At 48.8% G+C, this 56,234-nt stretch carries 57 protein-coding genes and 3 pseudogenes (2 of these 60 only partly in view); 46 read left to right on the forward strand and 14 right to left on the reverse strand.

Annotated elements, in window-relative coordinates:
- From AC3ARB_RS04545 to AC3ARB_RS04580, 8 genes are all read right to left on the reverse strand, one after another.
- Positions 1 to 628, reverse strand: partial view of a gamma-glutamyl-gamma-aminobutyrate hydrolase family protein gene (locus AC3ARB_RS04545; protein WP_488321370.1) — the 5' portion only. 68 nt of this gene lie to the left of the window's left edge; only the first 628 of its 696 coding nucleotides appear in the window; the start codon lies at positions 626 to 628; its stop codon lies off the left edge, out of view.
- 99 nt (positions 629 to 727) lie between these two features.
- Entirely contained in the window at positions 728 to 1,363 is a 636-nt protein-coding gene (locus AC3ARB_RS04550) for a redox-sensing transcriptional repressor Rex (protein WP_488321371.1), read from the reverse strand.
- Positions 1,364 to 1,482: 119 nt separating this feature from the next.
- Positions 1,483 to 1,704, reverse strand: a complete 222-nt coding sequence (locus AC3ARB_RS04555) for a DUF4649 family protein (RefSeq protein ID WP_488321372.1) — start codon at positions 1,702 to 1,704, stop codon at positions 1,483 to 1,485.
- A gap of 3 nt (positions 1,705 to 1,707) precedes the next feature.
- Entirely contained in the window at positions 1,708 to 2,055 is a 348-nt protein-coding gene (locus AC3ARB_RS04560; RefSeq protein ID WP_488321373.1) for a DUF1831 domain-containing protein, read from the reverse strand.
- Positions 2,056 to 2,059: 4 nt separating this feature from the next.
- A complete protein-coding gene (locus tag AC3ARB_RS04565) occupies positions 2,060 to 3,178 on the reverse strand; it encodes a cysteine desulfurase family protein (protein WP_488321374.1) in 1,119 nt (372 codons plus the stop codon).
- Positions 3,168 to 4,148: a ribose-phosphate diphosphokinase gene (locus AC3ARB_RS04570; protein ID WP_488321375.1), complete on the reverse strand. Its 981-nt coding sequence runs from the start codon at positions 4,146 to 4,148 to the stop codon at positions 3,168 to 3,170. The genes AC3ARB_RS04565 and AC3ARB_RS04570 overlap by 11 nt, the downstream gene beginning before the upstream one ends.
- Before the next feature lie 90 nt (positions 4,149 to 4,238).
- On the reverse strand, positions 4,239 to 4,802 hold the full coding sequence (locus AC3ARB_RS04575; RefSeq protein ID WP_488321376.1) for a GNAT family N-acetyltransferase: 564 nt from the start codon (positions 4,800 to 4,802) through the stop codon (positions 4,239 to 4,241).
- A gap of 1 nt (position 4,803) precedes the next feature.
- Complete coding sequence (locus AC3ARB_RS04580) at positions 4,804 to 5,400, reverse strand: CYTH domain-containing protein (protein ID WP_488321377.1); 597 nt, start codon at positions 5,398 to 5,400, stop codon at positions 4,804 to 4,806.
- A gap of 103 nt (positions 5,401 to 5,503) precedes the next feature.
- Here AC3ARB_RS04580 and AC3ARB_RS04585 point away from each other — a divergent pair.
- The 5 genes and pseudogenes from AC3ARB_RS04585 to pta form a co-directional block, all read left to right on the forward strand.
- Positions 5,504 to 5,666: pseudogene (locus AC3ARB_RS04585) on the forward strand (GTP pyrophosphokinase); the annotation flags it as partial.
- Between the two features lie 8 nt (positions 5,667 to 5,674).
- Entirely contained in the window at positions 5,675 to 6,223 is a 549-nt protein-coding gene (locus AC3ARB_RS04590) for a GTP pyrophosphokinase (protein ID WP_488321531.1), read from the forward strand.
- Positions 6,198 to 7,031 (forward strand): NAD kinase, encoded by an 834-nt coding sequence (locus tag AC3ARB_RS04595; RefSeq protein WP_488321378.1) that lies wholly within the window; start codon positions 6,198 to 6,200, stop codon positions 7,029 to 7,031. Before AC3ARB_RS04590 ends, AC3ARB_RS04595 begins: the two co-directional genes overlap by 26 nt.
- Positions 7,028 to 7,930: an RluA family pseudouridine synthase gene (locus AC3ARB_RS04600; RefSeq protein WP_488321379.1), complete on the forward strand. Its 903-nt coding sequence runs from the start codon at positions 7,028 to 7,030 to the stop codon at positions 7,928 to 7,930. Before AC3ARB_RS04595 ends, AC3ARB_RS04600 begins: the two co-directional genes overlap by 4 nt.
- A 29-nt stretch (positions 7,931 to 7,959) precedes the next feature.
- Positions 7,960 to 8,949: a phosphate acetyltransferase gene (pta, locus tag AC3ARB_RS04605; RefSeq protein ID WP_488321380.1), complete on the forward strand. Its 990-nt coding sequence runs from the start codon at positions 7,960 to 7,962 to the stop codon at positions 8,947 to 8,949.
- A 322-nt stretch (positions 8,950 to 9,271) separates the two neighbouring features.
- Here the strand turns inward: pta and AC3ARB_RS04610 are convergent, their stop codons facing one another.
- Positions 9,272 to 10,909: an ABC transporter permease gene (locus AC3ARB_RS04610; RefSeq protein ID WP_488321381.1), complete on the reverse strand. Its 1,638-nt coding sequence runs from the start codon at positions 10,907 to 10,909 to the stop codon at positions 9,272 to 9,274.
- Between the two features lies 1 nt (position 10,910).
- A complete protein-coding gene (locus tag AC3ARB_RS04615) occupies positions 10,911 to 11,648 on the reverse strand; it encodes an ABC transporter ATP-binding protein (RefSeq protein WP_488321382.1) in 738 nt (245 codons plus the stop codon).
- Between the two features lie 126 nt (positions 11,649 to 11,774).
- Between AC3ARB_RS04615 and AC3ARB_RS04620 the strand changes: the two genes are divergently transcribed.
- The 5 genes from AC3ARB_RS04620 to AC3ARB_RS04640 all read left to right on the forward strand — a co-directional run bounded on the left by AC3ARB_RS04620 (position 11,775) and on the right by AC3ARB_RS04640 (position 16,200).
- A complete protein-coding gene (locus tag AC3ARB_RS04620) occupies positions 11,775 to 12,524 on the forward strand; it encodes an SDR family NAD(P)-dependent oxidoreductase (protein ID WP_488321383.1) in 750 nt (249 codons plus the stop codon).
- Positions 12,525 to 12,630: 106 nt separating this feature from the next.
- The gene (hflX, locus tag AC3ARB_RS04625; RefSeq protein WP_488321384.1) at positions 12,631 to 13,875 is read left to right on the forward strand and encodes a GTPase HflX; all 1,245 of its coding nucleotides are present in this window, start codon (positions 12,631 to 12,633) and stop codon (positions 13,873 to 13,875) included.
- Positions 13,859 to 14,503 (forward strand): cystathionine beta-lyase, encoded by a 645-nt coding sequence (locus AC3ARB_RS04630; RefSeq protein WP_488321385.1) that lies wholly within the window; start codon positions 13,859 to 13,861, stop codon positions 14,501 to 14,503. The genes hflX and AC3ARB_RS04630 overlap by 17 nt, the downstream gene beginning before the upstream one ends.
- Before the next feature lie 3 nt (positions 14,504 to 14,506).
- The gene (gene rnz / locus AC3ARB_RS04635; protein ID WP_488321386.1) at positions 14,507 to 15,436 is read left to right on the forward strand and encodes a ribonuclease Z; all 930 of its coding nucleotides are present in this window, start codon (positions 14,507 to 14,509) and stop codon (positions 15,434 to 15,436) included.
- The gene (locus AC3ARB_RS04640; protein WP_488321387.1) at positions 15,436 to 16,200 is read left to right on the forward strand and encodes an SDR family NAD(P)-dependent oxidoreductase; all 765 of its coding nucleotides are present in this window, start codon (positions 15,436 to 15,438) and stop codon (positions 16,198 to 16,200) included. Before rnz ends, AC3ARB_RS04640 begins: the two co-directional genes overlap by 1 nt.
- 172 nt (positions 16,201 to 16,372) lie before the next feature.
- Here the strand turns inward: AC3ARB_RS04640 and AC3ARB_RS04645 are convergent, their stop codons facing one another.
- Positions 16,373 to 16,975, reverse strand: a complete 603-nt coding sequence (locus tag AC3ARB_RS04645) for a DUF3862 domain-containing protein (protein ID WP_488321388.1) — start codon at positions 16,973 to 16,975, stop codon at positions 16,373 to 16,375.
- A 379-nt stretch (positions 16,976 to 17,354) separates the two neighbouring features.
- Here AC3ARB_RS04645 and tnpA point away from each other — a divergent pair.
- The 3 genes and pseudogenes from tnpA to AC3ARB_RS04660 all read left to right on the forward strand — a co-directional run.
- Positions 17,355 to 17,677 (forward strand): annotated as a pseudogene (gene tnpA, locus AC3ARB_RS04650) (IS200/IS605 family transposase); the annotation flags it as partial.
- 112 nt (positions 17,678 to 17,789) lie between these two features.
- Positions 17,790 to 20,000 (forward strand): single-stranded-DNA-specific exonuclease RecJ, encoded by a 2,211-nt coding sequence (gene recJ / locus AC3ARB_RS04655; RefSeq protein WP_488321389.1) that lies wholly within the window; start codon positions 17,790 to 17,792, stop codon positions 19,998 to 20,000.
- Entirely contained in the window at positions 19,969 to 20,430 is a 462-nt protein-coding gene (locus AC3ARB_RS04660; RefSeq protein ID WP_488321390.1) for a hypothetical protein, read from the forward strand. The genes recJ and AC3ARB_RS04660 overlap by 32 nt, the downstream gene beginning before the upstream one ends.
- Positions 20,431 to 20,481: 51 nt before the next feature.
- Here the strand turns inward: AC3ARB_RS04660 and AC3ARB_RS04665 are convergent, their stop codons facing one another.
- On the reverse strand, positions 20,482 to 20,757 hold the full coding sequence (locus AC3ARB_RS04665; RefSeq protein ID WP_488321391.1) for a hypothetical protein: 276 nt from the start codon (positions 20,755 to 20,757) through the stop codon (positions 20,482 to 20,484).
- 240 nt (positions 20,758 to 20,997) lie between these two features.
- Between AC3ARB_RS04665 and AC3ARB_RS04670 the strand changes: the two genes are divergently transcribed.
- The 16 genes and pseudogenes from AC3ARB_RS04670 (at position 20,998) to AC3ARB_RS04745 (ending at position 35,543) form a co-directional block, all read left to right on the forward strand.
- Positions 20,998 to 21,915 (forward strand): LysR family transcriptional regulator, encoded by a 918-nt coding sequence (locus AC3ARB_RS04670; protein WP_488321392.1) that lies wholly within the window; start codon positions 20,998 to 21,000, stop codon positions 21,913 to 21,915.
- On the forward strand, positions 21,912 to 22,376 hold the full coding sequence (gene lspA, locus AC3ARB_RS04675; protein ID WP_488321393.1) for a signal peptidase II: 465 nt from the start codon (positions 21,912 to 21,914) through the stop codon (positions 22,374 to 22,376). Before AC3ARB_RS04670 ends, lspA begins: the two co-directional genes overlap by 4 nt.
- Positions 22,357 to 23,256, forward strand: a complete 900-nt coding sequence (locus tag AC3ARB_RS04680; protein ID WP_488321394.1) for an RluA family pseudouridine synthase — start codon at positions 22,357 to 22,359, stop codon at positions 23,254 to 23,256. The genes lspA and AC3ARB_RS04680 overlap by 20 nt, the downstream gene beginning before the upstream one ends.
- A 9-nt stretch (positions 23,257 to 23,265) precedes the next feature.
- Positions 23,266 to 23,790 (forward strand): bifunctional pyr operon transcriptional regulator/uracil phosphoribosyltransferase PyrR, encoded by a 525-nt coding sequence (pyrR, locus tag AC3ARB_RS04685; protein WP_488321395.1) that lies wholly within the window; start codon positions 23,266 to 23,268, stop codon positions 23,788 to 23,790.
- Between the two features lie 5 nt (positions 23,791 to 23,795).
- Positions 23,796 to 24,533 carry a GNAT family N-acetyltransferase gene (locus AC3ARB_RS04690; RefSeq protein ID WP_488321396.1) on the forward strand — a complete coding sequence of 246 codons (738 nt, stop codon included), beginning with the start codon at positions 23,796 to 23,798 and terminating at the stop codon, positions 24,531 to 24,533.
- A gap of 493 nt (positions 24,534 to 25,026) precedes the next feature.
- The gene (locus AC3ARB_RS04695) at positions 25,027 to 25,779 is read left to right on the forward strand and encodes a DeoR/GlpR family DNA-binding transcription regulator (protein WP_488321397.1); all 753 of its coding nucleotides are present in this window, start codon (positions 25,027 to 25,029) and stop codon (positions 25,777 to 25,779) included.
- On the forward strand, positions 25,776 to 26,687 hold the full coding sequence (pfkB, locus tag AC3ARB_RS04700; RefSeq protein ID WP_488321398.1) for a 1-phosphofructokinase: 912 nt from the start codon (positions 25,776 to 25,778) through the stop codon (positions 26,685 to 26,687). Before AC3ARB_RS04695 ends, pfkB begins: the two co-directional genes overlap by 4 nt.
- The gene (locus tag AC3ARB_RS04705; protein WP_488321399.1) at positions 26,684 to 28,624 is read left to right on the forward strand and encodes a PTS fructose transporter subunit IIABC; all 1,941 of its coding nucleotides are present in this window, start codon (positions 26,684 to 26,686) and stop codon (positions 28,622 to 28,624) included. Before pfkB ends, AC3ARB_RS04705 begins: the two co-directional genes overlap by 4 nt.
- A gap of 136 nt (positions 28,625 to 28,760) precedes the next feature.
- Positions 28,761 to 29,015, forward strand: coding sequence for a type II toxin-antitoxin system Phd/YefM family antitoxin (locus tag AC3ARB_RS04710; protein WP_488321400.1), 255 nt, complete (start codon positions 28,761 to 28,763; stop codon positions 29,013 to 29,015).
- Positions 29,012 to 29,385: pseudogene (locus AC3ARB_RS04715) on the forward strand (type II toxin-antitoxin system death-on-curing family toxin). Before AC3ARB_RS04710 ends, AC3ARB_RS04715 begins: the two are co-directional and overlap by 4 nt.
- A 250-nt stretch (positions 29,386 to 29,635) precedes the next feature.
- Positions 29,636 to 30,091 (forward strand): pyridoxamine 5'-phosphate oxidase family protein, encoded by a 456-nt coding sequence (locus AC3ARB_RS04720; protein ID WP_488321401.1) that lies wholly within the window; start codon positions 29,636 to 29,638, stop codon positions 30,089 to 30,091.
- A gap of 245 nt (positions 30,092 to 30,336) precedes the next feature.
- Positions 30,337 to 31,998, forward strand: a complete 1,662-nt coding sequence (locus AC3ARB_RS04725) for a ribonuclease J (protein WP_488321402.1) — start codon at positions 30,337 to 30,339, stop codon at positions 31,996 to 31,998.
- 106 nt (positions 31,999 to 32,104) lie between these two features.
- On the forward strand, positions 32,105 to 32,659 hold the full coding sequence (locus tag AC3ARB_RS04730; RefSeq protein WP_488321403.1) for a GNAT family N-acetyltransferase: 555 nt from the start codon (positions 32,105 to 32,107) through the stop codon (positions 32,657 to 32,659).
- Positions 32,652 to 33,935: a CBS-HotDog domain-containing transcription factor SpxR gene (gene spxR, locus AC3ARB_RS04735; RefSeq protein ID WP_488321404.1), complete on the forward strand. Its 1,284-nt coding sequence runs from the start codon at positions 32,652 to 32,654 to the stop codon at positions 33,933 to 33,935. Before AC3ARB_RS04730 ends, spxR begins: the two co-directional genes overlap by 8 nt.
- Positions 33,936 to 33,947: 12 nt before the next feature.
- A complete protein-coding gene (locus AC3ARB_RS04740; RefSeq protein WP_488321405.1) occupies positions 33,948 to 34,808 on the forward strand; it encodes a methionyl aminopeptidase in 861 nt (286 codons plus the stop codon).
- Between the two features lie 21 nt (positions 34,809 to 34,829).
- Positions 34,830 to 35,543: a pseudouridine synthase gene (locus tag AC3ARB_RS04745; protein WP_488321406.1), complete on the forward strand. Its 714-nt coding sequence runs from the start codon at positions 34,830 to 34,832 to the stop codon at positions 35,541 to 35,543.
- Between the two features lie 37 nt (positions 35,544 to 35,580).
- On the opposite strand, the gene AC3ARB_RS04750 is transcribed toward AC3ARB_RS04745, so the two are convergent.
- The gene (locus AC3ARB_RS04750; RefSeq protein WP_488321407.1) at positions 35,581 to 36,357 is read right to left on the reverse strand and encodes a DeoR/GlpR family DNA-binding transcription regulator; all 777 of its coding nucleotides are present in this window, start codon (positions 36,355 to 36,357) and stop codon (positions 35,581 to 35,583) included.
- Positions 36,358 to 36,555: 198 nt separating this feature from the next.
- On the opposite strand from AC3ARB_RS04750, the gene AC3ARB_RS04755 reads away from it, so the two are divergent.
- The 14 genes from AC3ARB_RS04755 to AC3ARB_RS04820 all read left to right on the forward strand — a co-directional run bounded on the left by AC3ARB_RS04755 (position 36,556) and on the right by AC3ARB_RS04820 (position 50,409).
- Positions 36,556 to 37,488 (forward strand): tagatose-6-phosphate kinase, encoded by a 933-nt coding sequence (locus AC3ARB_RS04755; protein WP_488321408.1) that lies wholly within the window; start codon positions 36,556 to 36,558, stop codon positions 37,486 to 37,488.
- The gene (gene lacD / locus AC3ARB_RS04760) at positions 37,485 to 38,471 is read left to right on the forward strand and encodes a tagatose-bisphosphate aldolase (protein WP_488321532.1); all 987 of its coding nucleotides are present in this window, start codon (positions 37,485 to 37,487) and stop codon (positions 38,469 to 38,471) included. Before AC3ARB_RS04755 ends, lacD begins: the two co-directional genes overlap by 4 nt.
- A gap of 140 nt (positions 38,472 to 38,611) precedes the next feature.
- On the forward strand, positions 38,612 to 39,169 hold the full coding sequence (lepB, locus tag AC3ARB_RS04765) for a signal peptidase I (protein WP_488321409.1): 558 nt from the start codon (positions 38,612 to 38,614) through the stop codon (positions 39,167 to 39,169).
- Positions 39,170 to 39,310: 141 nt separating this feature from the next.
- On the forward strand, positions 39,311 to 39,586 hold the full coding sequence (locus tag AC3ARB_RS04770) for an HU family DNA-binding protein (protein WP_488321410.1): 276 nt from the start codon (positions 39,311 to 39,313) through the stop codon (positions 39,584 to 39,586).
- A 99-nt stretch (positions 39,587 to 39,685) separates the two neighbouring features.
- Positions 39,686 to 40,573: an RNase adapter RapZ gene (rapZ, locus tag AC3ARB_RS04775; RefSeq protein WP_488321411.1), complete on the forward strand. Its 888-nt coding sequence runs from the start codon at positions 39,686 to 39,688 to the stop codon at positions 40,571 to 40,573.
- Positions 40,570 to 41,541, forward strand: coding sequence for a YvcK family protein (locus AC3ARB_RS04780; RefSeq protein WP_488321412.1), 972 nt, complete (start codon positions 40,570 to 40,572; stop codon positions 41,539 to 41,541). Before rapZ ends, AC3ARB_RS04780 begins: the two co-directional genes overlap by 4 nt.
- A complete protein-coding gene (gene whiA, locus AC3ARB_RS04785) occupies positions 41,538 to 42,449 on the forward strand; it encodes a DNA-binding protein WhiA (RefSeq protein ID WP_488321413.1) in 912 nt (303 codons plus the stop codon). The genes AC3ARB_RS04780 and whiA overlap by 4 nt, the downstream gene beginning before the upstream one ends.
- 198 nt (positions 42,450 to 42,647) lie before the next feature.
- Positions 42,648 to 44,723: a penicillin-binding protein PBP2B gene (pbp2b, locus tag AC3ARB_RS04790; protein WP_488321414.1), complete on the forward strand. Its 2,076-nt coding sequence runs from the start codon at positions 42,648 to 42,650 to the stop codon at positions 44,721 to 44,723.
- Between the two features lie 10 nt (positions 44,724 to 44,733).
- Positions 44,734 to 45,330, forward strand: a complete 597-nt coding sequence (gene recR / locus AC3ARB_RS04795) for a recombination mediator RecR (protein WP_488321415.1) — start codon at positions 44,734 to 44,736, stop codon at positions 45,328 to 45,330.
- Positions 45,331 to 45,449: 119 nt separating this feature from the next.
- Complete coding sequence (locus tag AC3ARB_RS04800; RefSeq protein WP_488321416.1) at positions 45,450 to 46,496, forward strand: D-alanine--D-alanine ligase; 1,047 nt, start codon at positions 45,450 to 45,452, stop codon at positions 46,494 to 46,496.
- Positions 46,497 to 46,547: 51 nt separating this feature from the next.
- Positions 46,548 to 47,612, forward strand: a complete 1,065-nt coding sequence (locus AC3ARB_RS04805; RefSeq protein WP_488321417.1) for an FtsX-like permease family protein — start codon at positions 46,548 to 46,550, stop codon at positions 47,610 to 47,612.
- Between the two features lie 10 nt (positions 47,613 to 47,622).
- A complete protein-coding gene (locus AC3ARB_RS04810; RefSeq protein WP_488321418.1) occupies positions 47,623 to 48,300 on the forward strand; it encodes an ABC transporter ATP-binding protein in 678 nt (225 codons plus the stop codon).
- A 64-nt stretch (positions 48,301 to 48,364) separates the two neighbouring features.
- Positions 48,365 to 49,726 carry a UDP-N-acetylmuramoyl-tripeptide--D-alanyl-D-alanine ligase gene (locus tag AC3ARB_RS04815; RefSeq protein WP_488321419.1) on the forward strand — a complete coding sequence of 454 codons (1,362 nt, stop codon included), beginning with the start codon at positions 48,365 to 48,367 and terminating at the stop codon, positions 49,724 to 49,726.
- Positions 49,727 to 49,728: 2 nt separating this feature from the next.
- Complete coding sequence (locus AC3ARB_RS04820; protein WP_488321420.1) at positions 49,729 to 50,409, forward strand: YwaF family protein; 681 nt, start codon at positions 49,729 to 49,731, stop codon at positions 50,407 to 50,409.
- Positions 50,410 to 50,429: 20 nt separating this feature from the next.
- Here the strand turns inward: AC3ARB_RS04820 and AC3ARB_RS04825 are convergent, their stop codons facing one another.
- On the reverse strand, positions 50,430 to 51,284 hold the full coding sequence (locus AC3ARB_RS04825; RefSeq protein WP_488321421.1) for a hypothetical protein: 855 nt from the start codon (positions 51,282 to 51,284) through the stop codon (positions 50,430 to 50,432).
- Between the two features lie 804 nt (positions 51,285 to 52,088).
- On the opposite strand from AC3ARB_RS04825, the gene AC3ARB_RS04830 reads away from it, so the two are divergent.
- From AC3ARB_RS04830 to AC3ARB_RS04840, 3 genes are all read left to right on the forward strand, one after another.
- Positions 52,089 to 53,684, forward strand: a complete 1,596-nt coding sequence (locus AC3ARB_RS04830) for an ATP-binding cassette domain-containing protein (protein WP_052828125.1) — start codon at positions 52,089 to 52,091, stop codon at positions 53,682 to 53,684.
- 81 nt (positions 53,685 to 53,765) lie between these two features.
- Complete coding sequence (locus tag AC3ARB_RS04835; protein WP_488321422.1) at positions 53,766 to 55,037, forward strand: radical SAM protein; 1,272 nt, start codon at positions 53,766 to 53,768, stop codon at positions 55,035 to 55,037.
- A gap of 59 nt (positions 55,038 to 55,096) precedes the next feature.
- Positions 55,097 to 56,234 carry the 5' portion of a radical SAM/SPASM domain-containing protein gene (locus AC3ARB_RS04840; protein ID WP_024394083.1) on the forward strand. It continues 122 nt past the right edge of the window, so only the first 1,138 of its 1,260 coding nucleotides appear in the window; the start codon lies at positions 55,097 to 55,099; the stop codon falls past the right edge of the window.

Here is a 56,234-nt window from a genome sequence, read left to right on the forward strand (position 1 = left end):
GGTGCCATTGGACACCCAGGAAACGAAAATTAGGGTCTGTTGATTCAACGGCTTCGATGGTTTGGTCCTCAGCTCTGGCGACAACGGTCAAGTTGTCTGCCAACCGGTCAATGGCCTGGCGGTGGTAGGAGTTAATCTGAGCAGCTCTGCCATAGACCTTAGCCAAAAGAGACCCCTCTTCAATGCTGATGGCGTGGGTGGCCACATGGGGCAAGTCGCTCTGCCAATGGCCAGGAATGTCTTGGTGAAGGCTGCCACCGAGGGCCACATTGACCAACTGGGTGCCTCGGCAAACCGTAAAGAGGGGTTTGCCCAGCTGACGGCTCAGGTCGATGACCTTGAGCTCGCAGAGGTCACGCTCCAGGCTGTAGTCGTCTTCGAAGGCGGCTTTTTCTTGGCCGTAAAATTGGGGGTCAACGTTTTGGCCACCAATCAGGATGACCTTGTCCACCAGATTGATGTAGGTGTTAAGAATGCCTTCGTCGCAGGTCATAGGAAAGAGGACAGGCACGCCCCCAACAGCCTCAACCCCCTTGGAAAAGCCAGACGGGACGTAGGTCCAGGGGATATTGTCCAGAGCGATGTTGAGGCGTTGGTTGGCAAAAATGCCGATGAGAGGCTTAGTCATAGGGGCTCCTTTTACAGTCATGCTAACCAGTATAACAGCTTAAGGAGGTTTTGCCTAATAGGTTTTTTCTATCACCGTGATAGGTAATGGCAAGCTGGTTTATTTTTGCTGGTTCATGAAATAGAGTAGGGTTTGGAGTTCGCTGGTCAAATCAACATATTGGACCACGACATGGTCTGGAACATCTAGATTGACCGGTGAAAAGGACAGGATGCCACGGATACCAGCGTCAACCAGAAGGTCAGCGATTTCTTGAGATTTGACACTTGGGACCGTCAAGATGGCGGTTTCGATGTCTGTTCCCATCAGGCGTTTCTTGATTTCAGAAATGCCGTAGATGGGAACATCATCGCCGATTTTACCACCGACGATAGGGTTTTCGTCAGTATCAAAGGCCATGGTGATTTGCATCTTGTTGCGATCATGGAAGCGGTAGTGCAGGAGAGCTCGACCGATATTTCCGACACCGACAATTAAGACATTGGTTACGGCCTTATCGTTGAGAATGTCAGCGAAAAAGTCCATGAGTTTCTTGACATCGTAACCAAAACCACGGCGGCCCAATTCGCCAAAGTAAGAAAAGTCTCGACGAACAGTGGCGGAGTCAATACCGATAGCCTCGGCGATTTGTTTGGAGTTGGCCCGCTCAATCTTTTCAGCATTGAAGCGTTTGAAGATGCGGTAGTAGAGGGACAGGCGTTTAGCCGTTGCGTTTGGGATGGTTTTGTCAGTCATGACAGGCTCCTTGTTACAATTTTCTCATTCTATTATATAAAAAGTTTGTGAAAGTAGCAAGAATTTTCACAAATAAACCTAAAAAAAATCCCTCCATTTTGGGTTTGGAGGGAAGCGTGTTAGAGGTAGCTGCTCAAATCTTTGTTCAGCAAGTGGAAGTAGAGGTCGCCAAATTGACCAGTATAAGGGATATCATGGCCATTTAAGGTGACCTTGACCACCTTGTAGTGGTCGGCTAAAGGGGCTGTACAGGACAACTGAGCCCGCTCAAAAGCAGCATAGTCATCGTACTTGAGTTGGAACTCCTGCTGGGAGGCGTTGAGGTAGGTGATGATTAACATGGCTTATCTTTCTGTCTTTTCAAAAATTTGACGGTCAACCAGACTATCCATGAGGAAGTAAAATTTGTCCCGATGAATGCTGTGCTCTGGGTGTTTGAAAATATTGACCAAGCGAAGGCCGGATTTATCCGTGATGGCTAATTTAGCTCCTGTTAAGTTGGCATTGATGGTCAGCTTGAGGGGAAAACCGTCGCCAGAGTTGGGGACCTCTTCTAAGAGACGGGTCAGTTCGTAGTTCCCGAGCTTGTTTTGGATAAAGGTGGTGTCACGCAGGGTATATTTTTTGATGTTTGGGCTGATAGTGTAGCTGTACTTGCAGTCTTTGAGGGTAATGGTTTGTTCAAATGCCATAATCTTATCCAATAATCCTTTTCAGTGTTTGGGTAAAGCTGGTGATGTCAGCCAGACTGGTCTGGCTAGACGTGCTGATGCGAATGGATTCCCTCAGCTGGGGAGCGTCAGGTCCAAAGAGGGCAGCCAGGACATGGCTGGGTTCGATGTTACCAGCAGTACAGGCTGAACCGGTAGAGACAGCAATTCCTTCCAAGTCCAATCGGGTTAGAAGCAGGGCGTTATTGGCCCCTGTGATGCCTAGATTGATAACCTGAGGGAGACCGTTAGCAGGGCTATTGTAGTAAACAGGCCAGCCCTCCAGTTGGTCCATCAGGGCCTGTTTCAGGTCATCAGCTCTTTGCTGAGGTTGTTTAGCGAGAGCCGCCTTGAGGGCTGCGGTCATGCCTGCAATGCCAATCAAGTTCTCAGTCGAGGCCCTGCGGTGGTTTTCTTGATTGCCCCCGTGGAGGAGCTTGTCCAGCCGGTGCTCCTTGGTATAGAGGAACCCCACCCCTTTGGGGCCGTGGAATTTGTGGGCGGAGGCGGACAGGAAATCCACTCCAGCAGCTTCAGGCAGGACAGGGAGTTTCCCAATCGCCTGAACAGCGTCCACATGAAAGACCGCCTGGTGGTCAGCTAAGACCGAAGCGATGGCCGCAATAGGGTTGATGTGACCCGTTTCATTGTTGGCCCACATGAGGCTGACCAGGATGGTATCAGGTCGTAGGGCCTGGGCCACCTGCTGGGCGGTGATGGTACCGTCCTCAGACGGCGGCAACAAGGTGACCTCAAAGCCGAAACGACTTTCCAAATAGGCCAGGACATCCAAAACCGCATGGTGTTCCATCTGGCTGGAAATCAGGTGCTTGCCCTTGGCTTGGTTGGCCAAAGCGTAGCCCTTGATGGCCAGGTTATTGCTCTCAGTCCCACCAGAAGTGAAAATCAAGCGTTGGGGACTGGTTTCCAGCAAACGTGCCAGGTCAGCACGGCAATCTCTAAGGAGCTTGCTGGCCTCACGGCCAAAGGTGTGGAGGCTGGACGGGTTTCCCGCCAGTTCCATGGCTTCTAGCATGGCTTCCTTGGCCTCTTGGCAGAGGGGGCTGGTGGCGGCGTGGTCCAGATAGATAGCCTTAGTAGTCATTGTCGTCCTCGTCATGGTAGACAAAGAGTGGGCTGAGTGGTTGGCGTTCATGGATACGGATAATAGCGTCCGCCATCAACTCGCTGGCTGAGAGGTAAGTGATATTGGCTGGTTTTGCTTCCTTGGTCTTGACAGAGTCAGTCACTAGGATTTCCTTGATTGGAGCGGCATTGAGGACCTCGGCTGCACCACCAGCAAAGAGACCGTGGCTGGCAACAGCGTAGATGTCGGTTGCCCCACCCCGTTCGACAATCTTGGCCGCCTCAGCAAAGGTTTTACCCGTGTTCAAAATATCATCAATCAAAATCGCATTTTTACCCGCAACATCGCCGATAATGTAGCCTTCCTCTCGCTGGGAGTCGTCCTGGGCGTAGTCGATGATGGCAATCGGAGCGTCCAGGATCTCAGCCAGAGCCCGAGCCCTGCGGATGCCAGAGTTTTTAGGGCTGACCACGACCACATCGTTACCCTTGAGGCCCATGTCGATGTAGTGTTTGGCAAATAGCGGAGCGGTCAGGAGGTTGTCCAAAGCAATGTCAAAGAAACCTTGGATTTGAACCGCGTGCAAATCCAGGGTCAGGATATGGTCAGCGCCAGCCTTGACCAGCATGTTGGCCACCAGCTTGGCGGTAATCGGTTCACGGTCCTTTGCAATCCGATCTTGGCGAGAGTAGCCAAAGTAAGGCATGACCACATTGATGCTGTTGGCACTGGCCCGCTTACAAGCATCAATCATAATCAAGAGTTCCCAGAGGTGATCATTGACCGGGTTGTTAGTGGATTGGATGATGTAGATGTCATCCCCACGCACACTTTCCTCGATGTTAATCATGATTTCCCCATCAGAGAACTGGCGAGAAGAGAGCTTCCCTAGGGGAATTCCTGCCGCGTCAGCAATCTTTTGGGCGATGTCCTGGTTAGAGGTCAGGGAGAAGAGTTTCAGTTGTTTGTCAGCGTAACGCTCAGTCATGATTGGCTCCTTTTTCCATAGTTATTCCCATTTTACCAAAAAATAGAGAAAAAGACCAGCTGAAAACGCATGGTCTTGTGTGAAAAAGAGCTAGTTGGTTCTGGCAGTCCAGTCCTCTGCAAGGATTCCATAGTGACAGAGGGTGACAAATTTACCCTTGACCAGCCGTGCCTGCCGAATGGTGCCCTCATAGGTCATGCCCAGTTTTTCCATGACCCGTCCAGAGGCAGGGTTGCGGTCATCGTGAACCGCCTGAATGCGGTTGAGGCCCAAACGGTCAAAACCAAAGGTTAGGATGGCCAGCCCAGCCTCAGTCGCATAACCCTGCTGCCACCAGTTTTTTCCAAGGGCATAGCCCAGCTCAGCCACTTGGTCACGGTCAGAAAGACCGACAAAGGCAAAGGTACCAATCAGCTGGCCTGTCGCCTTCAGTTCAATGCCCCAAGTATAAAAGTCAGGCCTGTCGTACTGGCTAGCCCAAAAGGCCATGAGTTCCTGAGTTTCTGCCAGATTGGCATGGGGAGCCCAGGTCACATAGCGGGCCACCTCTTCATCGGTCGCCCAGTTGGTGTACATGGCCTTTGCATCATCAGGTTTCAGGGGGCGGAGCAGTAAGCGGTCGGTCTCAAGACTAATCGTTCCTAAATGATTCATCTTATTTCCTCCTATTTTTTGGTTTTGGGTGTTCTGTTTTTAGGGTGGCTGCAAAACGGGCCACCTTGCTCTTGGCATACTTGAAATTGATTTGGTGTTTGGCTAAGAAGGCATCAAAATCAGCCTTGCCCTGAACAGGGTCAGCGACCTCAAGCTCCAACTCGTAGTCCTTAATCCCAGCGTAGGTGTTGCTGTCGATGGCCAAAAGGCCCATGTCCAGCTGAACCTCACGCCGCCTGGTGGTCAGGTGTCCCAAGATGGTTAAACGGCTCAAGTCAATACCTGCGGCCACCAATTTGTCCTTAATTTCCCCATCGGGTAGGGTCAGCAGGTGTTTAAACCCTTTAATCAGCTCCAAGTCCAGGTTTTGATTATGCTCCAAATTTCCTACCTCTTGAGGAATTTTCAAGGTCAATTCAGCTCGGTCTGGGTAGGTTCGGATACGCAGAGACAGGCGGTTGCTACGCAGGTCAGCTTCAGGACTATCGATGTAGTAGTTGGTCTGTTGGATGGGTTTGATGTGCTGGTAGAGGCTGTCCAGGCGCTTAAACTCATCGATGGTCAGTAGGCTCTTGTATTCAATTTCTAGATGGTTCATAACTCCTGTCCTCCGAGGCTTTTTCAAAAATATTGTGGTATAATAAAGTGTTGCCTCTATTTTACTATAAAATTCAGGGCTTGTATATGGAAGGAGAGCGAAGATGTTTGATTGGGAAGAATTTTTAGACCCCTATATTCAAGCAGTTGGGGAATTAAAGATTAAACTGCGTGGGATTAGGAAGCAGTTTCGCAAGCAAGGCCTGCATTCGCCCATTGAGTTTGTGACGGGGCGGGTCAAATCTGACGAGAGCATTTTAGAGAAGGTTGACCGTTTGCGGGTCATTGAAGGTGAAAAGGGCCCAAGGACAGGCTTTCCCTTGGCTGGGTCAGTTGAACGGGCGGAGGTCCTGGGGCGGGTTGAAGACGTTGCTGGTCTGCGGGTCATGGTTCAGTTTGTCGATGACGTTTACAAGGTGGTTGAGCTTTTGCGAGAACGCCAGGACATGACCATTATTCGGGAAAAGGACTACATTGCCAATATGAAAGAGAGCGGCTACCGCTCCTACCATGTGGTGGTGGACTACCCAGTTGAGACCATCAAGGGGCGCAAGGTCGTCCAGGCGGAAATCCAGATTAGGACCCTGTCTATGAACTTCTGGGCCACCATTGAACACTCCCTTAACTACAAGTACCAGGGGAATTTTCCAGACGACATCAAGCACCGTTTGGAGATTACGGCTCGCATCGCCAGGGAGTTGGACGATGAGATGAGCAAGATTAGAGATGATATTAGAGAGGCCCAGTTGCTCTTTGAATCGCCAGTTAGCGGTCTGATCGACGGGGTTGGAAACAGTGATGACACAGATGAATTATACCGATAAGCTCAAGGTGGCAATCATTGCCAACCACAAGCCCCAAAGCAAGCGAATTGCCAGCAAGCTCTTTGCCGCTTTTAGGGATGACGCCAAAATTTACCTGACCAAGAAAGAGCCTGATGTGGTCATTTCAATCGGTGGGGATGGCATGCTCCTATCTGCCTTTCACATGTACGAAAAGGATTTGGACGGGGTGCGGTTTGTGGGCATCCATACGGGTCACCTGGGCTTTTATACCGATTATTTGGACAATCAGGTTGATGAGTTGATTAAACACCTGCGTTCGGACAAGGGGGAACGGGTGTCCTATCCGGTGCTCCGAGTGTCCATCAGTCTGGCTGATGGGCGACGGATTACGGGCCTTGCCCTCAACGAATCCACCATCAAGCGAATTGAGAAAACCATGGTGGCTGATGTGGTCATCAACAAGGTCAAACTGGAGCGGTTCAGAGGAGACGGGCTTCTGGTGGCGACCCCAACAGGGTCAACCGCCTATAACAAATCTCTCGGCGGAGCCGTCCTCCACCCCACCATAGAAGCTCTGCAATTAACCCAAATCGCCAGCATCAACAATCGGGTTTACCGCAGTCTTGGCTCATCGGTCATCGTGCCTAAGAAGGATAAGATTGAGATTTTGCCCCTCAAGTCCGGCCGCTACATCGTGTCGGTTGATAACAAAACCTATACTTATCGGGACATCACCAAGATTGAGTACCAGATTGACGACCAGCAGGTGCATTTTGTCAGCACCCCTTGGCACACCAGCTTTTGGCAGCGGGTCAAAGAGGCCTTTCTGGGGGATGTGGAGCGATGAGGTTTGAGTTTGTAGCAGATAAGCCCTGCCAGGTTAAGACCTTTCTTCGCCAGCAGGACATTTCCCGTGGCCTTTTGGCCAAGATTAAGTACAAGGGCGGGGGGATTTGGGTCAATGGCCGAGCGGAAAACGCCATTTACCAGTTGGCAGTTGGTGATGTGGTGGCAGTCGAGATTCCAACAGAGGCCCCCTTTGAAACCTTGGAGGCCATTCCTCACGACCTGAAGATTGTCTACGAAGATGACCATTTTCTGGTTATCGACAAACCCTTTGGCTACGCCTCTATTCCTAGCAGTATTCATTCCAACACCATGGCCAACTTTGTCAAGCATTATTTGGTCAGCCAGAACTACCCCAACCAGCAGGTTCATATCGTGACCCGACTGGACAGGGACACCAGCGGTCTCATGCTCTTTGCCAAGCACGGCTATGCCCATGCTAGACTGGACAAGCAGTTGCAGACCAAGGCCATTCAGAAACGCTATTATGCTCTGGTAGCTGGGCCAGACAATCTGCCAGATGAGGGCGAGATTTTTGCCCCAATTGCTAGAGATGAAGCGTCAATCATCACTCGACGGGTGCATGAGAGTGGCAAGCCAGCCCACACCAGTTACAAGGTGGTTGGCCGTTACGGTGACATCAAGCTGGTGGATATTCAGCTGCATACGGGACGAACCCATCAGATTCGGGTGCATTTTTCCCATATTGGGCAACCGCTCCTGGGAGATGACCTCTATGGCGGTTCCTTGGAACGAGGCATTGGTCGTCAGGCCCTGCATTGCCACCTGCTTAGTTTTTACAATCCGTTTACGGAGAAGCAGCTGACCCTGACCTCGGACTTGACAGCGGACATGAAAAAAGTTACAATGGAAAAGATAGAAAGCGGATACGACCGCTAATCTAAAACCCAACACATAAGGAGCAACTCATGGAAATTCGGAATTTATTCGGTGAATTGAAAAACAAGATTGTGGGCAAGCACATTAAGATTGTCTTCCCAGAAGGTAACGATGACCGCGTGGTGCGTGCGGCAGCTCGTTTGAAATTTGAAGGTTTGGCTGAGCCAATTATCTTGGGTGAGCCGACAGCGGTTTACAGCCTTTTGACTGAACTTGGTTTCTCAAACCCAGGTATTCAGGTCATTGACCCTAACAACTACCCGCTCTTTGACCAGATGAAAGACCTTTTTGTGGAAATTCGTAAGGGCAAGGCAACACCTGAGCAAGCTGATAGCATCCTGCGTGACGTTAACTACTTCGGCGTTATGTTGGTTCAAATGGGCTTTGCAGACGGCATGGTTTCAGGGGCTATCCATTCAACGGCTGATACTGTTCGTCCAGCCCTGCAAATCATCAAGACCAAGCCAGGCATTTCACGCACCTCAGGTGTTTTCCTCATGAACCGTGAGAACACCAACGAGCGTTACATTTTTGCCGACTGTGCCATCAACATTGACCCAAATGCCCAAGAGTTGGCTGAGATTGCCCTTAGCACAGCTGACACGGCTAAAATCTTTGACATCGACCCTAAAGTGGCCATGTTGAGCTTCTCAACCATGGGTAGCGGTAGCGGTCCAGATGTGGAAAAAGTGGTTGAAGCCACTCGTATTGCTAAGGAAACTCGCCCAGAATTGGCTCTTGACGGAGAATTGCAATTTGATGCTGCCTTTGTTGAAGCGACGGCTAAAATCAAGGCTCCAGACAGTCCAGTTGCTGGTCAGGCCAACGTCTTTGTCTTCCCAGACCTGCAAGCTGGTAACATTGGTTACAAGATTGCCCAACGCTTGGGCATGTTTGAAGCCATCGGCCCAATCCTGCAAGGTCTCAACAAGCCAGTTAATGACCTGTCTCGCGGTTCAAGTTCAGAAGACATCTACAAATTGTCTATCATCACAGCAGCCCAAGCCTTGGAAAACTAAGTCAAAAACGCAAGAACCAGATGGTTCTTGCGTTTTAATGTGCTAGATTTTTTGAAAATCTAAGAACCTGTATTCACCATCGAAGGAGTTGATTGACTAAGCTAGTTTGGGTGCAATCGAGAAACAGTTTTGCAGAAATACTGCCCGTATTGCAAAAAAATGTGACAAAGAGTGAGCTAAAACTAGCCAGTCAAGTGACTGCTGAGATGTGAATACAGGTTCTAAAAGATACGACCGTAACTTTTCTTGTTTTTTCAACAGTCCACTGGCCCGTTGGAACTGTCTGCGATTTCATCTTTAGTATGTTTTGATTTTTTTAGAATTAGTCACCTGCCTCAATCTTGTCCAGAAATTGGCTGAAGGGGTGATGGATGAGGGCGTAGCCCAGCCCAGCGACAAAGAGGGTCAGGGTCAAGAGGCTAAAGCTGACGGAGGCTGGGGAATAAACGGTGGTCAGAATGGCCGATACCGCCATGGAAGCAATCCCCAAAATCATGCTGGCAAAGGCAATCAGACCTACCAGCCAAGGGCTACCGCCTCGGTTGAAGAGTTGGCTGATGTTTTGCCAGGTCAGGTTAAGCAGGCGGTAGTCCCGCTTGTACATAACCATGCCCATGAGGTGGGCAGAAATAAAGAAGCCGAGGGCATAACTGGCTAAGAGTACCAGAGGGACTTTAGCGATGAGGGCAGCTAGACCAACTTGCAGGCTTAGAACAGGTAGGGTTTGGGCCCAAAAGAGCACCCAGTACTTGCTGAGGAGAAAGTCTTTTAAATTGATGGGCAGGCTCTTGATGAAGGTCAGGTTTTCTCGCTCCAAGGAAATGCCCACACTGAGCAAGCTATTGGCACCGCTGGTCAGGGCTCCAAAGTTGAGACCTGCCAGCATGGCCAGGCCATAGTAGCTCCAGTCCAGACCAGAGAGGTCAAAGCGACCACGGGAATTGGCCAGGGCAGGGCCAATCATGCTGAAGCAGAAAATCAGTGGCATCAGGTAAGCCTGAATCAAGAGGGTGCCGTCTTGGATGGTGGACAGGTGGTGTCTGGTCAAAACTTGCTTGAGAGACCGCTCTTTGTTGCTGGCTGACCCTTTCTTTTTGGGTCTAGCTGAGCTGGCTTGGTTGTCAATCTGGTGCAGCTGGTCGAAATAATTTGGCAGGATGGTCTTGATGATATAAGTAATCAGACCGCCTAAAATCAGCAGGGGAAGCCAGAAATGCAGCCCTGCCATTGTCCCAAAAGGCTCAGCGACCAGGTGATAGAAGCCGATGAAATAAGGGATTTGTGGCAGATGGATGCCACCTGTGGCAGTCACCGATGGGGTCAGGGACTGGAGAAAGAGGAGGAGACCCAGACTCAGAAAGGTTGATAGACCCAGGAGCAGGGTTGAAATCCGCTTTTTGTGGGGGCTTTTGGTCAAGAGTTGGCCGATAAAGTGGAGAACAATCAGATTGATGGCGTTGACGGCGACCAGGAGAATGAGGGTGGCTGGCAGGGCCAACAGGATTAAAAGAGGTGACTGGCTGAGCTGCCAAAAGACGATCCCCATGAGGGATAGACAGGGCATGAGGTAGGTCAGGCTGGTTCCTTGAGCTGATAGGAGCTTGGCCAGATAGACCTCGGAAGCCTTGACAGGCAGAGATAGGTAGAGCTTGTTGTCCTGGCTATCGTAGAAGACCGAAAAGAGGCTGGAAAAGCCTGAAACCAGGGCAATCAGGCTAAAAAGTCCTAGCTGAACGGAGAAGTACCCTGTGGACTCGCGGTAGTTAATTCCCATAAACATGGGAACATAGATGACCATAAAGAGGGTCATCATGATGAGAAACTGGTTGCGGAGCTTCTTAAAAAGAGAGAACTTTTTATGAGGGTTCTTGGCCCGTTGGGCTTGCAAGGCCCCGAGGGTTTGGGGATTGGCATAGAGGAAGTTGATTTTCACCAACTCCTTGACGATGCTCCAGTTCATGTCACTCACCTCCCTGTTCGACTTGCCGACCTGCCAGCTCTAGGTAGATGGTCTCCAGGTCTTTGTCTGGGTGGGCTGCTTGTAGTTCTGCCACAGTCCCCACGAAGATGAGTTTCCCTTTTTTGAGAATGGCAATGCGGTCACACAGCTGTTCAGCGACCGACAGGACATGGGTTGAAAAAAGGACGGTCTTGCCCGCAGCAGCGTGTGCTTTCATCAAGTTTTTCAAGTCAAAGGCGGCCTGAGGATCCAAACCAGTCAAGGGCTCATCTAAGATCCAGATGTCAGGGTTGGGAACCAGGGCTCCGATCAGGATGGCCTTTTGCCGCATACCGTGAGAAAAACTATCAATCAAATCATCCTGCCGTTCGGTCATGTCAAAGAGGGCAGCCAACTGGGTCATCCGTTCCTTGGCCTCCTCTTGCTTGACCCCGTAAATCTTGGCCATAAAGGACCAGTATTCCCTAGCGGTCAGATTGAGAAAGATGTCAGGTGAGTCAGGCACATAGGCAATCCGTTTTTTGATGGCATCTCGGTGCTGACTGAGCAGGAGGTCATCCACAAAAATCTCCCCATAGCTGGCTTGAATGATGGAGGTCAGAAGGCTGATAGTAGTCGTTTTACCAGCCCCATTGTGACCAATCAGGCCAAAGATTTCTCCGTTTTCGATGGTCAGGTTGAGGTCAGCCAGGGCTTCCTTGTCACCGTAACGCTTGGACACGTGTTCAAACCGAATCATAGTTTATCTCCTTAATCTATTGAATTAACCTTATTGTACTACTGTCACAAAACAAAGTCAAGGGATTTTCGGTCGTTTTAGTAAAAATATGGTAAAATAAAAGAAAAGCTGTAAAAGGAGAAGATGATGTCAGAAATTGTATTAGTAACAGGGGCTTCAGCTGGTTTTGGCAAGGCCATCTGTCAAGATTTGGTGGCCAAGGGCCACACCGTGATTGGGGCGGCCCGCCGCTTGGAGAAACTCGAGGAGCTGGCCCAGCAGTTGGGTGACCAGTTTGTCCCTCTAGGCCTAGATGTGGCGGACAAGGCTTCTGTCAGCTCTGCCATTGCCCAAATCAAGGAAAAAGGGCTGACGCCAACCGTTCTTATCAATAATGCAGGTCTGGCTCTGGGCTTGGACAAGGCCCAGGAGGCGGATTTTGCCGACTGGGAGACCATGCTCATGACCAATGTGGTCGGCCTGACCTACCTGACCCATCAGCTCCTGCCTGATTTGGTGGACCAGCAGGGTTACATCATCAACATGGGGTCCATCGCTGGCACCTACCCTTATCCTGGGGGTAATATTTACGGGGCGACCAAGGCTTTTGTTCAGCAGTTTAGCCTCAATTTGCGGGCGGACTTGGCGGGCACAGGCGTTCGGGTGACCAATATCGAGCCGGGACTTGCAGGTGGCACCGAGTTTTCTAACGTTCGTTTTAAGGGGGATAGTGACCGGGCGACCAAGCTCTATGAGGGCACCAACAGCCTGCAGCCAGAGGATATTGCGGCGACTGTCGCCTGGCTGATTGACCAACCCAAGCATGTCAATGTCAACCGCATGGAACTCATGCCAACCAGCCAGAGCTTCGGCCCTCTGCCTGTTGTTAGGGATTAAGGCCCTGGCCTTTTCTATCACAATAGAAAAGGTTTTTTGTTTTCGGCAAATAGCAGAGCGGGAAAACTGTGGTATAATGGAAAAACAAGACCTTCAGGAGAACAACATGATTGAAACCCAAAAAAGCCAGGAGCGGGTGCTTCTGGTTGGTGTGGAATTGCAGGACAGCCACAATTTTGCCATGTCCATGACCGAGTTGGCCAGTCTGGCCAAGACAGCAGGGGCAGAGGTGGTGGCCAGCTACACCCAAAAACTGGACCGCTATAACAGCAAGACCTTTGTCGGATCTGGTAAGTTAGAAGAACTGAAAACCGTGGTTGAGGCCGAGGAGATTGACACGGTGGTGGTCAACAACCGCCTGACCCCTCGCCAGAATGCCAATCTGGAAACAGAACTGGGCATCAAGGTCATCGACCGCATGCAGTTGATTTTGGACATTTTTGCCCTGCGGGCTCGGAGCCATGAGGGTAAATTGCAGGTTCACCTGGCCCAGCTCAAATACATGTTACCTCGCCTGGTTGGTCAGGGCATCATGCTCAGCCGTCAGGCAGGCGGTATCGGGAGCCGAGGACCAGGTGAGAGCCAGTTGGAGCTCAATCGCCGGTCCATTCGCAACCAGATTTCAGATATTGAACGCCAGCTCAAGCAGGTGGCCAAGAACCGCTCGACCGTTAGAGACCGTCGGGTGGCCTCCCAGGCCTTCAAAATTGGCCTGATTGGCTACACCAATGCGGGCAAGTCCACCATCATGAACGTTCTGACCGATAAGAGCCAGTATGAGGCGGATGAGCTTTTCGCCACCCTGGATGCGACCACCAAGAAAATCCACCTTCAAGACCGCTTTGAGGCGACCCTGACCGATACGGTTGGCTTTATCCAAGACCTGCCGACCGAGCTGGTGGTGGCCTTCAAATCGACCTTGGAAGAAAGCCGTCACGTTGACCTGCTGCTCCATGTCATCGATGCCAGCGACCCCAACCATGAGGAGCAGGAGCAGGTGGTTTCGGACATCTTAGCCGATTTGGAGATGGCGGATATCCCTCGCTTGGTCATCTACAACAAGATGGACCAGGTGGTGGATTTTAGACCCAGCGTCTTTCCCCATGCGACCCTGTCGGCTCGGGACAAGGATGCCCAGACCCAGCTCCGCCAGCTGATTTTAGAGCGGGTAAGAGAGCTCTTTGAGCCCTTTAGTGTCTCTGTCGCTCCTGACAAGCTCCACAAGCTTTACGACCTGAGCAAGCTGGCCCTCTTGGACAGCTATGACCTGACCGATGACCAGCCTCTGACTGGTCATATCGCCGCCAGCAACCGCTGGCTCTTGGAGGACTTCTATGATGGATTATCTTGATTTAGCCCTCAAGCACGGCGGTTTCACTAGTCTGGACAGGGCCTACCTGACCCAGCTTTTACAAGGACTGAGCCATGACCAGAAGCTGGCGGTCATTACCCCGCCGCCTAGTGTCATCAACGCCTATTTTGCGGAGCACTACCAGAAGGGCTCGCCCCAGGCGGCGACCGATTACTTGCTGGAGCTCTCGACGGCCCTGGACCTCTTTGTGACCGAGCCTGATTTTACCGAGGCCAAACCCTTTGTTCGGCTTAATCTCTCGGGGCGGAGTTTCGGTTTTGCTTTTGTCAATGCCAGAGGGTTGGCTCAGGCCTTCCCAGAGGACGGTCTGGCGGTTTCTCAGATTGAACAGTGTGAGTTGGCAGAGCTCTTCCCTCACCTGGTCGTTTATGAGGACGGGGGCAAGGTCTTCTTGGAAGACTTGGTTTTTGAGGAAGAAGGGGCTGAGGAGTTGGACAGCGACGGTCAGCTCTTGATTGACCTCCACCGACTGGCTGACGGAACGGTTCGGGTCAGCGGTTATAATAGGGAAGATGTGATGGAGACGGCCAGCCGTTTTACTGGCCAGACTTATGTCGGATTTTCCCAAAGGAAGTACACGGTGCATGTGACGCCGTTTAGAAAGTGACGTATGGATATTCAATTTTTAGGGACGGGTGCGGGCCAGCCGTCCAAGGGGCGCAATGTGTCCAGTCTGGTGCTCAAGTTGCTGGACGAGATCAACGAGGTCTGGATGTTTGACTGTGGGGAGGGCACCCAGCAGCAGATTTTGGAGACCACCATTCGACCGCGTAAGGTCAAGAAGATTTTTATCACCCACCTGCACGGTGACCATGTCCTGGGCTTACCAGGTTTTCTGGCCAGCCGTGCCTTTCAGGCCAGTGAGGAACAGACTGATGTGGACCTTTATGGACCTGTTGGCATCAAGAACTTTGTCATGACCAGCCTACGGGTGACAGGGAGCCGTTTGCCTTATCGGATTCACTTTCATGAGTTTGATGAGAACTCCCTGGGTCTGATTTTGGAGACAGATAAGTTTACGGTCCATGCGGAGGCTCTCAATCATTCCATTTTCTGTGTGGGCTATCGGGTGACCCAGAAGGATTTGGAGGGAACTCTGGATGCGGAGGCCCTCTTGGCAGCTGGTGTGCCTTTTGGTCCCCTCTTTGGTAAGGTCAAGAATGGTCAGGATATCACCCTGCCAGATGGCACTGAGATTATTGCTAAGGACTTCATTTCTGAGCCGAGAAAAGGCAAGGTGGTGACCATTCTGGGCGATACCAGAAAGACTGATGCCAGCGTGCGATTGGGTCTGGGGGCCGATGTCCTCATTCATGAGGCCACCTACGGCAAGGGGGATGAGCAAATCGCCAAAAAGCATGGCCACTCGACCAATATTCAGGCGGCGGAGGTGGCTAAGGCTGCCTTTGCTAAGCGGCTCTTGCTCAACCACATCTCAGCTCGCTTTATGGGGCGTGATGTTCGCCAGTTGGAACGGGATGCTCAGGAGATTTTCCCTGAGACCCATGTGGTGCGTGATTTGGAGGAGGTTGAGGTTTGATGACCGGACGAGTGATTCTGATGACGGGGGCCAGCGGTGGTCTGGCTCAAGCCATGGTTGCCAACTTGCCTGTGGCGGACCACTTGGTCTTGCTGGGGCGGAGCCAGGAGCGTTTGCAGGCGCTCTACGGTGATCGACCTCAGACCACCTGCCTGGAGCTAGACATCACTGACAGCTCGGCTATTGCCCAAACCATCGACCAGGTTTACGCCGAGTTTGGGCGAGTGGACGTCCTCATCAACAACGCGGGTTTTGGCACCTTCAAGGCCTTTGACGCCTACACGGATGAGGAGCAGGCGGCCATGCTTTCGGTCAACACCCAGGCGGTCATGACCTTTTCGCGGCTGGTCGGTGGGAAAATGGCAGAGCGAAGGAAGGGGCATATCATCACCATTGCCAGTATGGCGGGGCTGATGGCGACCAGCAAGGCCACGGTTTATGCGGCCAGCAAGTTTGCGGTCATTGGCTTTTCCAACGCCCTGCGGCTGGAATTGGCGGATCAGGGTGTCTATGTGACCACGGTTAATCCAGGACCGATTGCCACCAGCTTTTTTGACACGGCTGACCCAAGTGGCCAGTATTTGGAGAAGATTGGCCGTTTTACCCTCCAGCCCGACCAGGTAGCTAAGAAGGTCGTTGCTCTTATCGGCAAGAACAAACGGGAACTCAACTTGCTTTGGAGCCTGAACCTGGCCCACAAGTTCTACACCCTATTCCCAGAAATCGGGGATTGGTTGGCGAGAAGAGCTTTTAATTATAAATAGGAAAACGAGGCTGGGACAAAAAGATTTTGAGTTTTCGAAATCACATACCCTTATCCCCTGCTGAAACAACAAAATCAAAAAAACGAACAAAGAGAAATTCTGGTTTTCAGAAATCCTTCTTTGTTCGTTTTTAATACTGGAGTTTGGACTTTTGTCCCAGCCTCGTGTCTTATTAATCCTTCAAACCGAACTGATTTTTGGTTTTTAAGGCATTGTTTTCAAAGAGGAGCTGGATACGTGCTTCTTGATCGGTTTTTAGGCCACTGACCCAAATGGCTTGGAGTTCTTCCTTGTCTGAGGAGACTGCCTGAGACAGGACATCAGGTTCGCCCAGTTTCTCAACGGCCTGCTGGTAGCTTAGTTTATCAGCAAGACCGTCGAAGTCTTTGAGGCCAATCTTAGGGTCGCGAATGAAGTAGAAGTTGGAAATGGATCGAACCACAACGTTGTCTTGGTAGAATTGCACGGTCAAATCAACTTGGTCAAATTGCCAGTTGTAAACATCTAGGGTCACATCACCAGCAGGGACTTGTTCGTGCTTAGCAGGTTCACCAAACAGTTCCTTTACCTGAGCCAGGCTACTACCGCCCTTGAATTCTTGGTCAGCCTTGGCCATTTTAATGGCGTTAAATTTCAAACGAATATCGGAGTGTTTGGCCACAATTTGTTGGGACTGAACAGAAGAAGCTGTCTCGTCAGTTGGTTTAGACTGGCTACAAGCCGCCAAACCAAGGGTCAGGAAGAGTGTGAGCGGAAAAAGTAATAATTTTTTCATAATGGTTTCCTTATGGTAGTGAAGATAGGCTTGAAAGCCCTTGACTTTAGTATAGCATACCTCGGAAAAAAAGGAAAGTCTTGTGGTAAATCTGAATTGCTCTGCAATCTTTCCAAAGTTAGGACGAGGTAGCGGTTAGGATGGTCTGGGGGAGAGCTCTTTATGGCTTCTAGTCAGTTTTCTCGTAGAGTCAACAAGAAAACCACCAGCTATGCTGGCTGACAAGACCTTTAGCTTCCATTTATTTTTCCAGTATAAGTCTTGTTCAGGCTAAATAAGGAGGACTCAACTAGTCCAGTGGACTAGTTGAGCTTGAGCCTAGAAAAGGGAAAGCGAGAGAAATAGCTCAACCAGCTACAGTTTATCACGCACCAAATGGATGTGCTCAATCATATCGTGTTTACACCTTCTATCGCCGTAAGGCGATCTATTATAAGGTTCGTGAAGATTTAATTAGTATCATTCGGCAGTTGTGTCTTTACAAAGGTGTAGAAATCATAGAAGGACACATGATGCCTGATCATATTCATATGCTCGTGTTGGTACCACCAAAGCTTGCGATTTCCGATTTTATGGGTTATCTGAAAAGTAAAAGTGCTTTGATGATTTTCAATAAACATGCTCTTTGAAGTATAAGTACGGAAATCGCTCTTTTGAGCTCGGGAGTATGACGTGAGCACTGTTGGCTCGAACGAGAAAACGTAGCGAAGCATAGTCGTTAGCAAAGAAATTCTCCAGTTTTTTGGCCAAATGGTTTTGGTTTGTCTTGATTTTTGTTACAATAGAAACAGATTATATTCCAGAAAGAGACGACATGATTTCAGCCAAGTATGAGTGGACACGAGCAAGCCAGCAGCCTGATGAGGGCTTTTTGAAACTGGCCAAAAAAGAGGGTTTGGACAAGTTGGCAGCGGCCATCTTGTTTAACCGAGGCGTGCAGACTGGGGAAGAGCTGACAGCCTTTTTGCAGGCAGATTTGAGCCAACTACATGACCCTTACCTCCTAAATGACATGGACAAGGCGGTTGAACGTATCCGCTCTGCCATTTCCCAAAATGAACAAATCCTGGTTTACGGGGACTATGATGCGGACGGGATGACGGCGGCGTCCATTGTTAAGGAGACTTTGGAGATGCTGGGGGCCGAGGTGGTGACCTACCTGCCCAACCGCTTCACGGACGGCTACGGCCCCAACCTGTCGGTTTACAAGTACTTTATCGAGCAGCAGGGCGTGTCTCTGATTGTGACGGTGGACAATGGGGTGGCGGGCCACGAGGCCATCGCCTACGCCCAGGAACAGGGGGTTGATGTGGTGGTGACCGACCACCATAGCCTGCCTGGTGACCTGCCTGAAGCCTATGCTATTGTTCACCCAGAGCACCCTGGGGCTGATTACCCCTTCAAGCATTTGGCGGGTTGTGGGGTGGCCTTCAAGCTGGCCCAGGCTCTCTTGGAAGGTGTGCCGACGGAGTTTCTGGACCTGGTGGCCATCGGCTCCATTGCCGACATGGTCAGCCTGACGGGGGAAAACCGCATTTTGGTCAAGGCGGGCTTGCAGGTGTTGCGGGAGACCGAGCGGTTGGGCTTGCAGGAGCTCTTGGCCCTAGCTGACATTGACCCTGCCACGGTGACCGAGGAGACGGTGGGCTTCACCATCGCTCCCCAGCTCAACGCCCTGGGGCGCTTGGACGATCCTAACCCTGCCCTGGAGCTCCTGACAGGCTTTGACGAAGAGGAGGCTGCCAGCATCGCTCAGATGGTGGCAGCCAAGAACGAGGAACGCAAGGAGCTGGTGGCCCGCATTTACGAGGAGGCCAGCCAGCTGGTCAAGCCCGACCTGCCTGTCCAGGTGCTGGCCAAGGAGGGCTGGCACCCTGGCGTTCTGGGCATTGTGGCCGGTCGGCTCCTGGAGCAACTGGGTCAGCCGGTGATTGTCCTCGGCATCACGGATGGCCTGGCCAAGGGCTCGGCCCGCAGTCCCGAAGCCCTGGACCTCTTTTCTGCCCTCAGTCCTCATCCTGAGCTTTTTGTGGCTTTTGGGGGACATAGCGGAGCAGCTGGCATGACCTTGGACGTGGACAAGCTCTCGGAGCTTCAGCAGGTTTTGGTCAGCTATGTGGCCGAGCAGGCCATTGACCTCAGCCAGAAACCAAGGTTACAGGTGGATGAGCAACTGGATCTGACTGACCTCTCCCTAGACACCATCAAGAGTTTAGACAAACTGGCCCCCTTTGGCATGGACCATAAAAAACCAGTCTTTGGGCTCAAAGAAGTCCAGGTCAAGCAGGCCAGAACCATGGGTCAGGGCGGTGGCCACCTCAAGCTACGGCTGGTTCAAGGCGAGACCCAGGTGGACCTGGTTGCCTTTGGTCAGGGAGCTTTGGCCCAGGAGTTCCAGCAGGCCAAGGGCTTGGAGCTGGCCGTGACCCTGTCGGTCAACCGCTGGAACGGGTCGACCAGCCTCCAGCTCATGCTGGAAGACGCCCGTGTGGAGGGGGTCCAGCTCTTTGACATCCGTGCCAAGAATGCCCCCCTGCCAGCAGGCCTGCCTGTCCTGACCGCTGATACGACCAGCAAACAGGTGGTGGTGGCCGACCTGCCCGACAGCCTGGCCGACCTGAAAGCCCTCTTTGCAGGCAAGCAGTTTGAGGCGGTTTATTTCAAGAACACCATCAAAACGCCTTACTACCTGGCAGGTTACGGCAGCCGTGACCAGTATGCCAAACTCTACAAGACCATTTATCAGTTCCCAGAATTTGATGTCCGCTACAAACTCAAGGAGCTCAGCCATTTTCTCAAGATTGACCAGATTCTCCTGGTCAAGATGATTCAGATTTTCGAGGAGCTGGGCTTTGTCACCATCGCCGATGGGGTTATGACCGTCAACAAAGAAGCTGACAAGCGACCGATTGCTGATAGTCAGATTTATCAAGACCTGGTCGAAACCGTCAAGTACCAAGAGCTGATGGCCTTGGGAACGCCTGAGGAGATTTATGAGCGGCTTAAGGAGATTAGGCAGGACTAAGTTTCCAAGTCAGCGTGCTTTAATTCAAGAGGCGGTTGATTTACTATTGCAGACTTCCTTCTATCAGCACGGGTATTATCATTTCAAGCCGATTCAGAACTTGTTTGATTCCACTTATCATGACATGATGATTAAGATATCCTATGATGAGGAAAGTGGCTGTGCTCAGGTTTTTAGTCAAGAGCGTGGGCAAGGCTTTGAGCTGTATGAAACGGTTAAGAAAGAAGATTTGGTGTTTATCATATTGTACCAAGTCACTAATAGCATCGTTCGCCAGTTGATTGCTTATAAACGTCACTTGTTTAGAACATGGAAGGACGAGGAGAAGGCTCGAAAGAACTTATTTGACGTTTTTGTTGCTGAATTTCCAGAACCTTATAGGAGCTATTTTGAGGCAGGGAAAGACCCATTTAGACTAGATAGCAATTAACCAATGAAAATCCCCGTCAGGTCTCTGTGAGGCCTGGACGGGGGTGTTTTCTTAGTCTTTGTTTTTCTGTTCGTGTCGGTCTTTGAAAAAGAAATAGGTGTGACCGAGAATGTAAATGATACCTAGAACTAGGCCGATTCGGAAAAGCCATAGGAGGACCCTGAGGTTGAAAAAGAAGGGCTGGAGAGAAAAGTTGAGAACGATGACCAACAACCACCGTTGTCCCCAGGTCATCTTGCGCTGGATAAACCAGTAAATGAAATCTTCTTGAGGTGTGCTCCGGCTGTCTAGGTAGTCTTGATGGAGTTTGGGAAATAATCTTTTCACGGCTAGCCTCCTGTCTTAATCTTTTGGCTAGTTTACCATAAGTGAGGGATTTTGTCTAGACAGCTCTGCCATTTCCACAAAAACGACTAGTGACCATCACACGTGGGGACAATTATCCGTGATCTAAGAATCTGTTTGTTTTTTTGGACAAGTGAGGGTCTTTAGGAGGGGGCTCTTATAAGCAGTCAAAGTTGCTATTTTTTGGTATAATGGAACTAGCACATTCTAAAAAGAGGCTTTATGAACATTCAACAATTACGTTATGTAGTGGCCATTGCCAACTGTGGTACCTTTCGGGAGGCGGCCAGCACCCTTTACGTTAGCCAGCCCAGCCTGTCGGTGGCGGTCAAGGATTTGGAAGAGGAACTGGGCTTTAAGATTTTCAAGCGGACCACATCTGGAGCGGTCCTGACCCAGCGAGGAGCGGTCTTTTTTGAGAAGGCCCAGAAGCTGGTCGGCTCCTTTGATTCCTTTGAAAATCAGTACACCAGTTCTGGCGGCAAGCAGCGGGAGTTTTCCATTTCCAGCCAGCACTATGACTTTTTGGCTCCCTTAGTCACCCAGTTTGCGACGGCTTATCCTGAGTTTCAGAACTTCAGGCTCTTTGAATCGACAACGGTGCAAATCTTGGACGAGGTCATTGATGGCCACAGTGAGCTGGGCATCATCTACCTCAACGATCAGAACCGTGAAGGCATCCAACGCAAGATGGACAAGCAAGGGCTTGAAGCCGTCAAGCTGATTGACTTTCAGACCCACATCTACCTGAGAAAGGACCACCCTCTGGCTGCCAAGGAGAGCTTGACCATGGCAGACCTGAGCGGCCTGCCAGCTGTGCTCTTTACCCAAGAAAAGGACGACTACCTCTACTACTCGGAGAACCTGGTGGACCGGACCGAGTCCAGCCTGATTTACAAGGTGACCGACCGAGCGACCTTGAACGGGATTTTGGAGCGGACGGATGCCTATGCGACGGGGTCTGGTTTCCTGGACAGTGCCAGCGTGAACGGGATTACGGTCATTCCGCTTGAGAAGGCGGTGGGCAACCAGATGGTCTATGTCAAGCGGGCCGAGATGGAACTGTCCACCTGTGCCCAGAAGTTTGTGGGCGTGATGGAAGATTATTTTGCTGGCTTGGGCCAGAAGGAGTTAACATGAAAAAATTACACTTAGTGCTGCTGGGGCTGGTCCTCTTGGTTCTGGACCAATGGACCAAGGTCTGGGTGGTGGCCAACATCGGTTTGGGTGAGGTGAAACCCTTTTTCCCGCCCCTTTTTAGCTTGACCTACCTGCAAAACCGAGGGGCGGCCTTTTCCATCTTGCAGGACCAGCAGTGGTTCTTTATCCTGACCACGGTGATTTTCTTGCTGGTGGCGGGTCGCTACTTTATCAAGACCCCTGAGCGAAGCTTGAGTTTGATTCCCTTGACCCTGATCATGACAGGCGGTATCGGCAACTTTATCGACCGCCTGCGGCTGGGCTATGTGGTGGACATGGTTCATTTGGACTTTATGGATTTTGCGATTTTTAATGTGGCGGATAGCTACTTGACCGTGGGCGTGGCCCTCATGTTTGTGGCCCTGTGGCTGGAGGAAAAAAATGACAGAACTACACATTAAGGACGGCGGCAGCCGTTTGGACAAGGCCTTGGCGGACTTAACGGTCCTGTCTCGTAGCCAGGCCAACGAGGAGATTAAAAAAGGGACGGTTTTGGTCAATGGCAGAGCAACCAAGGCCAAGTACGTGGTCAAAGCAGGCGATGTGATTAGCTACACGGTGCCAGAAGAAGAGGTCTTGGACTACCTGCCAGAAGACCTGCCTCTGGACATCATCTACCAAGATGAGGACGTGGCCGTGGTTAATAAGGAGCAGGGCATGGTGGTTCACCCATCAGCAGGTCACCCGTCAGGGACCCTGGTCAATGCCCTCATGCACCACATCAAGGACCTGTCATCGATTAACGGTGTTGTCCGTCCTGGCATTGTCCATCGGATTGACAAGGACACGTCGGGTCTCCTCATGATTGCCAAGAACGACGAGGCCCACAATGCCCTAGCGGCCGAACTCAAGGACAAGAAGTCCCTGAGAAAGTACCTGGCCATCGTCCACGGCAACCTGCCAAAGGACCGCGGTGTCATTGAAGCACCGATTGGGCGGAGCGACAAGGACCGCAAGAAACAGGCGGTAACCAGCAAGGGCAAGCCTGCGGTCACTCGTTTCCAAGTCTTGGAGCGGTTTGGGGATTACAGTCTGGTTGAGTTGACCCTGGAAACCGGTCGAACCCACCAAATCCGTGTCCACATGGCCTACATCGGTCACCCAGTGGCTGGTGACCCTGCTTATGGGCCTCGCAAGACCCTGCCAGGTCAGGGGCAATTTTTACACGCCCAGACCCTGGGCTTTACCCACCCTAAAACGGGCCAAGAGCTGGTCTTCACGGCCCCTGCGCCAGCTATTTTCCAAAAAACGCTAGAAACCCTGAGGGGCAAGGCCAACTAGGAGGTTAGGATGAAACGTAAAGAGATTGTCGATGGCGTGACCATGCAGCGGGCCATCACGCGGATGACCTATGAGGTGATTGAACGCAACAAGGACCTGAGCCGTGTGGTGCTGGCGGGGATTAAGACCCGCGGGGTTCATATCGCCCGTCGGATGCAGGAGCGGATTTTGAGTTTGGAAGGTCTGGATTTGCCGGTCATTGAGCTGGATACCAAGCCCTTTCGGGACGATGTCAAGGTGGAGGAAGACACCAGCCTTGTGTCGGTTGATGTGACAGATCGGGATGTGATTTTGGTTGATGATGTCCTCTACACGGGGCGAACCATTCGGGCGGCCATTGATAACTTGGTCAGCCTGGGGCGTCCTAGCCGAGTGGCTCTGGCGGTTCTGGTTGACCGTGGCCATCGTGAACTCCCTATCCGAGCGGATTATGTGGGCAAGAACCTGCCGACAGCTCAAACAGAAGAAGTTCTGGTCGAAATGGTGGAAACCGATGGCCGGGATGGGATTAGTATTTTGGATCTGACGGAGTAATAGGAATGGATTTTACACGATTGATGGTGGCGGATGATCAGCCGACGGTAGTGACTGAACGATTGTCCTATTTTCAAGACAAGAGTCGGCCATCTACCTATTGGAGTAACTACCTGCTTTATGAGGTTTTGCCAAGTTTGGCTGAGTTTGAGGCTGATGTGGCTTGGATAAAGGAACAACAGAGTGGGTATGAGAGAACCTACGTTCATGTTTTCTTTCCAGACCAGACAGATTTGTCTGAGGAGTTGGCGGCCTACATGGCGATAGAGGATTATGAGGTGACCAAGCATTTGGTCATGACGGCTCCTGTTTCAGCTCTCAAGTTGGCTGATAAGCCCTTGGATGGGATTGCCATTGTAGAACTGTCAGAAGAGCTCTTGCCGCTCTATCACGATTACCGTTATCAACAACGCTTGGTTTATGGTGAGGACTATGCCAAGGAAGCTAGACAGGCTGAACAAACCATTTTAGAAGAGGACTGTCGTGTTTTCCTGGCTCTGCATGAGGGGCAAATTATCGGTGATGTGACGACCTGGTATTTTGGTGACTATGCGGAAATTGATGATTTCAGGGTAGATGAAGCCTTCCGTGGTCGTGGCATTGGTAGCCAGCTTCAACGAGCTGCTATTGGTGATTACCAGCAGGTCATTCTCCTCTCAGAAGAAGAAAACCTTGATATGTATCAACATCAGGGCTATCAAGTGGCCAGTTACCACTACAATGTCTTGAAGGAGTGGGACTAGAGCAATCGTCCTGCGGACGATTGATGCCCCGAGCCTTGAAACAGGGGGCGAGGGGAGTGATTTGACAACTTTGCTCACAAGAACTGCGTCCTACCCCTGCGATAGTCGTCCCAGAACAAGGAGCTTGGCGACGCAGTGATGAGCTTACAGCGAATCGCTGGAGCAGAGCAATCGTCCCTCGGACGATTGGTGCCCCGAGCTTTGACATAAGAAAGCGAGGGGAGTTTGTATCCCGACTAATCGATTACATTTAGGAAGTGGATGATACTTTTTAGAATTTCTCAAAGAGCTAAGGCTCTTTTTTTTAATGGGCACCTCTAAAAACTAGCTTTTTGACTAATTATCCTAGTCAAAAGTCTATCGAATCAACGATTTGAATGTTGTTAACTGAGCTTTTAGAGGTCCTCTTATATATTTTGAAAGTTTTTGATAGATTTTGCTTGACATCTGCAAAATTTGGGGTATAATGAAATGGTAAACGATTGCAGAGGAGGTGAGAGACATCTTAAAATCGGAACGAAAACGGCTGATTGAAGAGAAAGTGATGGCGGAGCGTGCGGTTTCCTTGGAAGACCTGGTTGCCATGCTAGACACGTCTGAATCAACAGTTCGTCGGGATTTGGATGAGTTGGAGCTTGAAGGCAAGTTGCGGCGGGTTCATGGTGGGGCGGAGAAAATCCAAACCTTACAGGAGGAATTGACCAACCAGCAAAAATCTGTCAAAAACGTGCAAGAAAAACAAGCTCTGGCTCAAAAGGCAGCCCAACTGGTTTCGGATGGGGATGTGATTTTCATTGACGCAGGCACGACGACCGACCTCTTGGTGGATCTGTTGACAGCGAAACAGCTGACGGTGGTGACCAATTCCATTCATCATGCGGTCAAGCTGGTGGAGCGTGGGCTGAAGACCATGATCATCGGTGGGGACATCAAGTCCTCAACGGACGCTTCTATCGGTCCTCTGGCATTGGAACAAATCCAAGGCCTCAACTTCGACAAGGCCTTTCTGGGCATGAACGGGGTTGACGAGGAGGACCTGACCACACCAGACCTGGCAGAATCCGCCATCAAGCGGGCAGTCATCCGCAGCAGCCGAGAGGCCTATGTTCTGGCGGATGGCTCCAAGTTGGGGCAACGGTCCTTTGTCAAGGTGGCCAAGCTGACAGACGTCACGCTCCTGACCACGGCTAGCAACCCTGCCATCGTGGCCAAATTAAAAGAGAAAACGAGGGTGATTGAGGTATGATTTATACTGTGACGCTCAACCCTTCCATCGACTTTATCGTCCGGCTGGATAGCCTGGAGCTGGGGGCGGTCAACCGCATGACCAGCGACGACAAGTACGTGGGGGGCAAGGGCATTAACGTCAGCCGTATCCTCAAACGGCTGGGCCAGGATAGTACTGCGACTGGCTTTGTGGGTGGCTTTACTGGCCGCTTTATCGAGGAGGGCCTGGTTTTGGAACAAATTAACCATCGCTTTATTCAGGTGGATCAAGATACTCGAATAAATGTGAAGATTAAGGCTGATTTGGAAACCGAGATTAACGGGGCAGGTCCCTATATTGGTCAGCATAAGCTGGAAGAGCTTTTGGGTCTCTTATATCGTTTGGAAGCCAATGATGTGGTAGTTTTTGCGGGATCAGCACCTGCAAACTTGGGAAATGAGTTTTATAAAACTCTTATTGGTGCTGCTAGATCTCGGGGTGCCCAAGTGGTCTGCGACTTTGAAGGCCAGACCTTGTTGGATAGCCTGGCTTACCAGCCACTTCTGGTCAAACCAAACAACCATGAGCTGGAAAGCATCTTTGGGGTTGAACTCAACGGCCTTGACGATGTGGAACATTATGCCCGTGAGATTCTGGCAAAAGGTGCTCAGAACGTTATCGTGTCTATGGCTGGTGACGGAGCTCTCCTAGTAACCCAAGAAGCGGCCTACTTTGCCAAACCCATCAAGGGTCAGGTCAAGAACTCGGTCGGTGCAGGCGATTCTATGGTGGCTGGTTTTACTGGCAGCCTGGTTCAGTCTGGTGACCCGATTGAAGCCCTCAAATGGGGCGTGGCCTGTGGCACCGCGACAGCCTTCTCAGACGATTTGGCTGACGCTGACTTTATTAAGCAAATTTACAACCAAGTGGAGGTAGAAAAACGATGAAACTTCAGGACTTACTGAACAAAAACGTCATGTTGCTTGACTTGCAAGCAACCACTAAAGAAGCAGCCATTGATGAAATGGTCGCTAAACTGGCTGAGGCTGGTGTGGTCTCTGACTTTGAGGCCTTCAAGGCGGGTATCGTTGCCCGTGAAAACCAGACCTCAACAGGTCTTGGCGATGGCATCGCCATGCCACACGCTAAAAATGCAGCGGTTAAAGAGGCAACTGTTCTCTTTGCCAAATCAAACAAGGGTGTTGACTACGCCTCACTCGATGGCCAGCCAACTGATCTCTTCTTCATGATTGCCGCTCCAGAAGGGGCTAACGACACGCATTTGGCAGCTTTGGCTGAATTGTCTAAGTTCCTCTTGGCAGACGGCTTCGCTAGCAAGCTCCGTGCGGCTTCATCAGCAGAGGAAGTGCATGCCCTCTTTGCTCCAGCTGAAGAAGCGCCAGCTATTGCCCCAGAAGCTCCAGCAGGCAAGGACTTCATCGTTGCGGTAACGGCTTGTACGACTGGTATCGCCCACACCTACATGGCGGAAGAAGCCCTCAAGAAGCAAGCAGCAGCGATGGGCGTTGGGATTAAGGTTGAAACCAACGGTGCCTCTGGTGTCGGCAACCGCTTGACGGCTGAGGACATCGCAAACGCCAAAGGTGTTATCATTGCAGCGGACAAGGCAGTTGAGATGGACCGTTTCAACGGCAAGCCATTGGTCAACCGTCCAGTTGCTGATGGCATCAAGAAAACTGAAGAACTCATTAACCTGATTTTGGACGGAAAGGCGGACACTTACGTGGCGAAAAACGACGGTCAAGCAGCAGCGGCTGCAGCGCCAACTAGCTTGGGTGGTGCCTTCTACAAGCACCTCATGAGCGGTGTGTCTCAAATGTTGCCATTCGTTATCGGTGGTGGTATCATCATCGCCTTGGCCTTCTTGGTTGATGGTGCCCTTGGTGTGCCAGAAGCCAACCTGGGCAGCCTGGGTTCATACAATGAATTGGCCTCTATGTTCATGCAAATCGGTGGTGCAGCATTTGGCTTCATGTTGCCGCTCCTTGCAGGTTACATTGCCTACTCTATCGCTGAAAAACCAGGTTTGGTAGCTGGTTTTGTAGCTGGTGCCATCGCTAAAGACGGTTTGGCCATCGGTAAAATCAACTACGGTGCTGCCGCAGAAGGTGCGGTTCCAGCAGCGGTATCATCAGGTTTCCTTGGTGCCCTGGTTGGTGGTTTCTTGGCTGGTGCGGTTGTGCTTGGTCTCAAAAAAGTCTTGGCTAACCTGCCAAAATCACTTGAAGGTATCAAGTCAATCCTCCTCTACCCACTCCTTGGTGTATTGATTACTGGCTTCTTGATGTACTTCGTCAACATCCCAATGGCAGCTATCAACACGGGTATGAACAACTTCCTGGCTGGTCTTGAAGGCAGCTCTGCCATTCTCCTTGGCCTTGTCCTTGGTGGCATGATGGCCGTTGACATGGGTGGTCCAGTTAACAAGGCGGCTTACGTCTTTGGTACAGGTACCCTGGCAGCGACTGTTGCTAACGGCGGTTCTGTGGCTATGGCGGCGGTTATGGCCGGCGGTATGGTGCCACCACTTGCAGTCTTCGTGGCAACCCTCCTTTACAAAAACAAATTCACTCAAGAAGAGCGTAACTCTGGTTTGACCAACATCGTTATGGGTCTGTCCTTCATCACTGAAGGTGCCATTCCATTCGGTGCTGCTGACCCTGCCCGTGCCATTCCTAGCTTTGTGGCTGGTTCAGCCCTTGCTGGTGCCTTGGTTGGCCTTGCTGGCATCAAACTCATGGCTCCTCACGGTGGTATCTTCGTGATCGCCTTGACCAGCAACCCATTCCTTTACCTGGTCTTCATCGCTATCGGTGCGGTGGTGTCAGGTGTCCTCTACGGTGCGCTTCGTCAGCCTAAATAATGAGCTTAAAAAGTTGGAGTTTTTCCAACTTTTTTTGCTGTTTTGGAACATGGCAGAGCTGAGAATAAGGTTTGGTGACTTTTTAGGTTGAATTTATCCTAAAAAATGTTAAAATGGAGAAAGGAGGTTGCTTACTATGCAAATCAATCTAGAAAATCTTGTCTCCATTTCGGAGGCAAATCAGAACTTCTCCAAAATTGCTCGCTTAGTCGATGCCAATGGTACAGCTGTCATTCTGAAAAATAATGTCCCTAAATATGTCTTGGTGGATTATCAAACGCTTCTTGACCAACAAGCTAAAGACACAACTATTTCCGATGACACATTAGATTCAGTGGCTAATGCCATTCTAACTCGGCATTTGGATGCCTTTAAGGAATTGGCCAAATGAAGCAACTCACTGTTGAGCACATCATCAGGTTGCACTCTCAGTTGATTGAAGCTACGGGTGGTTTGGCGGGTGTTAAGGATAAGGGGCTTATTTCCTCTTCGCTTGCAGCTGTTTTTTCGACTTATTTCGGTGTTGAAAAATACCCTACCCTTGAGGAAAAAGCTGCGAGACTTTGTTACTCACTTGTAAAGAATCATGCCTTTCTTGATGGCAATAAGCGTATTGGTGTGTTTGCCATGCTTGTGTTTTTCTGGAAATAAATGGCATTGTTCTTGAGGTTACAGATGATGAATTGGTTTGGCTAGGTCTGGGTTTGGCAGATGGTCAATTAGAATACGACCAAGTCCTAGAATTTGTTAGAAATCATTAAGTGACTGATAGAAGAATCATCCCAGGATTTTTCTACCTAAAAAGTACCTTTTGCTCGGTTCAGCCTTGAACTGCTCTCACTCACTTTGACTTTAGTTTGCTTCATTGTCGGATTGGGCAGCCTCGGTTTCGAGGCTGTTTTTTTTTGTCTTTTTTGGGGAAATGGCAGAGCGGAAAATCTTGTGAGCAACTTTCCAAAACCTTCTGTCTATGTTATAATGGTTATAGTAAACGATTTCAAGGAGGTCTTTATGGACGTTAAAGACATTTTAGGCATTTTAGAAGAGATGGGGGTGGCGGTTTTTGCCACGGTGGACAAGGAGGGCCTGCCACACGCCCGCCATTTCCATATTGGAGTGGCCAATGAGCAGGGGATTTTCTTCATGACCAGCCCAGAAACCAAATTTTTCAGCCAGATTGCTGACAATCCCCATGTGGCCGTGACCGCTATGAGTCAAGAAGATTACCTGATTCAGGTCATCCGTATTGAGGGCCGAGTTCGGCCTGTTGGCCCTGAACTTCTTCACGAAATGCTGGCTGGTAACCCTTATGTGGATTTTGTTTATCCAGATAAGGAGAAGCAGGCTGATATTGAGGTTTTCCAACTCTACGAGGGCAAGGGCTTCTACCACAGCCTGACCCAGGGGCATAAATATGTCTTTGCTATCGGGGAAGGGAGCCCAGAAACCGCTCGTAGCATCACCTAGTCTGAAAGGACAAACTCTGCCAACCTTTCTTTTTGATAGACAAGCTAAAATTTGAAAAAATCCTTAAAAAATTGTATACTGAAGTGTATGCAATTTTTTTGATTGCAGCGGCAGTAATTCGACTCGGATTGGGTAGCTCTGCCCCAACGAGGACCGTTTGTCTATGGAAGAATAGGACTTGTTAGTGAGATTAAATCAAGCTCCCTCTTCTAGTATTTACCTAAAAAACCAAAAAGGAGAACAAGGTGACAGCTATTAACATTATCGCCCTGGGCGGTGTCCGTGAGAACGGTAAGAATTTTTATGTGGTGGAAATCGGGGAGTCGATTTTCATTTTGGATACAGGGCTTAAATACCCTGAAAGTGAGCAGTTGGGGGTAGATGTGGTTATCCCTAACTTGGATTATTTGATTGAAAACAAGGACCGTGTGCAGGGGATTTTCCTGACCCACGGGCACGCGGACGCCATCGGAGCCCTGCCTTATGTTCTCCAGCACATCAAGGTGCCTGTTTTTGGTTCGGAGTTGACCATCGAGCTGGCCAAGCTGGTGGTAAAAAATGCTAATCTTTTCAAGAAGTTTGACAACTACCATGTGGTGGATGCTCAGACAGAGATTGAATTCGGTGACAGCACGGTGTCCTTCTTTAAGACCACCCACTCCATTCCAGAGAGTTTGGGCGTGGTTTTAAGCACAGAAAAAGGCAACATTGTTTACACGGGTGATTTCAAGTTCGACCAAGCAGCTAGTCCGCTTTACCAGACTGATTTTGGCCGTTTGGCTGAGATTGGTCGTGATGGTGTTTTGGCGCTTTTGGCCGATTCGGCCAATGCGGAGAGCAACGTGCAAATTGCCAGTGAATCAGAAGTCGGTGCTGAGATTGACCGAGTGGTGAGTGACTGGGAGGGGCGGATCATCGTGGCTGCGGTGGCCAGCAACCTGTCTCGGATTCAACAGGTCTTTGACGCTGCGGCTGCCAATGGCCGCCGGGTGGTTTTGACAGGCTACGATGTGGAAAACATTATCCGTACAGGTATTCGCCTCAAAAAATTAGCCCTGGCTGATGAGCGTCTCATGGTCAAGGTGACAGATATGCACAAGTACGAGGACCACGAGCTGATTATCCTGGAAAATGGCCGAATGGGTGAACCAATCAACTCCCTCAGCAAGATGGCCCAGGGGCGTCACCGTCATGTCAACATCAAAGAAGGCGACCTGGTTTACATCGTCACCACACCTTCGATTGCCAAAGAAGCTGTGGTGGCCCGAGTGGAAAACCAGATTTATAAGGCTGGCGGGTCTGTCAAGTCTATCACTAAGAACTTGAGGGTGTCTGGCCACGCCAATGCTCGTGACCTGCAACTCTTGATTAACCTGCTTAAACCGACTCATCTTTTCCCGATTCAAGGGGAGTACCGTGAGTTGGCTGCCCATGCCAAGTTGGCCATGGAAATCGGTCATTTGCCGGAGAACATCTATATCATGAAAAAGGGTGACCGCATGGTTCTGGGCGAGGAAGGCTTCCTTCACGAGGGAACGGTCCCAGCCAGTGATGTCTTGATTGATGGTAACGCCATGGGTGATTTGGGCAATGTGGTTCTTCGTGACCGTAAAGTTCTGTCAGAAGATGGGATTTTCATCGTGGCCATGACCATCAATAAACGTCAGAAGAAAATCATTTCAAAAGCCAAATTTCATACCAGAGGTTTTGTTTACGTCAAGAAAAATCGAGATATTCTTTACGACAGTGCCGAATTGGTTAATAAGACAGTAGAAGATTATCTGGCTCAAAAAGACTTTGACTGGTCTGAGTTGAAGAATCAGGTGCGTGACAATTTAGGGAAGTTTCTCTACGATCAAACCAAACGTCGCCCTGCCATTTTACCAGTAATCATGGAAGTAAGATAGTAGAAAAAACGGGTGGGGCATGGCCCTGCTCGTTTTTGACGAGACAGGAGCTTAAACTGTTCTAGTCTTTTTTGCTTAAAACCTGAAACTGTGCTATAATATGCCTATGAACCTTTGGATTGCTTTGGCACGTTTCGCCAGTTTTGAGACCCAACGCTTACAGGCAAGGCCTCTGACCTTTCAGGATGCGGGTGTCTTCTATCAGATTTGCTCGTCATCAGAAAACGCTCGTTTCGCCTTGCCGCTGATGAAGAGCCAGGCTGAGAGCGACCGTCACTTTGTGGAGCATTTCTTGCGTCGTCCCCTGGGAATTTGGGCCCTAAGCCTGAAAACCAGCGACCAGCTGATTGGGCTCCTTCGCTTGGAAGGGCTTGATATGGCAAATAGCAGAGCAGAAGTGGCTTATGTGCTCAAGCAAAGCTACTGGGGTCAGGGCTACATGACAGAGGCTCTTAAAACTTTGACTTTTTTAGCCTTTCAAGAATTTGGCCTCAAGGAATTGCTTATCGTCTGCCATTTGGACAATCCAGCCAGCCAAGCGGTGGCCAAAAAAGCAGGTTTCAAACTGGCCAGTCGTTACAAGGCCAGCGACCGTTACAGCCACCAGGTTAGAGACTATCTCAGCTACCGCCTTCGACGAGGAGATTACCGCTATGAGTAAACACCAAGACATTTTAGCCTATTTGGAGAAGTTACCCGTTGGTAAACGGGTCAGTGTCCGCAGCATTTCCAACCACCTCAAGGTCAGCGATGGCACGGCCTATCGGGCCATCAAGGAGGCCGAAAATCGCGGTTTGGTGGAGACCAGACCCAGAAGTGGTACAGTACGGGTGGAAAGCAAGACCAAGGACAAGTTGGATAAACTGACCTATGCAGAGATTGCTCGGGTCAGTGACTCAGAAGTTTTGGCTGGCCATTCAGGTCTGGGCCATGAGTTCAGCAAGTTCTCCATCGGGGCCATGACCAGGGAAAATATTCTCCGCTACCTGGTTAAGGGGGGCTTGCTCATTGTTGGGGACCGCGAGGACATCCAGCTTTTGGCCCTGGAGCACTCCAACGCTATCCTAGTGACGGGTGGTTTTGAGATTTCCGATAAGGTCTTGGCCACCTCAAACAAATTGGGTATCCCAGTCATGGTGACCAGTTACGACACCTTTACCGTGGCGACCATGATTAACCAGGCCCTGTCCAATGTCCGCATCAAGACGGACATCAAGACTGTGGACCAGATTTACCAGTTCAAGAACGACTATGGTTGCCTTTTGGATACAGATTTGGTCAGCGACTACATCGTCCTCCTCAAGCACCATAACCACGTACGTTTTCCAGTGGTTGACAAACAAGACAGGGTTCTGGGAGTTGTCAGCATGAGAGACCTAGCTGGTAAGGACGGCAACATCAAGATTGCCGATGTCATGTCCAAGGACCCTGTGGTGACCACGCCAACTGTTAGCCTGGCCACCATCAGCCAGAAGATGATTTTTGAGGACTATGACATGTTGCCTGTGGTCAATGACCAGCAAAAATTGCTGGGGGTTATCACCAGGCGGCGGGTCATGGAGAGTTTGCAGGACAGCAAGAACGCCCACCTGCACACATTTAGTGAACAGATTGTCTCCAACCTCAAGCTGGATAATCAGGTTTATCACTTTACGGTTGAGCCTGCTATGGTGGATGGGTCTGGTAACCTGGCTCAGGGTGTTCTGGCTGAGCTGATAAAAGAGGTGGTTCACCGCCGCCTCATGGCCAAGAACAAGAAAAACATCATCATCGAGCAGATGGTCATCTACTTTATCCAGTCGGTCCAAATTGACGATAACCTGACCCTAGTTCCGACCATCATCACGGAAACCCGTCGCAGCTCTGCCATTGACATCGAAATCCACCTCAACACCCATGTCGTGGTCAAGGCTTTGGTGACCACAAAACTAAGTTAGAAAAGAGAACCTATGATTACATTAAAATCCCAACGTGAAATTGACGCTATGGACCGGGCTGGTGACTTTTTGGCCAGCATCCACATCGGCCTGCGTGAGGTTATCAAGCCTGGCGTGGACATGTGGGCGGTTGAAGAGTACGTCCGCAAACGCTGTAAGGAAGAAAATGTCCTGCCCCTGCAAATCGGAGTGGACGGCCACCTCATGGACTACCCCTATGCGACCTGCTGTGGCCTCAATGACGAGGTGGCCCATGCCTTCCCTCGTCACTATATCCTCCAAGAAGGCGATTTGCTCAAGGTGGATATGGTCCTGAGTGAGCCGATTGACAAGGCTATTCTGGATGTGTCTAAGCTGGACTTCAACAATGTCAAAGAGATGAAAAAGCACACCCAGTCTTATCAGGGTGGCTTGGCGGATTCTTGCTGGGCCTATGCGGTTGGTCAGGTGTCGGAAGAAGTTCAAAACCTTATGGCCGTGACCAAGGAGTGCATGTATATCGGGATTGAACAGGCAGTGATTGGCAACCGCATTGGTGACATCGGTGCTGCCATCCAGAAGTACGCTGAAGAGCGGGGCTACGGGGTGGTGCGTGATTTGGTTGGCCACGGGGTTGGCCCAACCATGCACGAGGAGCCTATGGTGCCCAACTACGGTGTGGCTGGCCGTGGCCTCCGCCTCAAGGAGGGTATGGTCCTGACCATTGAACCCATGATTAACACGGGGACTTGGGAAATTGACACCGACATGAAAACGGGTTGGGCCCACAAGACCTTGGATGGTGGTTTGTCTTGCCAATACGAGCACCAGTTTGTCATCACCAAGGACGGCCCACGAATCTTGACCAGTCAGGGCGAGGAGCGGACTTATTAGACTTGTCCGAGGAGAGCTTTTATGCGGTTAGATAAGTTTTTAAGCGAGGTGGGCCTGGGGTCACGGACCGAGGTCAAGGCCCTGCTCAAGAAAAAGAGAATCACGGTCAATGGCCAGGTGGCAACCTCGCCCAAGGCCCAGATTGATGAGACGGCTGACCAGGTGGCTTACGATGGCCAGGTCTTGGTTTATGAGGCCTTTGTGTACTACCTCCTCAACAAGCCTGCTGGGGTCATTTCAGCCACTGAGGACAAGCGTCACAGGACCGTGTTAGACCTCCTGGACGACACGGCTCGCCTCAAAGAGGTCTTTCCAGTTGGTCGTCTGGACATGGACACGACAGGCCTCCTGCTTCTGACCAACAACGGCCAGTTGGCTCACGCTCTGCTATCTCCCAAAAAGCACGTGGATAAAACCTATCTAGCGGAGGTCGCAGGGGTCATGACGCCAGACGATGTGGCCCGTTTTGCGGCCGGCATCCAGCTCTCGGACCACCTCTGCCAACCGGCAGTTTTGGAGCTTTTGGACATGGCAGAGCAGACCAGCAGGGTTAGGATTACCATCCGAGAGGGCAAGTTCCACCAGGTCAAACGCATGGTGGCGGCCTGCGGCAAGGAAGTGACCAGCCTCAAACGCCTATCTATGGGACCCTTGAGCCTGCCAGATGACCTGCCAGAGGGCTCTTGGCGACGGTTGACGGCAGCAGAAGTGGCTGAGTTGTTGGCCCTGATGTGAGTTTTTCAAGCTAAAAAGACACCTGGTCGGGTGTCTTTTACTTGTCTTCAACAGTTGCTTCTGGGGTTAAAATCTCAGCGTAATGGCTGTAAGCTTTTTTCACCTCATCAGGCAGGCCAGAGTCGGTGATGATTTTGTCAAATCGGCTGGTGCTATAAAATGGATAGAAGTCATACTTGCCAAACTTGGTGTGGTCTACCAGAAGGTATTTCTCGATGGCACTATCAATAGACAGTTGCTGGGTCTTGCCTTCAGTCTCGCTATATGTCGAAATTAAGTCCTTGTAGATGGCATTGGCACTGACAAAAACCTTAGAGCACTTGAGGGTCTGAATATTCTGGTCGGCCAGACTTCCAATGAAAGACCCCGTGATTTCACGGTACTTGCCTCCAATCAGGATAACGTCCAGGTTAGCACCAGTAATCAGGATATTAAAGACAGGCAGGCTGTTAGTAATAATACGCAGGTTTCGGTCTAAAAGCCGTCTGGATAGGCACTCCAGAGTAGTTCCTGGTCCGATGAAGATGGTTTCACCGTCTTGGATAAATTGCAGAGCTAACTCAGCAATTTCTTCCTTTTCCTTCATTTGCTGGGTCAGTTTTTCAGTGTTTGAACGCTCGTAGTTGTCATTATTTTCCAAACTTTGGGCCCCACCGTGAACCCGAATCAGTTTACCAGACTTTTCCAATTCGTCTAAATCACGGCGAACCGTCATATCAGACACACTCAATTCCGCAACAATTTCTTGAACCGTGATTAAGCCTTTTTGATTGACCCGTTCTAAAATGCGTTGTAAACGCTCATTTTTTAACATTATTTTCCTCCCTTTGCCGTCTATTCTTTTCAGATGTTTATCATATCACAAGAGCGAACGAAAATCAAATCAGACACCTCCTGTTTTCTGAAATTTCCACTGCAAAAACCAAACAAAATCAAACAAAAGCTATTGACTTTTTTTGTTTTTTATTGTAAGATTGAAGTGTAAGATTTGGAAGTAGAAAGGAGGTCAAGCATGATTTTAACCATTACCATGAACCCTTCGGTGGATGTGGCCTATCAGTTGACTAGCCTGGCTCTGGACAGGGTCAATCGAGTGACTGAGGTCAGAAAAACAGCGGGTGGTAAGGGACTCAATGTGACCAGGGTTCTTACAGAATATGGCGATCAGGTTCTGGCCAGCGGTTGCCTGGGTGGTCGCCTGGGAGATTTCATCGAGGAAAATCTACCTGAATCGGTGATACCAGCCTTCTTTAAGATTGCTGGGGAGACCCGAAACTGTGTGGCTATTCTTCACGATGATGGTCAGCAGACTGAAATCCTGGAAAAGGGACCAAGTCTCAGTCCAGAAGAAGGTCAAGCCTTTCTAGCCCACTACAAGGAACTCTTGGGCAAGGCTAGTGTGGTCGTTCTCTCAGGTAGTTTGCCAGCAGGTTTGCCGACGGACTACTATGTGGAGCTGGTTGGTCTGGCTCGGGCAGCTGCTAAGCCAGTTGTTCTGGATTGTTCGGGTGCTTCTCTGGAAGCGGTGCTTTGCTCAGACCAGAAGCCAACGGTTATCAAACCTAACAATGAGGAACTGTCTGACTTGCTGGGGCTGGAAGTGACCAAGGACATCAGCCAACTCAAGGCTGTCTTGCTGGATGACCTTTTTGTAGGCATTGAGTGGATTGTGGTGTCTCTGGGAGCAGGCGGTGCTTTTGCCAAGCACGGTGATAAGTTCTACAAGGTCACCATCCCTAAAATCGATGTGGTCAACCCTGTCGGGTCTGGTGATTCGACTGTCGCTGGCATTGCGTCAGCCATTTTCCATCAAGAAAGCGATGAGGAACTCCTCATCAAGGCTAATGTGCTGGGCATGCTCAATGCTCAGGAAGAGATGACTGGTCATGTCAACATGGCCAACTATGACAAACTGTATCAACAATTAAATGTAGAAGAGGTATAACAATGACTTTAACAGCTAACAAACGTGCATTTATGGACAAACTGTCAGACAGTAAGGGCGTGATTTCAGCCTTGGCTTTTGACCAACGGGGTGCCCTCAAGAAAATGATGGCCAAGCACCAAACCGAAGAGCCAACCGTTGCTCAAATCGAAGAACTCAAGAGCCTGGTATCTGAAGAGTTGACTAAGTACGCTTCCTCTATCCTGCTTGACCCAGAGTACGGCCTTCCTGCTGTTCAAGTCAAGGATGAAAAGGCTGGTTTGCTTTTGGCCTATGAGAAAACTGGTTACGATGCCAGCACACCTGGCCGTTTGCCAGACTGCTTGGTGGAGTGGTCAGCCAAACGCTTGAAAGAGCAAGGGGCTGATGCCGTTAAATTCCTCCTTTACTATGACGTTGATGGCGACGAGTACATCAACCTGCAAAAACAAGCCTATATGGAGCGTATCGGTTCTGAGTGTAAGGCCGAAGACATTCCATTCTACCTGGAAATCCTCAGCTACGACGAAACCATCGAGGACAACGCAAGCCCAGAATTTGCTAAAGTGAAGCCACGCAAGGTGATTGAAGCCATGAAAGTCTTCTCAGACGAGCGTTTTGGCGTTGACGTCTTGAAAGTTGAAGTGCCTGTCAACATGAACTTCGTTGAAGGTTTTGCGACTGGCGACGTGGTTCATACAAAAGAAGAGGCTGCTGAATTCTTCCGTCAACAAGAAGCAGCAACTCATTTGCCATACATCTACCTGTCAGCCGGTGTATCAAGCAAACTCTTCCAAGAGACCCTTGTTTTCGCTGCTGAAGCTGGTGCCAAATTCAACGGTGTGCTTTGTGGCCGTGCCACCTGGGCTGGTTCCGTTGAAGTTTACATCAAAGAAGGCAAAGAAGCTGCCCGTGAGTGGTTGCGTACAGAAGGCTTCAAGAACATTGACGAGCTTAACAAGGTTCTTGAGACAACTGCAACTCCTTGGACTGAAAAAGCTTAATTTTGGTTATCCATTTGCCCCTGCTCTACGGAGTGGGGGATTTTCTTTTTCCTAGAAGAAAGGCTGAGGTAGCTTACCTTGAGATAAGCAATCGGGGGAAGTTTTTGCCCATAGGTCCTAACTTATGCTATAATAGGAACATGGTAAAACGAGATTTTTTGACAACGATTTTATTAGTTTTGTCTAGTATGATTATTATGATCTTATTGCGATTGTTTGTTTTTGCAACACACACGCTCAGTGAAGCAGATGCAAACAGTTACCTCAATAAGGGAGACCGTATCTTACTGCTGAAGGAAGAACAGCCTGATTATGGGGATTTTGTTCTCTATCGGATTGATGGCAATGCCTACGTTGGTCGTGTTATGGCCAAAGGAGGGGACAAGGCAACCTTTTCTGAGGATGTTTTTTATCGGAATCAAGACATTGTTGATCAACCGTTTTTGAGGCGATTGGAGCAGGCTTATGTGGCTGATATTGCAAATGATTTGCCCTTTACGGAGGATTTTAGCTTGGATAGTTTAATGAATCAGCAAGATGCGACGGTTCCCCAGGATAATTTCTTGATTTTGAATGACAACCGGCAAAATCGGGCAGATAGTCGTCAATTTGGACTGATTCCACGGTCAAAAATTGATGGTGTCCTGACTTTTAGGCTCTATCCCTTGGATAAATTTGGTTTTTTGACAACAGAATAAGTGGCGAAGTGGAGTTTAGATTAAATTTCCTTGAAAAAGCAGGAAAAATAGGTAAAAACGCTTGACCATTGGGAAATTTTCGGGTATGATAGACACTGTTGAGAAAACCAACTCATAATATTTTTGGAGGATTTAGCAAAAATGGCTAACAAACAAGATTTGATTGCAAAAGTTGCAGAAGCAGCTTCATTGACTAAGAAAGATTCTGCTGCTGCAGTTGATGCGGTATTTGCAGCAATCACTGACTACCTTTCTGCTGGTGAGAAAGTTCAGTTGATTGGTTTTGGTAACTTTGAAGTTCGTGAGCGTGCTGCCCGTACAGGTCGCAACCCTCAAACTGGTAAAGAAATCACTATCGCTGCGTCTAAAGTACCTGCTTTCAAAGCTGGTAAAGCTCTTAAAGATTCAGTTAAGTAAGTCTTTATTGAACAACTTCTTATCAACTTCTAGTTGGTAGGAAGTTTTTTTATGCCCTTCCTGTGGTATAATAGAGAAAATACCTGAGGAGGTTTGACCATGACCAAAGCGATTAAATTGGTTCTTGTGACTGGTATGAGTGGGGCGGGTAAAACGGTGGCCATCCAGTCTTTCGAGGATCTGGGTTATTTTACCATTGACAATATGCCACCGGCCCTGGTGCCTAAGTTTTTGGAGCTGATTGCCCAAAACCAAGAGTATGATCATCTGGCCTTGGTGGTTGACATGCGGAGCCGTCAGTTCTTTGCGGAGATCACGACCATCTTGGATACTCTGGAGAGCAGTCAGGACCTGGATTTCAAGATTTTGTTCCTGGATGCGACTGATAGTGAGCTGGTGTCTCGCTACAAGGAGACCCGTCGGGCTCACCCTCTGGCTGCGGACGGCCGGGTCCTTGACGGCATCAAGAGGGAGCGCGAGCTATTGGCCCCATTGAAGAACTTTAGCCAAAACGTGGTGGATACGACCGAGTTGACGCCCCGTCAGCTTCGTCAAGCAATAGCAGAGCAGTTTTCAAGCAGCACGGAGACCAGCAGTTTTCGGGTTGAGGTGGTCAGTTTCGGCTTCAAATATGGTCTGCCCATCGATGCTGATCTGGTCTTTGATGTGCGGTTCTTGCCAAACCCTCATTACCAACCAGACCTGAGGGAAAAAACGGGCCTGGATCAGGAGGTGTCAGATTTTGTCATGGCCCATCAGGTGTCGGAGGATTTCTACCAGAGCCTGACCAACCTCTTGGTGCCAATCTTGCCAGCCTACCAACAGGAGGGCAAGTCGGTCCTAACCATCGCCATCGGTTGTACAGGCGGCCAGCACCGGAGCGTGGCCTTTGCCCACCGTCTGGCTGAGGACCTGACCAAGGACTGGTCGGTCAATGAAAGCCACCGAGACAAGGACCGCCGCAAGGAAACGGTGAACCGCTCATGAGAAAACCAAAGATTACCGTTATCGGGGGCGGAACAGGAATTCCTGTTATTCTCAACAGCCTCCGTCACCAACCCGTTGACATCACTGCCATCGTGACGGTGGCTGATGATGGTGGCTCGTCTGGGGAACTGAGAGAGAGCCTCAAGCTGACCCCACCAGGCGACCTGCGAAATGTTCTGGTGGCCATGAGCGACATGCCCAAGTTCTATGAAAAGATATTCCAGTACCGATTTCAGGGAGAAGGGGCCTTGTCTGGCCACCCTTTAGGTAACCTCATCATCGCTGGGATTTCTGAGATGCAGGGCTCGACCTACCAGGCCATGCAGATTTTGACCAAGTTCTTCCACATCACGGGCAAGATTTATCCCGCCAGCGAAGAGCCCTTGACCCTCCATGCCGTTTTCACCGATGGCCACGAGGTGGTTGGCGAAAGCCGAATTGCGGATTACCCAGGCACCATTGACCGGGTTTACGTGACCAAGACCTACACCGATGGTCAGCCGACTGCCAGCCGCAAGGTGGTGAAGGCCATTATGGACAGCGACATGATTGTTCTGGGACCTGGCTCTCTCTTCACCTCCATTTTGCCCAATCTAGTTATTCCTGAAATCAAGCAGGCCTTGCAGGAGACCAAGGCACAGGTGACCTACGTCTGCAATATCATGACCCAGCGGGGCGAGACCGAGCACTTTAGCGATAGCGATCACGTGGCTGTTTTGGCCCGTCACCTGGGCGAGGGAGTTGTGGACACCGTTCTGGTCAACATCGCCCCCGTCCCTCACGACTACATGGTCTCCCATCGTTTCAACCAGGACTTGGTTCAGGTGGACCATGACTTTGCGGGCCTGCGTCAGCAGGTGGATCGAGTGATTTCCTCTAACTTTCTTCGTTTGGAAAATGGCGGAGCTTTTCATGATGGCTCCCTAGTGGTCGAGGAGCTCATGACCCTCTTGGGGGCCAAGGCATGAGTTTTACGACCAAGATCAAAGAAGAACTAATCAGTCAGGTGACCGCTGACAAGCACCAACTGGCTGCGCTGATGAAACTCTCAGGGACCCTGGGCCTGACCGGCCAGGGCCTCCGATTGACCCTGACCACGGAAAACGCCAAGATTGCCCGCCATGTTTACGAACTCTTGGAGGAAGCCTATGGTATCCACCCTGTCCTTGACCACTACCGCAAGTCCAACCTGCGAAAAAATCGGGTTTACCAGCTGACAGTCGAATCTGGGGTGGAAGACCTCTTGGCTGACCTCCAACTGGCCGATTCCTTTTTCGGGTTTGAAACAGGGATTGCCCCACATATTATGGCCGATGATGAGGCTGGCCGGTCTTATCTTCGCGGAGCATTTTTGGCGGCTGGTTCTAGCAGGGACCCAGAATCTGGCCGTTACCATTTGGAGATTTTCTCGGTTTACCAGGACCATGCTGAGGACTTGGCCAGTCTCATGCAAAAATTCATGTTGGATGCCAAGGTCATCGACCACAAGCATGGCACGGTGACCTATTTGCAAAAGGCCGAGGACATCATGGACTTCTTGATTGTCATCGGGGCTATGGCAGCTAGAGACGAGTTTGAGGGCATCAAGCTCCTGCGGGAAACCAGAAATGACCTCAACCGAGCTAACAATGCGGAGACGGCCAATATTGCCAAGACCATCACGGCCAGCATGAAAACCATCAACAACATCGCCAAAATCAAGGACACGGTAGGCCTGGATAGCCTGCCTTTTGAACTCAGGCAAGTAGCGGAAGCTCGTTTGGCCAACCCGGACTATTCCATCCAAGAACTGGCAGATAGTCTAGAGACGCCCCTGACCAAGAGCGGGGTCAACCATCGCCTGCGACGGATTAACGCCTTTGCTGAGGGGTTATAGGCAGTTCTTGACCTTACCGCTAGGAGTAAGGAGAGCTAATCTTGTATTAGCTCTTTTTGTTTTTGGGGCTAGTAGAATCCATCTGGCCTGCTCGGCTATTTTTCAAAAAAATAGTTGGAAAATGGGTTAGTTTATGGAAGCAAATGGAGGGATTTTATGGTAAACTAGAAGGCAGAGTGAAATCGAGAAGGAGAATCTATGGCAAGACAAGGAAAGGCCAGATCGCAAAAGGGATTTGGACTGGTCATCGCTCACAGGCTGAATAGCTTATTTTTTTTGGTGGTGTTACTGTTTACAGTGCTCTTGTTGCGGCTGGCTCAGATGCAACTGATTGATCAGGCGTTTTACCAAGAAAAATTAACCCGAACCCAGACCTATACGGTAAAAACTGCCCATCCACGGGGTCAGATTTTTGACGCGACGGGACGTCCCTTAGCTAAGAATCTTGTTAGAGAAGTGGTGGCCTTTACTCGGACCAATACGCAGACCGCAGCTGATTTGAAACGGTCAGCCAATGCCTTGGCTAGTTTGGTTCCTCTGCCTCAGGCTTCGGTGACTAGGCGAGATAAGGTGGATTATTACTTGGCAGACCGTGATGTTTATGTTCAAGTGGTCGAGGCCTTGCCAGATGATCAGCGGTTTGATCGGTTTGGCAACCGCCTCAAGGAAGCAACGGTTTATCAGCACGCTGTGGATTCGGTTAGTGAGGATCAGTTGAACTACAGCGAGGACGATTTGAAACGTGTTGCCATCTTTAGTCAGATGAATGCAACGCCAGCCTTTGACACAGTGTCTCTGAAAACAGAAGCCTTGTCGCCTGAGCATATTGCGGTCTTGAAGTCGGGTAGGCCTGATTTGGACGGTTTTTCCGTTCGGACGGATTGGGAGCGGCAACTCTTGCCGACCAGTCTTAGCCCACTGATCGGTCAGGTTTCAAATAAAGAGACCGGTCTACCCGCCGAGGAAGCTGATCATTACTTGGAGTTAGGTTATTCCTTGAATGATCGAGTAGGGACCAGCTATCTGGAAAAATTTTACGAGCCCTATCTTCAGGGGAGCAAAACCAACAGAACTATTACCCTGGATAAGGACAATCAGGTGATTGGCGATGAGATTAGCCAGGTCGGAGAAGAAGGGAAAAACCTCAAATTAACCCTTGATTTAGCCTTTCAAGAAGGGGTTGAACGGATTTTAGAGGATCATTTCAAAGATCAACTGGGGCAAGGCTTAGCCGCCCATTCAGAGGGCATGTATGCTGTCGCCTTGAACCCACAGACAGGGGCTGTCTTGGCTATGGCGGGCATTGAGCATGACACCAAAACGGGACAACTGGAAAAAGACCCGCTTGGTACCATTACCAAGGTCTTTACACCAGGTTCTGTGGTCAAGGGTGCCAGTATTGCGTCGGGGTGGGAGCATGGCGTTATCTCTGGAAATGAGGTTCTGGTCGACCAGCCTATCCAGCTGGCTGAGTCTAAACCCATCAATTCCTGGTTTACGCCGAGTGTGGGTAGTCTTCCCTTAACGGTTGAACAAGCCTTGGAATATTCTTCCAACACCTATGTGGTTCAAATCGCCTTCAAACTGATGGGGGTTGATTACCTTCCAGGCATGCTCTTGCCAACTAATTATGACCAAGCCATGACCAAGCTGCGTGAGACCTTTGCCCAATTTGGGATGGGGGCTGCCACAGGGATTGACGTGGTGGGTGAATCGACAGGTTATGTGCCAGAAGACTATGCCCCAGGTAATGTTTTAACCGAGAGCTTTGGCCAGTTTGACAACTATACCCCACTTCAGCTGGCACAATATGTGTCTACGGTTGCCAATGGTGGTCGTCGCATGGCACCACACTTGGTTGAAGGCATTTACAAGGGTACTGAGCCAGGTCAGCTGGGGGAATTGGTGCAAATGATTGAACCCCAAGTGCTTAACACCATTCCAATTTCCCCTGAAAACATGGGCCTTATTCAATCAGGTTTCTACCAGGTGGTTCATGGGGCTGGGGCCTTTACGACAGGTGGTGAACTGAGCTGGGATGTCAATACCCTCATTTCAGCCAAGACAGGAACAGCTGAAACCTTTGTGACCACTCCTGAGGGCCAGCCCATCCAAACCGATAATTTCAACGTGGTGGCCTATGCCCCGAGTCCAAATCCTCAGATTGCGGTGGCTGTGGTCTTTCCCCACAGCACGGACACCAATTCCCTGGTCAGCCTGAGGGCGACTAAGGACATCATCAACCTCTACCAGGCCATGTACCCCATGAATTAAAGGAGTTTTTGTGTTATACCCAAGCCCTATTGCCAAATTGATTGATAGCTATTCTAAACTGCCTGGTATCGGCATCAAGACGGCTACTCGTCTGGCCTTTTACACCTTGTCCATGTCGGATGAGGACGTCAACGACTTTGCCAAAAACCTCCTGTCGGCCAAGCGGGAGTTGACCTATTGCAGCACCTGCGGCAATTTGACCGACGAGGACCCCTGTGCCATCTGTTCTGATGACACCAGAGACCCCAGCCTTATCATCGTGGTCGAGGAGAGCAAGGACGTTTCGGCCATGGAAAAAATCCAGGAATACCGTGGCCGTTACCACGTCTTACAGGGCCTGATTTCGCCCATGAACGGTATCGGTCCTGACGACATCAACCTCAAGAGCCTGGTCAGCCGCCTCATGGATGGCCAGGTGACAGAGGTCATCATCGCCACCAACGCTACCGCAGATGGGGAAGCCACGGCCATGTACATCTCCCGCCTGCTCAAACCAGCAGGCATCAAGGTGACCCGCTTGGCCCGTGGTCTGGCAGTTGGCAGCGATATCGAGTATGCCGATGAGCTGACCCTGCTCAAGGCCATCCAGAACCGAACCGAGGTTTAGCAACCTAACCAGTCCGAGTGGCTGGTTTTTTGATGGCAATGGCTGAGCTGACAGATTGTTTTGAAATTTTTTAGAAATTATGCTAAAATAGAAATCGATTTAAGAAGTGAGGAAAAACCATGTCAAAAGAAACCTTAATTCTCCTCTACGGTGGCCGGTCGGCCGAGCGTGAGGTGTCTGTTTTGTCTGCTGAGAGTGTCATGCGGGCAGTCAACTACAACAAATTTTTGGTCAAGACCTATTTTATCAGCCAGGCCGGGGATTTTATCAAGACCCAGGAGTTTACCAGCACCCCATCTGCTGAAGAGAAGCTGATGACCAATGCCACCATTGATGCCAGCTCTGCCATTGCCCCAAGTGCCATCTATGAAGAAGGAGCTGTGGTCTTTCCGGTTCTCCACGGCCCAATGGGCGAGGACGGTTCCATCCAGGGCTTTTTGGAGGTCTTGAGGTTGCCTTATGTGGGCACCAATATCCTGTCATCTAGTGTCGGCATGGACAAGATTGCGACCAAGCATGTGCTGGAAACCGCAGGCATTCCGCAGGTGGCCTTTGTGACGGTTTTGGCCGGTCAGGATTTGGCGGCTAAGCTAACCGAGGTTGAGAAAAAATTGACCTACCCTGTCTTTGTCAAACCAGCCAACATGGGCTCCAGCGTAGGCATCTCTAAAGCGACGGACCGGGCCGGCCTTGAGACTGCTCTGGAACTGGCCTTCCGCTACGACAGCCGTGTTCTGGTTGAGCAGGGGGTTGTGGCCCGTGAAATCGAGGTTGGTCTCTTGGGCAATGCCGATGTCAAGACGACTGAAGCAGGTGAAGTGGTCAAGGATGTGGATTTCTACGACTACGATGCCAAGTACATCGACAACAAGATTACCATGGCCATTCCAGCTGAGATTCCAGCCGATGTCATGACCAAGATGCGTGACTATGCGGCCCAGGCCTTCCGAGCCATCGGCGGTTGTGGCCTGTCGCGTTGTGATTTCTTCCTGACAGAGGACGGAGAGGTTTACCTCAACGAACTCAACACCATGCCAGGCTTCACCCAGTTCTCCATGTTCCCACTTCTGTGGGCTAATATGGGACTAAGCTACCCAGACCTGATTGAGGAGCTGGTGGCCCTGGCCAAGGAAAAATTCGCTGAACGCGAAAGCCATTTGATTTAAGACCTGTTAAGGGGCGGTTGGCCGCCCCTTTTGAATGAGAAAAGAGGAATCATGTTTTTAGCAATTGAAGAAATGTGGCAGAACAAGTGGCGGTATGGCCTGATTTTAGGTCTCTTGACCCTGGTGGCCTATCTGGTATTCTTTTTGACTGCCCTGGCCAATGGCCTGATGCTGGAAAACCGCTCTGGAGTGGATAAGTGGAGTGCTGATACCATCCTCTTAGCCAAGGAGGGCAATAAGATTTTGGGGGCTTCGCGTATTGACAGCAAGTTTTTGGATGACATTGAGGCTGACCAGCAGGCCCAGATTTGGCAGCAAACCACAGCAGCCTGGCCCACAGGCAAGGAGGATGACAAGGATCGGGTGGCAGTCTTTGGCCTAGAGAGCGATAGTTTTTTGTGGCCTGATGTGGTCAATGGCCGAGCGGTTAAGGAGGAACTGGAGGTGCTCATTGACCAGACTTGGTTCGCAGAGCTAGGTCTCAGTCTGGGGCAGAGCATCCAACTCTCAGGAACTGATCAGACGCTCACTGTTGTCGGGACCGTTGCCAAGGCAAGGTATAATGTTGCTCCCTTGATTTACATGAGCCAGGACAGCTATTTGACCCTCTATCCTCAGTTTAAGGCTCCCCAAGAAGTGGTCAACGGCATCGTCATTAAGGGAAATTTGACCAGCTACCCCGAAGAGGAACTAGAAGCCCTGAGTCTGCCAGAATTTATCGACCGTCTGCCAGGTTACAGGGCCCAAAACCTGACCTTTGCCTTTATGATTGGGTTCTTGATTTTGATTTCAGCTATCATTATCGGGATTTTCATCTACGTTTTGACCACCCAGAAGGCTCCGATTTTTGGCCTGATGAAGATTCAGGGCCTGGCTACCAGCTACATTGCAGGCTCTGTTTTGGGACAGACCTTCTTGCTGACTGGCTTAGGAACCCTGATTGGCCTAGGGTTGACCTACCTGAGTGGCCTGGTCCTACCATCGGCAGTGCCTTTTGAGCATAGTGGCTTCTTCTATGGTGGGATTTCAGCTAGCCTCTTGATTTTTGCCCTGCTGGGAGCGAGCTTTTCTGTCCGGTCTATCGTCAAGGTTGACCCCCTCAAACACATTGGTTAGGAGTGAGCAGATGACACAAGCATTGAGTATGGTTTTAAAGGGTGTGACCAAGTCCTTCAAGGACGGCAGTCAAACCATCGAAGCCTTGAAAGCAACAGATTTTGCCATTGCACCGAGCGAATTTGTGGCCATCATCGGCCCGTCTGGTTCCGGTAAGAGTACCTTTTTGACCCTAGCGGGCGGGCTTCAGACCCCAACCAGTGGCCAGGTCATCATCAATGGCCAGGACTATGGTAGTCTGTCTGAGAAGAAGCGGGCCCAGCTCCGCTTCCAGGACATCGGCTTTGTCCTCCAGTCCTCCAATTTGATTCCTTTCCTGACGATTGAAAAACAGCTGGAACTGGTTGACCGGGTCACCAAAAAACCAAACAAACAACGGCAGGAGGACCTCTTGACTGACCTGGGCATCTGGGACTTGCGGCGGAAATTTCCCAAAGACCTCTCAGGCGGTCAACGCCAACGGGTGGCCATCGCCAGGGCCCTTTACAATGATCCTGTGCTAATCCTAGCTGATGAGCCGACGGCTAGCCTGGATACGGAGCGGGCCTATGAGGTGGTTGAGCTCTTGGCCAAGGAGAGCAAGGAGCGGAACAAGGCCATCATCATGGTTACCCATGACCAGCGGATGATTGAAGCCTGTGACAAGGTTTACGAGATGAAGGATGGTGTCTTGCGACAAGTTGGCTAAGACAAATGCCAGCATTTATAGTATAATAGAGTGCAATAGCACTCTTTTTAGTTAGGAAAAACGCATGAAATTAACCCTGCACGAGATCGCCCAGGTTTTGGGCGCCCAAAATGACGTGACCCGCTGGCCTGATCTGGCCATCACTGGCCTGGAGTTTGACAGTCGTCAGATTGCTGACGGCCACCTCTTTGTCCCCCTCAAGGGGGCGCGTGACGGCCATGACTTTATTGATGTGGCTTTTGGCAATGGCTGCGCAGCTACCCTGTCGGAGCGTGAGCTAGCTGACGACCAGCCCCATATTCTGGTTGCCGACTGTTTGGTGGCCCTGCAAGACTTGGCGGCCTACTACATCGACAAGATGGGGGTTGAGGTCATTGCGGTGACAGGGTCAAACGGTAAGACAACGACCAAGGACATGCTGGCCCAGGTCCTGTCCAGCACCTACAAAACCTACCAGACCCAGGGCAACTACAACAATGAAATCGGCCTGCCCTACACCGTTCTCCACATGCCAGACGAGACGGAAAAACTGGTCCTGGAAATGGGCCAAGACCACCTTGGTGACATCGCCCTCCTGTCCAAGATTGCTCGACCTAGTGTCGGTGTGGTGACCCTGATTGGAGAGGCCCATCTGGAGTTCTTTGGCAGTCGGGACAAGATTGCTGAAGGCAAGTTGCAAATCGCAGATCATATGCCAGCAGGTGGCTTGTTGTTAGTACCAGACGATGAGCTAGCTTTGCCATTTTTACCCAAAAACCAAGAGGTGGTGACCTTTGGCAAGGATATCCAGGTACTGGACCTAGTGGAACACAAGGAGAGCCTGGACTTCCGGGCCAGCTTTATGGAGCGGGCCATCCACCTGCCGGTGACGGGCAAGTACAACGCGACCAATGCCATGTTGGCAGCCTATGTGGCCAAGCACCTGGGCGTGACCGAAGAGGCCATCGTGGCTAGTCTGGCTGAACTGGAGCTGACCCGCAACCGCACCGAGTGGAAGACGGCGGCCAATGGGGCCGACATCCTCAGTGATGTTTACAATGCCAACCCAACCGCCATGCGACTGATTTTGGAAACTTTTTCCAGTATTCCCAAGAACGAGGGCGGACGGAAACTGGTGGTGCTGGCTGACATGAAAGAGCTGGGCGAGACCAAGGACCAGCTCCATGCAGGCATGATTGACAGTTTGGACCCAGCTGTTTTGGACCAGGTCTTCCTCTATGGGCCTGACATCAAGCCCCTCTATGATTTGGCGGTAGCCAAGTTCCCTGAGGGAGCTGTCAGCTACTTTACCAAGACTGAGGGAGAGGACCAGTTGGCCGACTTGACCGCAGCTGTTGAGGCCAGCCTTCAACCCGCCGACCAAATCCTGCTTAAGGGCTCTAACTCCATGGGCTTGGCTAAGTTGGTTGAGGCCTTGGAGGGCTAGTTATGGGTGAGTTTTTCAGCAACCAGCCGACCCAAGTGCCTGATTTGGGCCTGCCTGGCCTGGTTGCCCTCCTGGCCAGTTTGGGCTTGACCCTCTGGTTGACCTCTCGTTATTATGGTTTGCCCGCTTACCGTCTCGCGTTCAAAACCTTACAAGCCCTGCAGTTGGTCGCCATTTACAGCTGGTATGCCTTGGCAGTTGGTTTTCCCCTGGCCGAGAGCCTGCCCCTCTACCATTGCAGGATGGCCATGTTTGTCGTGCTCTTGTGGCCCAAGCCGTCCAAGGTCAAGGATTATTTTGCCTTTTTGGGCCTGGGTGGCACCATTGCCGCCTTTATTCTCCCTGATTTTGACCCCTACCCTTTCTGGCACGTGACCATTTTTTCCTTGATTTTTGGTCATCTGGCCCTTTGGGCCAATAGCTGGGCTTACCTCATGATCCATGACCGCAGACAGACCTTGTCTGTTAAGGCCATTCTGACCTATACGCTGGTCCTCAATGCCTTCCTGGTATTGGTCAACCAGATGACGGCTGGCAATTACGGTTTCCTGACCCAACCACCCCTTCTCAACACGACCAACCTGCTGCTAAATTACATCGTAGTCACAGGAGCCGTCGTGGCTATTATCTTACTAATTCAGCAGGTTTATAGCTGGGTTTGGCAGCATGTAACGAAACAATAAAGACAGGTTTTAGCCTGTCTTTATTGTTTGTTTTTATACATGTCGTTTTTGGTGTAATAAGTAATGCTCACTTGGGCCAGTTGTTTGTCGTAATGACCAGCCAGAAGTTCTTCCAAATTGGGGTAGACGCTATAATCTACTTCTTTATCAATTAGTGAATTCTGCAAGTTTTTAGGCTCTAGATACATAACATTGCCGTAGTTCTCTAGCGTTTCAGGTGTTTCGTTGGTCTCAATATCAAAATCGAAATAGATTATTTCAGTTTTATTGACCAGAGCCGTTGCTGTAAATTGCTCCCCACCATCTACTCCTTGGTAGTGCGGATCTTCGGAAATATCGATGAATTCGATGGTTTTAACATTTTCATAATGTCTAAGAATATCCATAGCCATGAGCTTTTGGAGATTGGTCATATGGTCAATAATCTCATGATTAGTATAGAACAGGGTCTGCTGAGACAGCTCAATTTTGATGAGACGTCCAAATGTCGTAGGATTATGTTGAGCCAAGAAAATACCTGCCCAAATCAAGGTGGTCAAGAGGAGCTGAACTTTAGCCATCTTGTTGGTTTGTCCTTTTTTGTGTGCCAAGAGGTTGGATAGGATAAGACTAATCAGGCTGATGACCATGAGCCAAACATAGGGGGCCATAAAATAGTGACCATAGGCAAACATCAGGGGGAGAAGGGGGAAGGGGTAGGTTAGGAAGGCTATTCCGCCAACCGGGATAAGGAGTAGAATTGTCCAAATCTTTTTAAGCCTTAGTTGGAAAACCAAGAGAGTTAACAGAATTGGGAGAATATAAATGGGCAGATAGGGAACGACTTGGGTAATCTTTTTACAGACCCATTCGACCAAACTATTTTCTACTGGCACATATTTTATTTTTCTACTTTTTTCGTAAACAGTACCTCTAGTTTGGATAGTAAAATAGAATACAGAGTTTAATGACGTTGGTAGGTGTGCTGACGCACAACAAGAAGGACCAATACCTCAGCCCTCTCAGACACGTATGCACGTGCCCAAATTCGATATTATTATTTTACATTGATGGACTATAGTTATTTGGAACGAAATTTTATATAATATTTATTGAAATCAGATATTTTTTTGAAAAACTTTTCACAAAGAATATATGTCTTTCGGTAAATTAAACCGACGGGCATTTTTTCATACGTTTATCCTGCTAAGCGCCGATAAATCGTTGTAATATGGATTTTTTTGTGATATACTTCACAGAAGGGGGATGGAAAAGAAAGACCTGTTGTTTATAGCATTGTCTTCGACGTCCATTAATAAGACAATTCCCCTTAATATATTTTGCAAAATTATATGTGTTGAAGCTGCTATCAATTCATTCTAACACTTTGTATATATTTTTTGAAAGAGGTACGAATATGAAAGTTATTTCAGAAGCATCAAAAGAGAAAATCATTACTATGTGTGGAGCTAATCAGTTTTAACACCATGCATCTGCCCCTAAATTCAACGTTGAAGCGGATAAGGAAATTGTTCTCGAAAGAGAAAAAATCAGTTCATAAACCAATAGTAATCATTATTTACTAGTTAATGTTTTAAAAACTAACACATAATTTTTGCAAAATATTTCTTCATAGGAGACTGGAAAATTCACAAAGATATTTCAGTTTCCATTCTTTGAAAAAAAGGAGATGTTGTTAAATGGCTTACTATCTGAAAAAATGTAAATTGGAATTCATTTTGTATTTTTGCGTATCCATCATTTACGCACTGATTTTGGCGGCAACGGGTTTCATCTATGCTAGGGTTTCTGAAGCAGCTCTATCTGGAAATTATCAACAATTTTTGACAAGTTCTCTTCTAGCCCTAGGATTTTTTATTTGCGATACCTATTTTGATTACTTACCGCGCTATTTGAAATTCAAGTTGGTCAATCGTATAATGGAGCTGACTAGAAATCAATTAGTAAACGTCTATGCACGGGATAGGATTGCACATGTTGAGGAAGAGACTAGTTCGGACAAGGTAAATGTCTTGGTCAATCACTTAACTGTCTTGGAAAATAATTACTTAATCCCGCTTCTATCCATGGTAACAAGCCTCCTTGTATTTACCTTTTCCCTCATAGGGGCACTTTACTTGCAGGGAACGATGACCATCATCATGTTAGCCCTCTGTTTTATTCCTTTTTTGGCACCATTGATTAATAATAAAATCCTTGCTCATGCCACAAAAGATAGCCAAGAGGAAAAGAATCGCTACTTAACATTGTTCAGTGAATTTGTCCAGGGCCTTTCTTTTATTCGCATCAGCGCTATTACTCCTGTATTCGAGGAAAGATTAGAACAATCTAGTCAGGAATACGCTAGCCGAGCAAACCATTTTTCAAAAAAACAATCCCAAACCTATGCCGTTTCTTATGGACTAAGCAGTGTTGTCTATTCTGGTGCTTGGATCATTGGTGGCTTCTTCGTCTTTAAGGGCCAATTAAAGATTTCAGATCTAATTGCAATGACAACGCTAATGGGAACTGTTGCAGGACCTATACAAACAATGTCAGGCCTCATTACTGACTATGTTTCGAGCAAAACGGTGGTTAATGAACTGACGACTATTCTAAAAAATGAATCTCAAGCAGAGTCAGAAAAACCAGCGCTGACGGAGACAATTACCAGCCTATCCTTAGATAGCATTAGCTTGCAGACCAAGCAGAAAGTGCTCCTTGAAGATTTCTCTTACCAGTTTCTGGCCAATAAAAAATATGTCATCATGGGCAAGAGTGGAAGTGGGAAGACCAGCCTGCTTCGATTGCTCCTAGGTATTCAGTCTCCAAACAGCGGAAATGTTTTGGTCAATCAGAAGCATCTTGCAGAAATAAATCAGACCTCATTTTTCAATAAAGTCTATTATCTCCCGCAAAAAACAGTTCTATTTGAAACTAGCATAAGGGAAAATCTTACTTTATTTGGACCATTCGATGAGGCAAGGGCGCTTGAATGTTTGGAGCAAGTCGGCTTGGTGGATTGGTTCAGTCGGCAAGAAGAAGGATTTGATACCATTCTCTCTTCTTCTCAACCATTATCGGGAGGGGAAGAACGTCGCTTTGATCTGGCACGAGCTCTCTATAAAAATGCGGAAGTTTTGCTATTTGATGAGCCTACAACAGGACTCGATCCGAAGAATGAAGACTTGGTTGCAGACAGCCTCTCGAAGGTTAAGGACAAACTAATGATTGTTGTCACTCACTCGCAAAATGAACCGTTTTTAAGTATGTTTGACGAGAAAATTAGTTTGTAATAGTTTATTTTAATATTGTTATAGTCAGGGAGATGATTCCCACTAGTAGCAGTTAATTCGCTCTGTCTAAGGAGGACTACAATGATTCTTTCTAAATTTGTGAGGGTTATTCCTAATTCAGCTGGTTACATTCTTTGTCATACATTGAATAGATGTATTGTTCAAATAAAAAAGACAGACTATTTAGACGGAAAATTAATACTAAACAATTTTTCAAGTGATGAAATTAGCTATTTAAAAGAAAATGATTTTTTCTCAAATAGTACAAAAACATATATTGAACAAACAAAGAACTCCGCTAGAAATATTACAACTATAACAATTAATATCACGGAACACTGTAATTTTGGCTGTACCTACTGCTATCAGAATGATTTTGAAAGCTTTAATATTCTACAAAAGAGTCAAATTCATAGAATTATAAAATATGTAGAATATGTTATAAATCAAGGAGAAAAGAATTTTTACATATATTTTTTCGGTGGCGAACCACTTTTGTTCAAGCCTATCATATTCAGTATTAAAACTGAACTAGATAGGCTAATTAGTAAGCATAACATTACTATTTTATATGGAATAGGAACCAATGCATATTTTTTAGATATAGATTTTGTCTCTCAATTCGATAAACTTATTGTTGATACTACTTTAACATTGCCTAAAGATCATGATAAGGTAAGATGTTTGAAAAGTGGTAAACCTACATTTAATAAAATATTAAAAAATATTACAGAGGTCAGCAAGTATTCTAATTTAGTACTTCATATTGGCTACAACACCCATCATGGAAATATTAATGACTTCGAGCAATTTTTAAAATTATTGAGAGATAATGAGATAGATGCTAGAATTGGTATTTATTATGTCAATAATTATGATTTCAATAAGGAGTTCTCTAATGAACTTAGTTATAAAGATTTTTTAAAATGGAAATCTAGTACAGCAATCTCACTTTTGATAAAATATGGTTTTATGATTCATATATTTCCTTTCACCTCCTATAAAGTTGAATGTGATGCCTACAACCCTTGGTCAGTAAAATTTTTTGCTGATGGTAGTCTGGGTGTCTGCAATGCTACACACTATAACAAGCGAATATTGGAACGGTCAAGTACAAATACCGATGCAGAATATGTACAAAAAATTTTAAGTCCATATAAAAATAATATTAGTAAAAATAATAACCAATGCTTAAATTGTTCGTTGATTGGAATATGCAGAGGTAAAATATATTGCGATAATGGCTTATGTAATCCAATGAATAACGTTGACTTCGATATTTTTATAAAAGAATATGTTGAACAGCTCAATAATAATAATGGCAAATACTTTACTTTTTTGGGAACCAATTGATACCAATCAACTCTACTATCTGAAAAAAATAGTAATTTGTTAAAATAGGGGGAGAATGTATGAAATTTTCTAGATATACAATCATAACAGAAGTCGAAGGCGAATATATCCTCTATAATTCCATATATTCATCAATGGTACTATTGACTTTTGATGAGCTTGAATTATTAAAGCAAGATATTAAAAATAATACAGATAAAAGCAATCTGATTACCGAAATGGAGAATCAGAATATTATAGTAAAAAATACCATAGATGAGGAAGAGGAATTATATAGAGTTTCAGACAAATTAAGATTTCAACCAGAGCAAATTACCTTCACTATCGCTCCTACAATGAATTGTAACTTCGACTGCCCTTATTGTTATGAGAAAGGATTCCGTTGCTTCACGATGAATGACGAAGTTGCGGAGAAGGTGGCTTACTTTATTTTGGACAATATTTCAAAAAACCAGACATTAAAGATTATATGGTACGGTGGCGAACCATTGATGGGGATGAAGGCTATAAAAATCATTAGTGAGATAATAATCTCTAACAATGAACGCTATAAAGAGTTTATAGCAGAAATAGTTACAAATGGTTACTACTTAACAAAAAATACAGCTAATCTCCTAAAATCTTTACATATCAATTACGCACAAGTTACATTAGATGGTGATAAAGAAACTCATGATAGTAGACGTTGTCTAATTGACGGCACTCCTACTTTTGAAAAAATTCTAAAAAATATACAAAACTCTATAGATTTTATCCCCATCACAATAAGAGTGAATATTGATAAAAACAACAGTTCTGAACAAGTTCTGAAATTAATGGAAATATTGAATGATAATAATTTACTTAATAAGGTAGGCTTCTATCTAGCTCCAGTTGAGGAGTTTGATGACGTTGTCAATCCGTCTTGCCTCACACCTAGAGAATTTTCAGTAGAAGAATTAACCATTTATAAAAAATTATTTAACCAAGGGTTGAATATTACCAAAATACCTAGAACAACCCTTGGTTTTTGTGAAGCCATAAACAGAGATGACTATATTATTGACCCGAATGGATTTTTGTATAAATGTTGGGTGCATATTGGAAAACAAGTTGGTCGAGTCGGAGATATTTTTAATGGAATTGATAATAATATATTTCATAAAAAATTTACTAGTTTTACACTTATGGACGATTCAAAATGCAGAAATTGCAAAG

It is taken from the genome of Streptococcus sp. ZY171113, from assembly GCF_057748235.1.

Bases quoted from the DNA above. Each gene is read 5' to 3' on its own strand.
- pfkB (WP_488321398.1), top strand. From the start codon at position 25,776: ATGATTTATACTGTGACGCTCAACCCTTCCATCGACTTTATCGTCCGG.
- AC3ARB_RS04550 (WP_488321371.1), bottom strand. From the start codon at position 1,363: ATGACTGACAAAACCATCCCAAACGCAACGGCTAAACGCCTGTCCCTC.
- AC3ARB_RS04565 (WP_488321374.1), bottom strand. From the start codon at position 3,178: ATGACTACTAAGGCTATCTATCTGGACCACGCCGCCACCAGCCCCCTC.
- AC3ARB_RS04815 (WP_488321419.1), top strand. From the start codon at position 48,365: ATGAAATTAACCCTGCACGAGATCGCCCAGGTTTTGGGCGCCCAAAAT.
- AC3ARB_RS04750 (WP_488321407.1), bottom strand. From the start codon at position 36,357: ATGTTAAAAAATGAGCGTTTACAACGCATTTTAGAACGGGTCAATCAA.
- AC3ARB_RS04660 (WP_488321390.1), top strand. From the start codon at position 19,969: ATGAGCGGCTTAAGGAGATTAGGCAGGACTAAGTTTCCAAGTCAGCGT.
- AC3ARB_RS04630 (WP_488321385.1), top strand. From the start codon at position 13,859: ATGATGGATTATCTTGATTTAGCCCTCAAGCACGGCGGTTTCACTAGT.
- AC3ARB_RS04670 (WP_488321392.1), top strand. From the start codon at position 20,998: ATGAACATTCAACAATTACGTTATGTAGTGGCCATTGCCAACTGTGGT.
- AC3ARB_RS04580 (WP_488321377.1), bottom strand. From the start codon at position 5,400: ATGAACCATCTAGAAATTGAATACAAGAGCCTACTGACCATCGATGAG.
- AC3ARB_RS04595 (WP_488321378.1), top strand. From the start codon at position 6,198: ATGACACAGATGAATTATACCGATAAGCTCAAGGTGGCAATCATTGCC.
- AC3ARB_RS04830 (WP_052828125.1), top strand. From the start codon at position 52,089: ATGGCTTACTATCTGAAAAAATGTAAATTGGAATTCATTTTGTATTTT.
- recJ (WP_488321389.1), top strand. From the start codon at position 17,790: ATGATTTCAGCCAAGTATGAGTGGACACGAGCAAGCCAGCAGCCTGAT.
- AC3ARB_RS04800 (WP_488321416.1), top strand. From the start codon at position 45,450: ATGTCAAAAGAAACCTTAATTCTCCTCTACGGTGGCCGGTCGGCCGAG.
- hflX (WP_488321384.1), top strand. From the start codon at position 12,631: ATGATTGAAACCCAAAAAAGCCAGGAGCGGGTGCTTCTGGTTGGTGTG.
- AC3ARB_RS04710 (WP_488321400.1), top strand. From the start codon at position 28,761: ATGCAAATCAATCTAGAAAATCTTGTCTCCATTTCGGAGGCAAATCAG.
- AC3ARB_RS04745 (WP_488321406.1), top strand. From the start codon at position 34,830: ATGCGGTTAGATAAGTTTTTAAGCGAGGTGGGCCTGGGGTCACGGACC.
- AC3ARB_RS04560 (WP_488321373.1), bottom strand. From the start codon at position 2,055: ATGGCATTTGAACAAACCATTACCCTCAAAGACTGCAAGTACAGCTAC.
- AC3ARB_RS04610 (WP_488321381.1), bottom strand. From the start codon at position 10,909: ATGAACTGGAGCATCGTCAAGGAGTTGGTGAAAATCAACTTCCTCTAT.
- AC3ARB_RS04615 (WP_488321382.1), bottom strand. From the start codon at position 11,648: ATGATTCGGTTTGAACACGTGTCCAAGCGTTACGGTGACAAGGAAGCC.
- AC3ARB_RS04570 (WP_488321375.1), bottom strand. From the start codon at position 4,148: ATGACTGAGCGTTACGCTGACAAACAACTGAAACTCTTCTCCCTGACC.
- AC3ARB_RS04770 (WP_488321410.1), top strand. From the start codon at position 39,311: ATGGCTAACAAACAAGATTTGATTGCAAAAGTTGCAGAAGCAGCTTCA.
- AC3ARB_RS04645 (WP_488321388.1), bottom strand. From the start codon at position 16,975: ATGAAAAAATTATTACTTTTTCCGCTCACACTCTTCCTGACCCTTGGT.
- AC3ARB_RS04780 (WP_488321412.1), top strand. From the start codon at position 40,570: ATGAGAAAACCAAAGATTACCGTTATCGGGGGCGGAACAGGAATTCCT.
- lspA (WP_488321393.1), top strand. From the start codon at position 21,912: ATGAAAAAATTACACTTAGTGCTGCTGGGGCTGGTCCTCTTGGTTCTG.
- whiA (WP_488321413.1), top strand. From the start codon at position 41,538: ATGAGTTTTACGACCAAGATCAAAGAAGAACTAATCAGTCAGGTGACC.
- AC3ARB_RS04620 (WP_488321383.1), top strand. From the start codon at position 11,775: ATGTCAGAAATTGTATTAGTAACAGGGGCTTCAGCTGGTTTTGGCAAG.
- lepB (WP_488321409.1), top strand. From the start codon at position 38,612: ATGGTAAAACGAGATTTTTTGACAACGATTTTATTAGTTTTGTCTAGT.
- AC3ARB_RS04640 (WP_488321387.1), top strand. From the start codon at position 15,436: ATGACCGGACGAGTGATTCTGATGACGGGGGCCAGCGGTGGTCTGGCT.
- AC3ARB_RS04755 (WP_488321408.1), top strand. From the start codon at position 36,556: ATGATTTTAACCATTACCATGAACCCTTCGGTGGATGTGGCCTATCAG.
- AC3ARB_RS04730 (WP_488321403.1), top strand. From the start codon at position 32,105: ATGAACCTTTGGATTGCTTTGGCACGTTTCGCCAGTTTTGAGACCCAA.
- pyrR (WP_488321395.1), top strand. From the start codon at position 23,266: ATGAAACGTAAAGAGATTGTCGATGGCGTGACCATGCAGCGGGCCATC.
- AC3ARB_RS04680 (WP_488321394.1), top strand. From the start codon at position 22,357: ATGACAGAACTACACATTAAGGACGGCGGCAGCCGTTTGGACAAGGCC.
- pbp2b (WP_488321414.1), top strand. From the start codon at position 42,648: ATGGCAAGACAAGGAAAGGCCAGATCGCAAAAGGGATTTGGACTGGTC.
- AC3ARB_RS04740 (WP_488321405.1), top strand. From the start codon at position 33,948: ATGATTACATTAAAATCCCAACGTGAAATTGACGCTATGGACCGGGCT.
- rapZ (WP_488321411.1), top strand. From the start codon at position 39,686: ATGACCAAAGCGATTAAATTGGTTCTTGTGACTGGTATGAGTGGGGCG.
- AC3ARB_RS04575 (WP_488321376.1), bottom strand. From the start codon at position 4,802: ATGAATCATTTAGGAACGATTAGTCTTGAGACCGACCGCTTACTGCTC.
- AC3ARB_RS04835 (WP_488321422.1), top strand. From the start codon at position 53,766: ATGATTCTTTCTAAATTTGTGAGGGTTATTCCTAATTCAGCTGGTTAC.
- rnz (WP_488321386.1), top strand. From the start codon at position 14,507: ATGGATATTCAATTTTTAGGGACGGGTGCGGGCCAGCCGTCCAAGGGG.
- spxR (WP_488321404.1), top strand. From the start codon at position 32,652: ATGAGTAAACACCAAGACATTTTAGCCTATTTGGAGAAGTTACCCGTT.
- AC3ARB_RS04600 (WP_488321379.1), top strand. From the start codon at position 7,028: ATGAGGTTTGAGTTTGTAGCAGATAAGCCCTGCCAGGTTAAGACCTTT.
- AC3ARB_RS04810 (WP_488321418.1), top strand. From the start codon at position 47,623: ATGACACAAGCATTGAGTATGGTTTTAAAGGGTGTGACCAAGTCCTTC.
- AC3ARB_RS04690 (WP_488321396.1), top strand. From the start codon at position 23,796: ATGGATTTTACACGATTGATGGTGGCGGATGATCAGCCGACGGTAGTG.
- AC3ARB_RS04720 (WP_488321401.1), top strand. From the start codon at position 29,636: ATGGACGTTAAAGACATTTTAGGCATTTTAGAAGAGATGGGGGTGGCG.
- AC3ARB_RS04705 (WP_488321399.1), top strand. From the start codon at position 26,684: ATGAAACTTCAGGACTTACTGAACAAAAACGTCATGTTGCTTGACTTG.
- pta (WP_488321380.1), top strand. From the start codon at position 7,960: ATGGAAATTCGGAATTTATTCGGTGAATTGAAAAACAAGATTGTGGGC.
- AC3ARB_RS04820 (WP_488321420.1), top strand. From the start codon at position 49,729: ATGGGTGAGTTTTTCAGCAACCAGCCGACCCAAGTGCCTGATTTGGGC.
- AC3ARB_RS04805 (WP_488321417.1), top strand. From the start codon at position 46,548: ATGTTTTTAGCAATTGAAGAAATGTGGCAGAACAAGTGGCGGTATGGC.
- AC3ARB_RS04555 (WP_488321372.1), bottom strand. From the start codon at position 1,704: ATGTTAATCATCACCTACCTCAACGCCTCCCAGCAGGAGTTCCAACTC.